The 56,712-nt window shown below is 69.4% G+C and carries 53 protein-coding genes (2 of these 53 only partly in view); 29 read left to right on the forward strand and 24 right to left on the reverse strand.

The features are described 5' to 3' along the window. The 4 genes in view from IM660_RS12560 to IM660_RS12575 are tightly spaced (at most 42 nt apart) and all read left to right on the forward strand, a layout consistent with a single transcriptional unit that may run on beyond the window. Positions 1 to 441 carry the 3' portion of an ABC transporter ATP-binding protein gene (locus IM660_RS12560; RefSeq protein ID WP_193495947.1) on the forward strand. It extends 378 nt beyond the left edge of the window, so 441 of the gene's 819 nt are visible here — the last part of the coding sequence; the start codon falls outside the window, past its left edge; the stop codon is at positions 439 to 441. Next, complete coding sequence (locus IM660_RS12565; RefSeq protein ID WP_193495948.1) at positions 438 to 1,049, forward strand: histidine phosphatase family protein; 612 nt, start codon at positions 438 to 440, stop codon at positions 1,047 to 1,049. Before IM660_RS12560 ends, IM660_RS12565 begins: the two co-directional genes overlap by 4 nt. A 32-nt stretch (positions 1,050 to 1,081) precedes the next feature. Next, the gene (locus tag IM660_RS12570) at positions 1,082 to 1,861 is read left to right on the forward strand and encodes an exonuclease/endonuclease/phosphatase family protein (RefSeq protein ID WP_193495950.1); all 780 of its coding nucleotides are present in this window, start codon (positions 1,082 to 1,084) and stop codon (positions 1,859 to 1,861) included. A 42-nt stretch (positions 1,862 to 1,903) separates the two neighbouring features. After that, complete coding sequence (locus IM660_RS12575) at positions 1,904 to 3,421, forward strand: ABC transporter substrate-binding protein (protein ID WP_193495952.1); 1,518 nt, start codon at positions 1,904 to 1,906, stop codon at positions 3,419 to 3,421. Positions 3,422 to 3,450: 29 nt separating this feature from the next. On the opposite strand, the gene gltX is transcribed toward IM660_RS12575, so the two are convergent. The 7 genes from gltX to IM660_RS12610 form a co-directional block, all read right to left on the reverse strand. Continuing rightward, positions 3,451 to 4,950: a glutamate--tRNA ligase gene (gene gltX, locus IM660_RS12580; protein WP_193495954.1), complete on the reverse strand. Its 1,500-nt coding sequence runs from the start codon at positions 4,948 to 4,950 to the stop codon at positions 3,451 to 3,453. 13 nt (positions 4,951 to 4,963) lie between these two features. Further along, positions 4,964 to 5,170 (reverse strand): PLDc N-terminal domain-containing protein, encoded by a 207-nt coding sequence (locus IM660_RS12585; protein WP_193495956.1) that lies wholly within the window; start codon positions 5,168 to 5,170, stop codon positions 4,964 to 4,966. Positions 5,171 to 5,245: 75 nt separating this feature from the next. Beyond that, positions 5,246 to 6,265: a Gfo/Idh/MocA family protein gene (locus IM660_RS12590; RefSeq protein WP_210768973.1), complete on the reverse strand. Its 1,020-nt coding sequence runs from the start codon at positions 6,263 to 6,265 to the stop codon at positions 5,246 to 5,248. Next, a complete protein-coding gene (locus IM660_RS12595; RefSeq protein ID WP_193495957.1) occupies positions 6,262 to 7,041 on the reverse strand; it encodes a ThuA domain-containing protein in 780 nt (259 codons plus the stop codon). Before IM660_RS12595 ends, IM660_RS12590 begins: the two co-directional genes overlap by 4 nt. A 26-nt stretch (positions 7,042 to 7,067) precedes the next feature. Then, complete coding sequence (locus IM660_RS12600) at positions 7,068 to 7,928, reverse strand: carbohydrate ABC transporter permease (protein WP_193495958.1); 861 nt, start codon at positions 7,926 to 7,928, stop codon at positions 7,068 to 7,070. A 10-nt stretch (positions 7,929 to 7,938) separates the two neighbouring features. Beyond that, the gene (locus tag IM660_RS12605; protein WP_193495959.1) at positions 7,939 to 8,886 is read right to left on the reverse strand and encodes a carbohydrate ABC transporter permease; all 948 of its coding nucleotides are present in this window, start codon (positions 8,884 to 8,886) and stop codon (positions 7,939 to 7,941) included. Positions 8,887 to 8,896: 10 nt separating this feature from the next. Next, positions 8,897 to 10,117 carry a sugar ABC transporter substrate-binding protein gene (locus IM660_RS12610; protein ID WP_246464936.1) on the reverse strand — a complete coding sequence of 407 codons (1,221 nt, stop codon included), beginning with the start codon at positions 10,115 to 10,117 and terminating at the stop codon, positions 8,897 to 8,899. Positions 10,118 to 10,299: 182 nt separating this feature from the next. Between IM660_RS12610 and IM660_RS12615 the strand changes: the two genes are divergently transcribed. Beyond that, complete coding sequence (locus IM660_RS12615; protein ID WP_246465311.1) at positions 10,300 to 11,307, forward strand: LacI family DNA-binding transcriptional regulator; 1,008 nt, start codon at positions 10,300 to 10,302, stop codon at positions 11,305 to 11,307. Between the two features lie 9 nt (positions 11,308 to 11,316). On the opposite strand, the gene IM660_RS12620 is transcribed toward IM660_RS12615, so the two are convergent. Next, on the reverse strand, positions 11,317 to 12,081 hold the full coding sequence (locus IM660_RS12620; RefSeq protein ID WP_193495961.1) for a fumarylacetoacetate hydrolase family protein: 765 nt from the start codon (positions 12,079 to 12,081) through the stop codon (positions 11,317 to 11,319). 78 nt (positions 12,082 to 12,159) lie between these two features. Here IM660_RS12620 and IM660_RS12625 point away from each other — a divergent pair, with 78 nt between their 5' ends. The 3 genes from IM660_RS12625 to arfA all read left to right on the forward strand — a co-directional run bounded on the left by IM660_RS12625 (position 12,160) and on the right by arfA (position 16,232). Further along, on the forward strand, positions 12,160 to 13,215 hold the full coding sequence (locus tag IM660_RS12625; protein WP_193499394.1) for a LacI family DNA-binding transcriptional regulator: 1,056 nt from the start codon (positions 12,160 to 12,162) through the stop codon (positions 13,213 to 13,215). Positions 13,216 to 13,358: 143 nt separating this feature from the next. Further along, positions 13,359 to 14,681, forward strand: a complete 1,323-nt coding sequence (locus IM660_RS12630; RefSeq protein ID WP_246464937.1) for a glycoside hydrolase family 27 protein — start codon at positions 13,359 to 13,361, stop codon at positions 14,679 to 14,681. A gap of 39 nt (positions 14,682 to 14,720) precedes the next feature. Then, on the forward strand, positions 14,721 to 16,232 hold the full coding sequence (arfA, locus tag IM660_RS12635; RefSeq protein WP_193495962.1) for an arabinosylfuranosidase ArfA: 1,512 nt from the start codon (positions 14,721 to 14,723) through the stop codon (positions 16,230 to 16,232). 80 nt (positions 16,233 to 16,312) lie between these two features. Here arfA and IM660_RS12640 read toward each other — a convergent pair whose 3' ends face one another. Then, positions 16,313 to 17,119 carry a methyltransferase domain-containing protein gene (locus tag IM660_RS12640; RefSeq protein ID WP_193495963.1) on the reverse strand — a complete coding sequence of 269 codons (807 nt, stop codon included), beginning with the start codon at positions 17,117 to 17,119 and terminating at the stop codon, positions 16,313 to 16,315. A 107-nt stretch (positions 17,120 to 17,226) separates the two neighbouring features. On the opposite strand from IM660_RS12640, the gene IM660_RS12645 reads away from it, so the two are divergent. The 9 genes from IM660_RS12645 (at position 17,227) to IM660_RS12685 (ending at position 28,079) form a co-directional block, all read left to right on the forward strand. After that, the gene (locus IM660_RS12645) at positions 17,227 to 18,399 is read left to right on the forward strand and encodes a heparan-alpha-glucosaminide N-acetyltransferase domain-containing protein (RefSeq protein ID WP_193495964.1); all 1,173 of its coding nucleotides are present in this window, start codon (positions 17,227 to 17,229) and stop codon (positions 18,397 to 18,399) included. Beyond that, positions 18,396 to 19,271 carry a 3-methyladenine DNA glycosylase gene (locus IM660_RS12650; RefSeq protein WP_193495965.1) on the forward strand — a complete coding sequence of 292 codons (876 nt, stop codon included), beginning with the start codon at positions 18,396 to 18,398 and terminating at the stop codon, positions 19,269 to 19,271. The genes IM660_RS12645 and IM660_RS12650 overlap by 4 nt, the downstream gene beginning before the upstream one ends. Before the next feature lie 117 nt (positions 19,272 to 19,388). Further along, entirely contained in the window at positions 19,389 to 22,415 is a 3,027-nt protein-coding gene (locus tag IM660_RS12655) for a hypothetical protein (protein ID WP_193495967.1), read from the forward strand. Next, positions 22,412 to 25,099: an ABC transporter permease gene (locus IM660_RS12660; protein ID WP_193495969.1), complete on the forward strand. Its 2,688-nt coding sequence runs from the start codon at positions 22,412 to 22,414 to the stop codon at positions 25,097 to 25,099. Before IM660_RS12655 ends, IM660_RS12660 begins: the two co-directional genes overlap by 4 nt. After that, positions 25,096 to 26,007 carry an ABC transporter ATP-binding protein gene (locus tag IM660_RS12665; protein ID WP_193495971.1) on the forward strand — a complete coding sequence of 304 codons (912 nt, stop codon included), beginning with the start codon at positions 25,096 to 25,098 and terminating at the stop codon, positions 26,005 to 26,007. The genes IM660_RS12660 and IM660_RS12665 overlap by 4 nt, the downstream gene beginning before the upstream one ends. Next, on the forward strand, positions 26,004 to 26,693 hold the full coding sequence (locus tag IM660_RS12670) for an ABC transporter ATP-binding protein (protein ID WP_193495973.1): 690 nt from the start codon (positions 26,004 to 26,006) through the stop codon (positions 26,691 to 26,693). The genes IM660_RS12665 and IM660_RS12670 overlap by 4 nt, the downstream gene beginning before the upstream one ends. A gap of 9 nt (positions 26,694 to 26,702) precedes the next feature. Further along, complete coding sequence (locus IM660_RS12675; RefSeq protein ID WP_193495975.1) at positions 26,703 to 27,128, forward strand: NUDIX hydrolase; 426 nt, start codon at positions 26,703 to 26,705, stop codon at positions 27,126 to 27,128. 106 nt (positions 27,129 to 27,234) lie between these two features. Further along, positions 27,235 to 27,741, forward strand: coding sequence for an SRPBCC domain-containing protein (locus IM660_RS12680; RefSeq protein ID WP_193495976.1), 507 nt, complete (start codon positions 27,235 to 27,237; stop codon positions 27,739 to 27,741). Beyond that, a complete protein-coding gene (locus IM660_RS12685) occupies positions 27,738 to 28,079 on the forward strand; it encodes an ArsR/SmtB family transcription factor (RefSeq protein ID WP_246464939.1) in 342 nt (113 codons plus the stop codon). Before IM660_RS12680 ends, IM660_RS12685 begins: the two co-directional genes overlap by 4 nt. Here IM660_RS12685 and IM660_RS12690 read toward each other — a convergent pair. Next, positions 28,076 to 28,498: a hypothetical protein gene (locus tag IM660_RS12690; protein ID WP_193495978.1), complete on the reverse strand. Its 423-nt coding sequence runs from the start codon at positions 28,496 to 28,498 to the stop codon at positions 28,076 to 28,078. The genes IM660_RS12685 and IM660_RS12690 overlap by 4 nt on opposite strands. A 56-nt stretch (positions 28,499 to 28,554) precedes the next feature. Then, the gene (locus IM660_RS12695; RefSeq protein ID WP_193495980.1) at positions 28,555 to 30,684 is read right to left on the reverse strand and encodes a hypothetical protein; all 2,130 of its coding nucleotides are present in this window, start codon (positions 30,682 to 30,684) and stop codon (positions 28,555 to 28,557) included. 114 nt (positions 30,685 to 30,798) lie between these two features. Here IM660_RS12695 and IM660_RS12700 point away from each other — a divergent pair, with 114 nt between their 5' ends. Next, positions 30,799 to 31,785 (forward strand): helix-turn-helix transcriptional regulator, encoded by a 987-nt coding sequence (locus IM660_RS12700; protein WP_193495982.1) that lies wholly within the window; start codon positions 30,799 to 30,801, stop codon positions 31,783 to 31,785. Positions 31,786 to 31,795: 10 nt separating this feature from the next. Here the strand turns inward: IM660_RS12700 and IM660_RS12705 are convergent, their stop codons facing one another. From IM660_RS12705 to IM660_RS12745, 9 genes are all read right to left on the reverse strand, one after another. After that, positions 31,796 to 33,106 carry a glutamate-1-semialdehyde 2,1-aminomutase gene (locus IM660_RS12705; protein WP_193495983.1) on the reverse strand — a complete coding sequence of 437 codons (1,311 nt, stop codon included), beginning with the start codon at positions 33,104 to 33,106 and terminating at the stop codon, positions 31,796 to 31,798. Between the two features lie 18 nt (positions 33,107 to 33,124). Then, positions 33,125 to 34,099, reverse strand: coding sequence for a porphobilinogen synthase (gene hemB / locus IM660_RS12710; protein ID WP_193495985.1), 975 nt, complete (start codon positions 34,097 to 34,099; stop codon positions 33,125 to 33,127). Then, a complete protein-coding gene (locus tag IM660_RS12715) occupies positions 34,096 to 34,824 on the reverse strand; it encodes a uroporphyrinogen-III synthase (RefSeq protein WP_193495987.1) in 729 nt (242 codons plus the stop codon). The genes hemB and IM660_RS12715 overlap by 4 nt, the downstream gene beginning before the upstream one ends. Then, entirely contained in the window at positions 34,817 to 35,737 is a 921-nt protein-coding gene (gene hemC / locus IM660_RS12720; RefSeq protein ID WP_193495989.1) for a hydroxymethylbilane synthase, read from the reverse strand. Before hemC ends, IM660_RS12715 begins: the two co-directional genes overlap by 8 nt. Then, on the reverse strand, positions 35,734 to 36,921 hold the full coding sequence (locus tag IM660_RS12725) for a ferrochelatase (RefSeq protein ID WP_425503886.1): 1,188 nt from the start codon (positions 36,919 to 36,921) through the stop codon (positions 35,734 to 35,736). The genes hemC and IM660_RS12725 overlap by 4 nt, the downstream gene beginning before the upstream one ends. A gap of 17 nt (positions 36,922 to 36,938) precedes the next feature. Continuing rightward, positions 36,939 to 37,655 carry a hydrogen peroxide-dependent heme synthase gene (hemQ, locus tag IM660_RS12730; protein WP_193495992.1) on the reverse strand — a complete coding sequence of 239 codons (717 nt, stop codon included), beginning with the start codon at positions 37,653 to 37,655 and terminating at the stop codon, positions 36,939 to 36,941. Positions 37,656 to 37,722: 67 nt separating this feature from the next. Further along, positions 37,723 to 39,132: a protoporphyrinogen/coproporphyrinogen oxidase gene (locus IM660_RS12735; RefSeq protein ID WP_193495994.1), complete on the reverse strand. Its 1,410-nt coding sequence runs from the start codon at positions 39,130 to 39,132 to the stop codon at positions 37,723 to 37,725. Continuing rightward, positions 39,129 to 40,178 (reverse strand): uroporphyrinogen decarboxylase, encoded by a 1,050-nt coding sequence (gene hemE / locus IM660_RS12740; protein WP_193495996.1) that lies wholly within the window; start codon positions 40,176 to 40,178, stop codon positions 39,129 to 39,131. The genes IM660_RS12735 and hemE overlap by 4 nt, the downstream gene beginning before the upstream one ends. A 117-nt stretch (positions 40,179 to 40,295) precedes the next feature. Further along, on the reverse strand, positions 40,296 to 41,924 hold the full coding sequence (locus IM660_RS12745) for an HNH endonuclease (protein WP_193495998.1): 1,629 nt from the start codon (positions 41,922 to 41,924) through the stop codon (positions 40,296 to 40,298). Positions 41,925 to 42,030: 106 nt separating this feature from the next. On the opposite strand from IM660_RS12745, the gene IM660_RS12750 reads away from it, so the two are divergent. Continuing rightward, positions 42,031 to 42,747: an alpha/beta fold hydrolase gene (locus tag IM660_RS12750; RefSeq protein WP_193495999.1), complete on the forward strand. Its 717-nt coding sequence runs from the start codon at positions 42,031 to 42,033 to the stop codon at positions 42,745 to 42,747. 1 nt (position 42,748) lies between these two features. Here IM660_RS12750 and IM660_RS12755 read toward each other — a convergent pair whose 3' ends face one another. Further along, complete coding sequence (locus IM660_RS12755; protein WP_193496001.1) at positions 42,749 to 43,843, reverse strand: CPBP family intramembrane glutamic endopeptidase; 1,095 nt, start codon at positions 43,841 to 43,843, stop codon at positions 42,749 to 42,751. A 164-nt stretch (positions 43,844 to 44,007) separates the two neighbouring features. Here IM660_RS12755 and IM660_RS12760 point away from each other — a divergent pair, with 164 nt between their 5' ends. The 3 genes from IM660_RS12760 to IM660_RS12770 all read left to right on the forward strand — a co-directional run bounded on the left by IM660_RS12760 (position 44,008) and on the right by IM660_RS12770 (position 46,645). Beyond that, complete coding sequence (locus IM660_RS12760) at positions 44,008 to 44,433, forward strand: PPOX class F420-dependent oxidoreductase (RefSeq protein WP_193496003.1); 426 nt, start codon at positions 44,008 to 44,010, stop codon at positions 44,431 to 44,433. A 133-nt stretch (positions 44,434 to 44,566) separates the two neighbouring features. Beyond that, on the forward strand, positions 44,567 to 45,823 hold the full coding sequence (locus IM660_RS12765) for a glutamyl-tRNA reductase (protein WP_246464940.1): 1,257 nt from the start codon (positions 44,567 to 44,569) through the stop codon (positions 45,821 to 45,823). Between the two features lie 12 nt (positions 45,824 to 45,835). Further along, a complete protein-coding gene (locus IM660_RS12770) occupies positions 45,836 to 46,645 on the forward strand; it encodes a serine hydrolase domain-containing protein (protein WP_193496007.1) in 810 nt (269 codons plus the stop codon). A gap of 5 nt (positions 46,646 to 46,650) precedes the next feature. Here IM660_RS12770 and IM660_RS12775 read toward each other — a convergent pair whose 3' ends face one another. After that, on the reverse strand, positions 46,651 to 47,460 hold the full coding sequence (locus IM660_RS12775) for a glutamine amidotransferase (RefSeq protein ID WP_193496008.1): 810 nt from the start codon (positions 47,458 to 47,460) through the stop codon (positions 46,651 to 46,653). 220 nt (positions 47,461 to 47,680) lie between these two features. Between IM660_RS12775 and IM660_RS12780 the strand changes: the two genes are divergently transcribed. The 3 genes from IM660_RS12780 to ybaK are packed head-to-tail and all read left to right on the forward strand — an operon-like array spanning position 47,681 to position 51,851. Then, on the forward strand, positions 47,681 to 50,233 hold the full coding sequence (locus IM660_RS12780) for a DEAD/DEAH box helicase (RefSeq protein ID WP_193499397.1): 2,553 nt from the start codon (positions 47,681 to 47,683) through the stop codon (positions 50,231 to 50,233). Next, positions 50,230 to 51,318, forward strand: a complete 1,089-nt coding sequence (locus tag IM660_RS12785; RefSeq protein WP_193496010.1) for a DUF2510 domain-containing protein — start codon at positions 50,230 to 50,232, stop codon at positions 51,316 to 51,318. The genes IM660_RS12780 and IM660_RS12785 overlap by 4 nt, the downstream gene beginning before the upstream one ends. Continuing rightward, entirely contained in the window at positions 51,318 to 51,851 is a 534-nt protein-coding gene (gene ybaK / locus IM660_RS12790; RefSeq protein ID WP_193496012.1) for a Cys-tRNA(Pro) deacylase, read from the forward strand. The genes IM660_RS12785 and ybaK overlap by 1 nt, the downstream gene beginning before the upstream one ends. 19 nt (positions 51,852 to 51,870) lie before the next feature. Here ybaK and IM660_RS12795 read toward each other — a convergent pair whose 3' ends face one another. Next, positions 51,871 to 53,172 carry a hypothetical protein gene (locus IM660_RS12795; protein ID WP_193496014.1) on the reverse strand — a complete coding sequence of 434 codons (1,302 nt, stop codon included), beginning with the start codon at positions 53,170 to 53,172 and terminating at the stop codon, positions 51,871 to 51,873. A 201-nt stretch (positions 53,173 to 53,373) separates the two neighbouring features. Here IM660_RS12795 and IM660_RS12800 point away from each other — a divergent pair, with 201 nt between their 5' ends. After that, positions 53,374 to 54,468 (forward strand): Fic family protein, encoded by a 1,095-nt coding sequence (locus IM660_RS12800; protein ID WP_193496016.1) that lies wholly within the window; start codon positions 53,374 to 53,376, stop codon positions 54,466 to 54,468. Positions 54,469 to 54,480: 12 nt separating this feature from the next. Here IM660_RS12800 and IM660_RS12805 read toward each other — a convergent pair whose 3' ends face one another. Next, complete coding sequence (locus IM660_RS12805) at positions 54,481 to 54,870, reverse strand: YccF domain-containing protein (RefSeq protein ID WP_210768976.1); 390 nt, start codon at positions 54,868 to 54,870, stop codon at positions 54,481 to 54,483. Between the two features lie 11 nt (positions 54,871 to 54,881). Here IM660_RS12805 and IM660_RS12810 point away from each other — a divergent pair, with 11 nt between their 5' ends. The 3 genes from IM660_RS12810 to IM660_RS12820 all read left to right on the forward strand — a co-directional run. Beyond that, positions 54,882 to 55,502 carry a pentapeptide repeat-containing protein gene (locus IM660_RS12810; protein ID WP_210768977.1) on the forward strand — a complete coding sequence of 207 codons (621 nt, stop codon included), beginning with the start codon at positions 54,882 to 54,884 and terminating at the stop codon, positions 55,500 to 55,502. Beyond that, positions 55,499 to 56,191 carry a YggS family pyridoxal phosphate-dependent enzyme gene (locus tag IM660_RS12815; protein ID WP_193496022.1) on the forward strand — a complete coding sequence of 231 codons (693 nt, stop codon included), beginning with the start codon at positions 55,499 to 55,501 and terminating at the stop codon, positions 56,189 to 56,191. The genes IM660_RS12810 and IM660_RS12815 overlap by 4 nt, the downstream gene beginning before the upstream one ends. An 85-nt stretch (positions 56,192 to 56,276) precedes the next feature. After that, a protein-coding gene (locus tag IM660_RS12820) for a hypothetical protein (RefSeq protein WP_193496023.1) crosses the window boundary here: on the forward strand, positions 56,277 to 56,712 show its 5' portion. 224 nt of this gene lie beyond the right edge of the window; only the first 436 of its 660 coding nucleotides appear in the window; it begins with the start codon at positions 56,277 to 56,279; its stop codon lies beyond the right edge, outside the window.

Genomic DNA, 56,712 nt, shown 5'->3' on the forward strand with positions numbered 1-56,712 from the left:
CTCGCCGAGGACGAGTGGGACGCCGAGGTGGTGCGGCTCCTCGATGTCGTGGGCCTCGACGCACAGTACGCCGACCGCTACCCGCACCAGTTCTCCGGTGGCCAGCGCCAGCGCATCGGCATCGCCCGGGCGCTCGCCGTCAAGCCCCAGCTCATCGTCTGCGACGAGGCGGTCTCGGCGCTCGACGTCTCCGTCCAGGCCCAGGTGCTCAACCTCCTCGACGATCTGCAGCGGGAGTTCGGCCTCACTTACCTGTTCATCGCCCACGATCTCTCCGTCGTCCGGCACATCAGCGACGACGTCATCGTCATGAATCAGGGATCGGTCGTGGAGCACGCGCCCACCGAGGACCTGTTCGCCGACCCGCAGCACGACTACACCAAGGCCCTGCTCGCCGCAGTACCCGTAGTACGCCCCTGGCTGGAGGGCAGTACGCCATGACGACGATCCACCTGGTCCGACACGGCGAGGCCGTGTGGAACGCCGAGGGCAAGTACCAGGGGCAAGCCGATTCCGGGCTCACCGAACTGGGCCACGAGCAAGCACACAGTGCCGCCGCATGGCTGCGTGACTCGTTCCCCCGCATCGACGGGGTCGCGTGTAGCGACCTGCCCCGGGTGCGGGACACGGCCGCCCCGTTCCTGACAGCGATTGGCCACTCCCCCCAGGTCGACTCGCGGCTGCGGGAGATCGACGTCGGATCCTGGGCGGGCCGGACCTTCGAGGAGGTCGCGACTGCAGAGCCCGCGTCCGTCGCGGCCGCGGCGCGCGGCGAGGACGTGCGCCGTGGTGGAGGAGAGACCTTCGCCGAACTGCGCCGGCGGGTGGTCGCCGCATTGGACGAGCTTGTCGCCTCGCACCAGCCGGGAGCCACCCTCGTGGTGTTCACCCACGGCGGTCCGATCCGTGTCGCCACCGCCGCTGCCCTGGGGGTGCCCATACCGGGTCACCACCCGATCGGTTCCCCGGACAACTGCTCGGTCACCACCCTCGCCTGGAACCCCAGGCGACTCCTCGCCTTCAACCAGCAGACCATCGGCACCCGCTAGGCGCCGAGCGCCACCACAGACCAGGAGACCCGATGCCCCTGACCTCCACCACCTTCGTCGCCCAGACCCACAACCTCTGGGGTGATCATGCCGCCGAGCAGCGTCGAGCGCCGCTGGACGCGCTGTATCGCCACCGGCAACCCGATCTGTTGGCGACCCAGGAACAGCGGTCGTGGTCGCGGGACCTGATCGACGCGGCCATGCCCGAGCATTCCCGCGTCATCGACGAGTTTCCGGGATGGGCGACGCAGAGCTGTCTCTGGTGGCGTCGTGAGCTGTTCGAGTATGTCGAGCACGGCGCGGACGACGTCGGAATCCTCGCGCCGGACGCCCGGCTGTTCTGGGTGCGCCTGGCCACCGCCGACGGACCGGTGCTGTTCAGCGTGGCCCACCTGACGTGGCCGGGCCACCCTCAGGAACAGGAGACAGGCACCAACCAGCGAACTCCGCAAGCGGCCGCCATCGCGGGCCGGCTCGCCGAGCTCGCCGATGGGGCCGCGTGTCTGTTCGCCGTCGACATCAACGACATCGGCCCACCGAACTGGGAGCTCGGCAACAGCGGCTTCCTCGACTCGTTCACCGCGTTGGGCCGGCACGCACCGGTCACGCATCCCGTTGTTCCCAGCGGCTTCGAGGAGTCGGTCGGCACACGTCTGTCCCCTCTCGCCTCGCCGAGGAAGGCGATCGACTGGATCTTTCTGCGCGGCCCTGTCCGTGCACGTGCCGCCGAGGTGGTCGAGTTCTTCCACCGAGGCGTCGCTCCCAGCGACCACTACCCGGTGGCCGCCACGCTCACCCTCACCCGGGACTGAACGCACAGCGCTGGTCCCGAGTCTGATCGAAGGAGATGCAAGATGGGAATCACCAGACGTCACGGCGGTGTCGCCGCAGCCGTGCTGGCCACGGCACTCACCGTTGTCGGCTGCACGACGACCACCGAGGGAGGTGACAGTGAGACGGCTCCGCAGGAACTCACCTACGTCCCCGCGTTCTTCCCCGTGTCCCTGGATCCGCACAACTTCCCGGCTGAGGAAGGCACACAGGTCGCCGCTCAGCAGACACTCGAAACACTCGTCACCTACAACGATGGCGAAGCACAACCACTACTCGCCGAGTCGTGGGAGTACTCCGACGATGAGCTCACGCTCACCTTCCAGCTACGTGACGACGTGTCGTTCAGCGACGGCACGCCCTTCACCGCCGAGGATGCGAAGGCATCCCTGGACCGGCTGATCGAGCTCGACAAGGCACTCGCGCCGCTGTTCGCCGCGGTCACCGAGACACGCGCGGACGAGGACCACACGTTCTCCATCGTCACGAGCGAACCGCTCGGAACTCTTCTCGCCTCGATGTCGCTCGTCTTCATCGGCCAGGCCGACGCCATGGACGAAGAGGCCTACTGGCGGGCCCCTGTCGGCACCGGACCGTTCATCGTCGACGACTACGTCGCCGACGACCACGTGACCTATTCACGCAACGACGACTACTGGGGCGAGGCCGCCCAGCTCGACACGCTCGAGATGGTGAGCATGCCGGAGGTCGCCGCCAGGATCACCGCACTGGGAACCGGCGAGGTCGATGTGATCTCGTCGATCCCGCCCGACCAGGTCGCCGGCGTCCAGGATCAGGACGGAGTCGAGTTCATCCAGGACGCCGGCTATCTCTACTACTTCATCTGGTTCAACCACAACGAGGAGCCGTTCGACGATCAGCGCGTCCGCCAGGCGATGTGGCACGCGGTCGACGTCGAGGGCATCGTCTCCGACCTCTACGGCGACGGCGCCACGGCGGCGACCGCCCCGATCCCACAAGCCGCGTTCGGTTCGGCCGACAACGGACTGTACGAGTACGACCCCGACCGCGCCCGTCAATTGCTCGCGGACGCCGGATTCCCGGACGGCTTCGAGACCTCGATGCAGTGGCCGCGGGAAGGTGGACCGAACATCCGCTCGCTCGGCCAAGCCTTCATCTCGGCGTGGGCCGAGGTGGGGATCGACGTGGAACCTCTCGAGAAGGAACGCGCCAGCTGGCTGGAGGACTTCGGATCCATGAACTGGGACCTCAACCTGCAGACCAACACCACCGCCACCGGTGACGCGGACTTCACGCTGAATCGTCTGTATACGTGCGAGGCCGACCGCCTGGGCTACTGCAATCCGGAGCTCGACGACCTCCTCGCCCAAGCGCGCTCGTCGTTGGACCCGGACGAGCGGAGCACGCTCTACGACCAGGCGAACGAGATCATGTGGGAGGAAGCCCCCGGCATCTTCCCGGCGGACATCCAGAACAACCTGGCGTACGGCTCGCAGGTCCAAGGCCTGGAGCTCCCCCCGAACAACCGGCCGTACTTCTCCACCGTCTCGATCGAGTGAAATGTCGCCAGTCTGTAGCGGGCCGCCCGCTACAGACTGGCGCGCAGCGCCCGCAACCGGGCGAGTGCGGACTCCTTGCCGAGGATCTCGATGGACTCGAACAGCGGAGGTGAGACCCGCCGTCCGGTGATCGCCACCCGCAGCGGCGCGAAGGCGAAGCGCGGCTTGATACCCATCTCCTCCACCAGCACGGCCTTCAGGGCCGCCTGCTGCGGCTCCGGCGTCAGGTCCTCCAGCCCTTCCAGTACCCGGATCGACCGGTCGAGCACCTCGGCCGCCTCCGGCCGCAGCGCGGCGCGGGCCTCCTCGTCCACGACCACGGCGTCGTCGGCGACGAACAGGAAGCCCAGCATCCCGGGTGCCTCACCGAGCAGGGTCATGCGCTCCTGCACCAGCGGTGCGGCAACGGTCAGCAGCTGCTGGTGCTCCGCCGTCAACTCCTCGAACGTGGCCGCGGGAACCACGCCGGCCTCGTGCAGGTACGGCACCAGCCGGGCGCGGAAATCCTCGGCGGGGAGCAGCCGCAGGTGGGCGGCGTTGATCGCCTCGGCCTTCTTCTGGTCGAAGCGCGCCGGGTTCGGGTTCACGTCGGAGACATCGAAGGCGGCCAGCATCTCGGCCTGGGTGAAGATGTCGTTGTCCGGGGAGATGCTCCAGCCCAGCAGCGCCAGGTAGTTGAGCAGACCCTCGGGGATGAAGCCGCGCTCGCGGTGCAGGAAGAGGTTCGACTCGGGGGCACGCTTGGAGAGCTTCTTGTTCCCCTCCCCGGTGACCATCGGCAGGTGCCCGTAGCTAGGCACCCGCTCAGCGATCCCGAGCTCGGTCAGCGCCCGGTGCAGGGCGATCTGCCGCGGGGTGGAGGAGAGCAGGTCCTCCCCGCGCAGCACGTGCGTGATCCGCATCAGCGCGTCGTCGAGGGGGTTGGTGAGGGTGTACAGCGGCTGCCCGTTGCCACGCACGATCACGAAGTCGGGCACCGAGCCGGCGGCGAAGGTGACCTCGCCCCGCACCAGATCGGTGAAGGTGATGTCCTCGGCCGGCATCCGCAGACGCAACACCGGCGTGCGGCCCTCAGCAAGGAATGCCGCCTTTTGCTCCTTGGTCAGGTCGCGGTCATAGCCGTCGTACCCGAGCTTGGGGTCGCGGCCGGCGGCGCGGTGGCGGGCCTCGATCTCTTCCGGGGTGGAGAACGACTCATACGCATGCCCGGAGGCGAGCAACTTGTCGGCGACATCGGCGTAGATCGCCGCGCGCTCGGACTGCCGGTACGGTCCATCCGGCCCACCGACCTCGACGCCCTCGTCCCAGTCCAGACCGAGCCAGTGCAGCGCGTCCAGGAGCTGGTCATAGCTCTCCTGGCTGTCCCGCGCGGCGTCGGTGTCCTCGATCCGGAACACGAACGTGCCGCCGTGGTGGCGAGCCTGTGCCCAGTTGAACAGGGCGGTGCGGATCAGCCCGACGTGCGGGGTCCCGGTGGGCGAGGGGCAGAAGCGGACGCGCACGTCGGCGCCGGAAACGGGAGTCGTCATGATGGCTCCCAGCCTACTGGTGCGCGGCCTCAGTCTTCCGCCCGGCCACAAACCACAAGATCGGTCCCACCACCGGCGCCAGCACGATCAGCGCGAACCATGCCACCTGCAGCAGTCCCCGCAGCCCCGGGTGGCGGACGGCACTCACCAGAGCCACCACCATCAGTACCAGCGGCAGAACTATCACCAGCGTGAAGGTCACGTCGAAACCGACAGCCATCCGTCCCCCATCCTCGTCCCTCTCACCCACCGTAACCAGACCCCACCAGCCCCGGCAACGCTCAGGTCCGTCGAATCAGTGCGCTCCCATCGCGCCCCGCGCCCGCTCCATCACCTCCGCGATCGTCACGACCCGCCCCTGCGCGGACGACCTCACCGCCGCCTCGACCATGGCGATGCTGAGGACATTCCGGTGCCCCGCCGTCGCCGGCTCGATCCCCATGCGCACACAGGTGACGAACTCGGCCAGCGACCCGGCGATCTCCTCGGGCACCTCCCGCTCGGGAACAGGCAGCGACGCACCATCCGGGGCATACGCCGTCGGGGCGTGGTCACCATCCCAGTGCACTCCCCCGCCGGCTGCCCCGAGGTTCCACACCCCGTTCCAGGACGTCTCCGGGTGAGGCCCGCACCAGGTGCCGGTGTAGGAGAAGGAGGCTCCGCCGTCGAAGGTGAACATGGCTGTGGCCACGGCGTTGCCGGCAAACCAGGACCAGCTCGGGTTGGACGATTCGCAGTAGACGCTCACGGGGTCGGCGCCCATCAGGTCACGCGCGAGATCGAACTGGTGGATCGCCATGTCCACGATCAGCGGCTCGGCCATCTCCTCGCGGAACCCACCGAACCGGGGCGCCCGGGCGAACTCACACCGCGCCGTCTCCACCTGCCCAAGGCTGCCGAGAACCTCCCGCAACGAGGCCAGGTGGCGGTAGTAGCGCCGCGACTGGGAGATCATCAGCAGCTGCCCGGCACGCGCGGCCGCGTCGATCATCGGCAGGCACCCGGCCACCGACTCCGCCATCGGCTTCTCGCACAGCACCGGCAACCCGAGCCCGAGGGCCTCGAGGTTCACCGGCAGGTGCGCGGCCGGCACCGTCACATTCACGACGGCGTCCGGCGCCTGGGCAGCAGCCAGCTCCGTCAGCGAGGTACTCACCGGGGCGTCAAGGTCCGTGGCACGTAATGCAGCGGCAGCGGCTTCGGTGTCCAGGTCCACGAGTCCGACCAGCTGGACATCTGGGTTCGCGGCGATCGTGTGCAGCCACGCGCGGCCCATGCTGCCAGCGCCGACCTGAATGAGGCGCAGGGCCTTCACTCGGACTCCTTGATGGCACCCGTGTACCCATGGCCGGTGAAGAACTCGCCGGACTCGTAGCGCAGCAAGGTAGGTGTGGTGCGCTCCGGCCGCACCGTGCGGGCCCAGGCGACGCCGTTCGCGATCACCTTGCGGACGTGCTCGTGGTGGTAGACGGGGAAGTCCTGGTCGCCCGGGGAGAAGAAGAAGATCTTGCCGTGGCCGCGCTTGAAGGTGCAGCCGGAACGGAACACCTCTCCCCCGGTGAAAGAGGAGATGAAGATCAACTCGTCGGGCGCCGGGATGTCGAAGAACTCCCCGTACATCTCCTGCTGATCGATGATGATCGGGTTCGGCACGCCCTGGGCGATCGGGTGCGTCGGGTCGACGGTCCAGACGAGCTCGCGGTCCTCCTCGCTGCGCCAGCGCAGCGTGCAGCTGGTGCCCATCAGCTTGCCGAAGATCTTCGACCAATGGCCCGAGTGGAGCACCAGCAGCCCCATCCCATCGAGCACATGCCGGTGCACCCGCTCCACGACGTCGTCGCGCACCTCCCCGTGGGCGGCGTGCCCCCACCAGACCAGGACGTCGGTGGCGGCCAGGACCTCCTCGGTGAGACCGTGCTCGGGGTCGTCGAGAGTCACCGTGGAGACCTGCGCCGCAGGCAGGTTCTCCCGGATCCCTGCAGCGATGGCCCCGTGCATACCGTCCGGGTAGATCTCCGCCACGTGCGGCTCGATCTGCTCATGCCGGTTCTCGCCCCAGACGAGGACGTTGAGGGACTGCGCGTCGGTCATGGTTGTGTTTCCTTCGGTAGTAGTTCTCATTTGACCGCACCGCCGGTGGCTCCGGCGGCGATGTACTTCTGGGCAGCCACGAGCAGCACGATGGCCGGAGTGGCCGAGAGCACCGCCGTGGCCATCACGGCACCCCAGTTCTGCACCTGCGTGCCCAGGTACTGATAGATGCCGAGCGTCACGGGCCGGATCTCGTCGGTGGTGGTGAGGGTGAGCGCGAACAGGAAGTCACTCCAGGCGAACAGGAACGTGAACAGCCCGGCGGTGATGATCGCGTTACGGCTCACGGGAACCACGATCCACAGGAACGATCGCACCAGCCCTGCACCGTCCACCCGGGCAGCCTCGATGATCGCCGACGGTACTCCCAGCATGAACGAACGCATGATCAGGATCGCGAACGGGATCGCACTGGTGGAGTTGGCGAGAATCAGCCCGGGGATCGAGTTCAGCAGCCCGAGTCCTTCGTAGGCACTGTAGAGCGCGTTGGCGATCACGATGCCCGGGATCATCTGCGAGATCAGGATCGCCAGCAACGCCAGGCCCACCCACCGGAAGCGGAACTGCGCCAGGGCGAAGGACGCCGGCGCGGCCAGTGCCAGGCTGAAGACCACGGTTCCGAGCGCGATGATGAGGCTCGTGACCAGGTTGGCGCCCTGCTCGCTGATGGCGCGGGCGTAGTTGTCGAGGCTGGGTTGCAGCGGGATCAGGTCTGCGTTGAGGGTGTTGCCCGAGGGCTGCAGCGAGGCGTTGATCATCCAGTAGACCGGGAAGAGCATCACCGCGAGGATCAGCACACCGGCCGCCGTCAGCAACACCTTGCGCAGGTCGATGTCGTCGCCGGTACGACGGTTCTGTTCCGCCGGAGCGGAGGTCGTGGTTGTCATACCTGCCTCCTCATTCGTCCGCCGCGTGGCGCCCGCGGCGCAGGTACACCACCGCGAACACCATCGAGATCACGATCAAGATGTTGCTGAGCGCGGCACCGTGACCGAACTCGAAGTCCACGAACGAGCGTTGGTAGGACTGCGTGGCCAGTGTCTGGGTGGCGTTCGCCGGTCCCCCGCCGGTCAGGCCGAGGATGATGTCGAGGACCTTCAGCGTGTAGACGACGCCGAGGATCAGCACCACCGAGACCACTGGCCGCAGACTGGGCCACGTGATGTACCGGAAGGCCTTCCAGTGCGTGGCGCCGTCGAGGGACCCGGCCTCGTAGAGCTCGTCCGGGATGGCCTGCACGCCGCTGTAGAGCAGGGTGGTGTTGAACGGGATCCCGATCCAGATGTTGACGCCGATCACGGCGATCAGCGCGATCGAGGGCGAGACGAGCCAGCCGATCGGTTCCACACCGAACACCCCGAGGAATCGGTTGAGGATCCCGGAGTCCTGTTCGAGAATCGCACGCCACGTCGCCGAGGAGACGATCAGCGGCAACAACCACGGCAGGAGCAACAACCCGCGCAACGTCGCCGAGAGCGGGAAGTGCTGCTTGAAGAACAGGGCCAGCGCCAGGCCGATGACGAACTGGAACAGGATCGAGCCGGCGGTGAACAGGCCGGTGTTGAGCATGGCCTGCCCGAAGATCGGATCGGTGACCACATCCACGTAGTTGGCCAGTCCCACCCAGGGCGCTTCCCCGGTGAAGAAGGTCTGCAGGCTGTAGTCCTGCAGGCTCATGGTCAGGTTCTTCACCACCGGGTAGCCGAACAGCAGCGCCATGGCGATACCTGCGGGAAGCACGAAGAGGATCTTCCCGATCTCGTCCCCGCGGAGCTTGCGGCGCCGGCGGGGCGGGGCAGGCGATACCTGCCCAGCCCGCGCCGGGGCGTGCGTGAGGGAGCTCATGGCGTCAGCCTCAGCGTGCGGAGGCCTGCGCGAAGGCCTCGTCGGCGCTCGCCTGCCCAGTCAGCGCCAGCTGGATCGCCTCGTAGATCACGGTCGCAGCGTCGGGCCACTCCGGTCCGAGCTGGCCGGTCCGCGAACGGGCGTTGGCCACCTGCTCGGCGAACGCCGCCATCTCCGGACGTTCGGCGAGGAAGTCCTCGGCGAGGTCGGTCCGGGTGGGGATCGTGTACCGCGACACCGCCCAGTCGAGTTGCTGTTCCGGCGTGTTCAGGCACTCGACGAAGTCCACAGCCACCGCCTGGCTGGCTTCATCCCCGGTCACCGGCACGGTCCACGCCTCGCCGCCGAGCGGTGCGACCGGGGTCTGGCTCGGGTCGTTGACGGGGAACTGCACCACGTCCCAGTTCACGTCTGGCATCTCGTTCATCGACGGGATGTTCCACGGGCCGTTCACCATCATCGCGGCGCGACCGGCCATGAACTGATCCTTGGCATCTCCCTGCGACCAGTTGATCACGCTCTCCGATGCTGAACCCGACTCCACCAGGTCCACCCACAACTGCAGCGCCTCGGCCACCTCGGGGCTGGTCAGCTCGGTCTCGTCGCCACCGTTGGTCCACATCGGCGGGAGGAACTGCCAGGAGCCCTCATAGGTGTTGATTGCGCTGAACGAGATCCCGTACTGGTCGCCCTCGGTGAGGGCGGCAGCGGCCTCGCGCAGCTCGTCCCAGGTGGTCGGCGGTTCGACGCCCTCGTCAGCCAGGATGTCGGTGTTGTAGAACAGGGCCAGGGTGTTGGCCACTGGCTGCAACCCGTAGACGTGCCCGTCAAAGGTGGAGGCATCGATCACGCCTTGGGCGAATCCTTCGGTGGAGACGCCGTTCTCGTCGAGCGGGACGAGCGCCCCGGTCTCCGCGATCTGCTGCACGTCCGGGTTGTCGAGCATGAGCACATCGGGCAGTGTCTGCGAGGACGCCTGCTGCAGGACCGTCTGAATGAGGTCGCCACCGGGCACGGTTTCCCGCTCGAGGGTGACCCCCAGCTCTTCGGCGCACCTATCGAGGCCGGCCTGGATGAGCGAGTTGTCCGGATCGTTGTTGTAGTAGTCCAGGACCGAAAGGCTGCTCACCTCGCCCGTGTCCGCATCGGTACCGTCGCCGCCACCCGAACAGGCGGCCAGTACCAGAGCGGCACTCATTCCCCCGGCCGCCATCACCATGTGTCGCTTCACGATCAGCTCCCTTGCTGTTGTCGTTGGTCATCTTCGATCGCGCTTCGGATCGACGACCTTCATGTCGACGACTCGGCGGTTAAGCGCTTAAATGACGTGATGACGATTGTGGAGCGTACGCTCGGGCGCTGTCAAGCAGTTCCCGCGAACCGTCGAACGGAAGCGAGGCCATCGTGGTCACGATGAAGGATGTCGCCGACCACGCAGGCGTCTCGATCGCCACGGTCTCCTTCGTGGTGAACGACACCAAACCCGTCACACCGGCCACCCGGGAACGCATCGAGACCTCGATGGCCGAGCTGGGATACCGCCGCAATGCGGTGGCCCGGGCGCTGGCGAGCCGTCGCACCCGGATTCTGGCGCTCGCCTACCCGGTGCTCGAACGGCCACTGAGCACGGCGTCGGTCGAGTTCTTCACCAGCGCTGCGGCCGCGGCGAGTGCCCGGGGCTACCACTTGGTGATCTGGCCGGTCAGCAATGACGGCCGCGAGCTCGCCGAGCTTGTCGGACAACGGCTCGTGGACGGGGTGCTCCTGATGGAGGTCCAGCTCGACGATCCACGTGTGGAAGTCCTGGAGCGATCGGCCACTCCATTCGCCCTCATCGGACGCACCCGAGACGTCACCGGCATCTGCCACGTCGACATCGATTTCGAGGCGACGCTCCACCATGCGATCGACCACTTGACCGACCTCGGCCACCGTCATCTCGCCCTCGTGCTCGGAGGCAAGGGCGAGCGCGGTTACCGGACCTATGGACCCTTCGTGCGCACAGCGGCTGCATTCGAGCAAGCCCAGATCGAGCGCGACATCCACGGCCGCACGGTCGAAGTCACCTGGTCCGACGATCCCGAATCGCTGGCTCGTCAGGTGTTCGGCGAAGAAGGCACCGACGGCCCCACCGCGGCGCTCGTGCTGAACGACCACACTGCCCTGCGGTTGGTCACCGGCGCCCGCCGGACAGGTCGGCGCGTGCCCGGCGACGTCTCGATCCTCGGCCTGTCCGCAGCACCCGAGACCGGGAGCCTGAGCGACCCCCCACTCACCCTGATGCGCGCGCCCGGTCCCGAACTCGGCCACCTGGGCGCCGAGGCCCTCATCCGCATGCTCGAGGCTGAGGACCCCCTGCCACCCCGGCTGGTGCCGTGCACGTTCGAAGCAGGCGGCACCACGGCACCGCCGCCCCGCTGAGCTCCACTCTCAGCGCCGCAGCACCGGATTCCCGAGCGTCCCGATCCCGTCGATCTCCACCTCGACCCGCTGGCCGGCCTCGATCGGGCCCACCCCGGCGGGAGTGCCAGTGAGCAGCACATCACCGGGCAGCAGCGTGAAGATGCTTGAGGCGTACGCGATCAGGTCCGCCGCCGAGCGGATCATCTGGGAGGTGCGTCCGTCCTGACGCATCTCACCGTCGACGCTGGCGCTGATCCGCAGGTCGGCCGGGTCGAGGTCGGTCACCAGGTAGGGACCCAGCGGGCAGGAGGTGTCGAACATCTTCCCGCGCGTCCACGTCTTGTCCTCGGACTGCACGTCCCGGGCGGTGACGTCGTTGGCGGCGGTGTAGCCGAGGATGACCTGCCCTGCCTGCTCGGCCGAGATGTCCTTGCAGATGCGCGAGATCACCACGGCGAGCTCGGCCTCGTGGTGCACCTCCTGCGACCACGGGGGCAGCACGATCGGGTCATCCGGACCGACCACCGTGGTGTTCGGCTTGATGAACAGCAGCGGCCGCTCCGGCACGTCGTTGCCCAGCTCGGCGGCGTGCTCGGCGTAGTTGCGCCCCACGCACACCACCTTCGAACGTGGGATCACCGGTGCGAGCAATCGGACCGAGTCCACCGGCACGCGCTGCCCCGTCGGGGTGGGCGGGGTATAGAGCGGGTCACCGGTGAGCACCACCAGGTCTTCGCCGTCGAGCACGCCGTACCGGGGGTCCTCACCTGTGGTGAATCGCGCAATCTTCATACCTCAGAGCCTACGGCCAGTAGGGTGCGGAGACTGAAGGAGGTGCGGGTGGCCACGAACAACGAGCGTCCGGCGACGATGGCCGATGTGGCCCGCCGGGCCGGTGTCTCGGTGAAGACCGTCTCGAACGTCGTCAACGGCTACCCCCACATCCGCCCGGCAACGAAGGAGAAGGTCGAGACCGCCCTCACCGAGCTGGGCTACCGGATGAACGTCTCCGCGCGTCACTTGCGCATCCGCCGCACGGGCCTGATCACCCTGGCTGTTCCCGAACTGTCGTTGCCGTACTTCGCCGAGCTGGCTGACGCCGTCATCCGGGAGGCTGACACCCATGGCCTGACCGTCCTGATCGAGCAGACCGGCGGCCGTCGCGACCGCGAACTGGCCGTGCTGTCCGGGTCCAGGCGCCAGCTCACCGACGGGGTGATCCTCTCCCCGCTCGGCCTCGGCCAGGCCGACCGTGCAGCGTTCGAGGTCGACTTCCCGCTGGTCCTGCTGGGCGAGCGGGTCTTCGGAGCGGCTGCGGATCACGTCACCATGAACAACGTCGCCGCCGCCCGCGCCGCCACCTCCTACCTCCTGGAGCTGGGGCGTCGCCGCATCGCGGTGCTAGGACCGGATCCTGCCGATGCCGCCACCGGCTCGGCTGGCCTGCGGCTCGACGGCTACCGCGAGGCGCTCGATTCAGCCGGCGTCCCGTTCGATCCGGCACTCGTGGTGCCCGCCACGCCGTGGCACCGCTCGGCGGGCTCGGACTCCCTCGGCGCCTTCCTGGACGGCGGCACGCCGGTGGACGCCGTGTTCGCGATGAACGACGCCCTCGCCCTCGGTGCGCTCTATGCACTGCACGCACGCGGTGTGGATGTGCCGGCCGATGTGGCCCTGGTCGGTTTCGACGACGTCGACGACGTCCGGTACGCGACCCCCACCCTCAGTTCCGTAGCACCCGGCCGGGATGAGATCGCCCGCACGGCCGTCGCCCTGCTGCGCTCACGTCTGGCCGGCGACGGCGGCCCGTACGTCCGTGTGATCAGCGAGGCCCGGGTGGTGGCTCGCCAGTCCACCGGGTCGGCCGTCGAGCAGGTGATCTCGGTACAGCCGGGCTCACAGGTACCGGCTGACGCGCCGGTCTGAGCGCCATCGCCGGTCGAGCGCGGGGGCCGGGATACACGCGGACCTCGGCGGCCGTGGTCTCATCGCACCAGTGCTTGACCCCCGCCCGCTCACCGTGCACACTGTTTTCTACATCGATGTAAAGCACTCGCGAAAGGTCCTGCGTGCACCGCACCGCCTCCCTCACCCCGCCGATGGGGTGGAACTCCTGGGACTGCTACGGCACCACTGTCACCGAAGACGAGGTCCTCACCAACGCCGCCGTGATGGCCGAGCGCATGCTCCCCTCCGGCTGGGACACCCTGGTCGTCGACATCCAGTGGTACGAACCCACCGCCCGCGCCGGCGGATACAACGACGACGCCCCGCTACTGCTCGACTCCGACGGCGTGCAGATGCCCGTCGAGGCCCGGTTCCCCTCGTCTTCGGGGGGCCGAGGATTCGGCCCCCTGGCAGCACAGGTCCACGAACTGGGTCTGCGGTTCGGTGTTCACCTGATGCGCGGTGTCCCCCGCCGCGCGGTCACCGACCCACGGCCCGTCCCCGGAACCGACGCCACGACGGCGGACATCGCCCTACCCGCCGACCACCCAGCCGCCCGCTGCCCCTGGAACGGGGACAACCTCGGGCTCGACTTCTCCCACCCGGCGGCCCAGACCTGGTTGGACACCCAGATCGACCGGGTCGTCGGCTGGGGCGTCGACTTCCTCAAAGTCGACGACATGCTCTTCCCCTACCACCACGACGCGATCGAGGCCCTGTGCACGGCCGTCTCCCGTGCCGAGGAGCGCCACAGCCGCGACGTCACCCTCTCCCTCTCCCCCGGCACCGACCTCTCCGTCGCTCACGTGACCCACCTGCGCGAGAACGCCGACATGTGGCGCATCTCCGACGATCTGTGGGACCGGTGGGAGGACGTCGCCGACCAGTTCACCCGCTTGGCGCGCTGGGCACCGCACCAGCGTGCCCACGGCTGGGCCGACGCCGACATGCTCCCGCTGGGACGAATCGGCCTCCGTGCCGAACGGGGCGAGCCGCGCGATAGCCGGCTCAGCACCGCCGAGCGCCGCACCATGCTCTCGCTGTGGAACCTCGGCCGTTCACCCCTGTTCATGGGCGGCGACCTGCCCACCACCGACGCGGCCACCCTCGCCGACCTGACCCACGCCGACGTGCTCGCGATCGGCAGGCACTCGGCCGACAACGGCGAACTTCTCCGCGAACGCGACCTGATCGTATGGGGCGCGCGTGGCACGGGCCCGCAGGGTGGCACCCGCTGGGCGGGCGTGTTCAACACCGCCGACGGCGCACGCACCGTCCGCGTGCCGCTCACCTCCACGGGGCTCACCTCACCGAAACTTCCGACCCCGACCACTGTCACCGAACTGTGGACCGGCCGCCGCATCGAGATCGACCAGGCCGATCCCTATGCCGTGCTCGACCTGCAGCTGGACGCCCATGGCGTCGCCTTGCTGTGCGCGACCTGACCTGACCGACCCCACCCCTGCACCCTGGAGAAAGAAGTCATGACCAACGCACGCATCACTCTCGACCCGGCCTTCGCCGTCGGGCCGGTGCGCCGACGCACCTTCGGCTCCTTCGTGGAGCACCTCGGCCGCGCCGTCTACACCGGTATCCACGAACCGGACCACCCGACCGCGGACGAGAACGGCTTCCGGCAGGACGTCATCGACCTCACCCGCGAGCTCGGCGTCTCCACCGTCCGCTACCCGGGCGGCAACTTCGTCTCTGGCTACCGCTGGGAGGACGGCATCGGCCCCGTGGACCAGCGCCCCACCCGCCTCGACCTTGCGTGGCACTCCTCCGACCCCAACCACGTGGGCGTGGACGAGTTCCTGAAGTGGTCGAAGGCCTCGGGCACCGAGCCGATGATGGCCGTCAACCTCGGTACCCGCGGCGTGCAGGAGGCACTCGACATCCTCGAGTACTGCAACGTCCCCGGTGGCACCCACTACTCGGACCTACGGCGCAAGAACGGCGCCGAGGAGCCGTACCGCATCAAGATGTGGTGCCTGGGCAACGAGATGGACGGACCGTGGCAGATCGGGCACAAGACCGCCGAAGAGTACGCGCGCCTGGCCACCGAGACCGCCCGTGCGATGCGGATGATCGACCCGGCCATCGAGCTGGTGGCCTGCGGGTCCTCCGGCTCCGGGATGCCGACCTTCGGTGAGTGGGAACGGATCGTGCTCACCGAGGCGTACGAGGACGTCGACTACATCTCGGCGCACGCCTACTACTACGAGGAGGACGGCGACCTCGCCTCCTTCCTCGCATCCGCCGTCGATATGGACCACTTCATCGACTCGGTGGCTGCCACCGCGGACGCGGTACGCGCCGCACGCAAGCTCACGAAGACGATCCACATCTCCTTCGACGAGTGGAACGTCTGGTACCAGAAGCGTGCCGAGTCCCGCCCGCCGACCGGGGACGACTGGCCGGTGGCCCCCGTCCTGCTGGAGGACCATTACAACGTCGCCGACGCCGTGGTGGTGGGGAACCTGCTCATCTCGCTGCTGCGCCACACCGACCGGGTGCACGCGGCCTCGCAGGCGCAGCTGGTCAACGTGATCGCCCCGATGATGACCGAGCCGGGCGGCCGGGCGTGGAAGCAGACCATCTTCCACCCCTTCGCCCTGACCTCCCAGCACGCCGCCGGCCAGGTGCTTCAGCTGGCGATCGACTCCCCGGGGCACGAGACCGCGAAGTTCGGTGAGGTCGCGGCGCTGGACGCGGTCGCCACCCACGACGCCGAGACCGGCGAGGTCGTCGTGTTCGCCGTGAACCGCTCCACCACCGACGAGCTCACGCTTGCCGTGGACACCTCCGCCTTCGGTGACCTGCGCGTGGTCGAGGCCGTCACGTTGTCCAACCCGGACCACACGTGGCAGGCCTCCGCCGACGACGACTCCTCCGTGGCGCCGCGGCCGAACGAGTCCGCCGCGGTCACCGGCGGTCAGCTCACCGCCGCCCTGGCGCCGGTCTCCTGGTCGATGCTGCGCCTCGCGAAGGCCTGACCCGTACACAAGTGACGGTCCACACCGCCTCCGTGCCACATATGGCACGGAGGCGGTCAGGGACGTCGACTCGATACTGGCTACACCCGGATGAGCAACTCACCGTGCGTGACGGAGAACCAGCCGTCCTCGTGCTCACCCCAGGCCCGCCACGCCTCGGCCATCTCATCCAGCTCGTCGGCGGTCGCGAAGCCTTCCTCGAGGGCGTGGGTGGCGAAGGCGGAGCGCGTGATGCGCTCGGCCCACGAGTGGGACCACCAGAGCCGGTCGTCCTCGCCCGCATAGCACCAGATCCCGGCGCTCGGACTGACGTCCTCGAAGCCTGCCTGGTGCGCCCAGGCAAGTAGACGTCGTCCGGCATCCGCCTCGGCGCCGTGCGCCCGGGTGACCTTGTGATAGACCTCCCGCCAGCGGTCCAGGCCCGGGAACTCCGGGTACCAGCACATGGCGGCATAGTCGGCGTCCCGCACGGCGATGACGCCCCCGTGCCGGGTGACGCGCGCCATCTCCTTCAGCGCCGCCACCGGGTCCGAGAGGTGCTGCAGCACTTGATGCGCATGGACCACGTCGAAGGTGCCCTTGCTGTGGGGCAGTTCGTACACGTCACCCTGCTCGAACTCGATGTTCTCCACCCCGCGCACCTCGGCGAGTTCGGAGGCCTTGAGCAACACATCCTGCGACCGGTCGAGCCCGAGCACCCGACCCGGGTTGACCCGCTCGGCAAGCCCGACGGTGATCGTGCCGGGACCGCACCCGACGTCGAGCACGTCCTGCCCGCGCTCGAGCAGGGGCAGCAGATAGGCAGCCGAGTTCTCGGCTGTCCGCCAGCCGTGGGAGGCGAGCACACTTTCGTGATGCCCGTGCGTGTAAGTGTCGACGCTGCCCATGTCGAGAGTGTAGACCGGTACGTTCGCGCTCACCTGGCGAGGAGGACGGTGAGAACTCCCCTCCCGGCCCGGGCCGAACCGTCAGCAGCACTCGGTAGCCTGGGCCGGTGAGCGATCAACGCACCCGCATCGTCGGGGTCGACACCGCCCGGGGCCTGGCCGTGCTCGGCATGTTCGTCGCCCACCTCGGTCTGGAGCGGGAGGTCGGGCTGATCACCCCGACCGGCTGGTTCTTCGTGGCCGACGGGCGCCCCTCAGCCCTGTTCGCGATGCTCGCCGGGGTCGGGCTGGCATTCATGACCCGCCGCGCCGCCGCCTCCGGCGACCCAGTGGAGTGGAGTCGGCAACGCACCCGTATCCTCAAACGATCCGGCATCCTCTACGCCTTCGGGTGGGTGCTGACGTTCCTGCTCACTCCGGTGGCGGTGATCCTGCCGTCCTATGCGGTGATGTTCGTGCTCGCGCTGCCGTTCCTGCGCCTGCGCACGCCAGCCCTCCTCGGCTGGGCGGCTGCGGTGCTGACGATCGCGCCGCTGCCGGTGCTGGCCGTGCGGCAGGCGATCGGCGAAGGGTCCGGCTTGCGGGCGGTGCCGATCGCCGGGGAGCTGCTCACCGGCTACTACCCGGCGATCGTGTGGCTCGCGTACTTGCTCATCGGGATCGCCGTCGGGCGAGCCAACCTGCGCTCGGTCACGGTGCAGATCAGCCTCGTGCTGCTCGGCACGGCCGCCGCCCTCGCCGGCTACGGTGCCGGCGCCTTCCTCACCTCCCTCACCAACGATCCGGACTCGCTAGCCGCGATGCTGGTGAGCATCGACCCGCACGCCGACTCCGGGGTGGAGATGCTCGGCAACGTCGGGGTCGCCGTCGCGGTGACGGGTCTGATGCTGCTGATCACACGCCCGGGGGCGCTGCGCATCTTGCTCACCCCGGTCAGCGCCACCGGAGCGATGTCGCTGACCGTATACAGCCTCCACATCATCTACATCCGCATCCTCGGCAACGACGCCGTCTGGTACCCGGAGTCGAACTGGCCGCTGATCTGGCTGATCGTCGGGACGTTCGTGTTCGCGACCGCATGGCAGCTCACCCTCGGTAAGGGGCCGTTCGAGCGGGCGATGAGCGCCTTGATCCGCACCGAGCGTGCGCCGAGGCAGCCTCCCCCGCCTCACCCGTACCCACCAGTCCAGCAGCACCCGCCAGTCCAGCACCACACTGCGCCCCAGTACCTCCCGCCCACGCCACCCCAGTACCGCCCGCCTCCGCCACCCCACCCATGACGACCGTCCTCACCCCCACCCAGTGGCACCCGCTCGCCGAGGCGCACGCCGAACGGGCCGATGCCCTCACCCGCGACTACCGCGAGCGCCGCCAGGCCCAGCAACGCCATCCGGTCGAGGACTTCCTGTTCACCTACTACCCCACCAAACCGGCCCAACTGCGGATCTGGCACCCGGGCGCCGGCCGCGCCCTGGCCGAGGCTCCCGAGCACGCTCGACGGCGCTGGTACTCCTCCCGTGACGGTGCGGTGACCCTGAACGAGCGAGCGTTCCTCGCCGAGCGAGGTGACGCTGTCCGGTTCGTGCACGACCTGGTCAGCCGCACCCGCGCCCGGCCGGCCCGGCTGAGCTGTTTCGGCCTGCACGAGTGGGCGATGGTGTACCGCACCGAGGAGGTGCGGCATGCGCAGGTGCCGCTGCGGCTGGGCGCTGCGGGCACCGATGAGGTGGTGCGATCGCACTCGCTGCGGTGCACCCATTTCGACGCCTTCCGGTTCTTCACCGTCCCGGCGATCCCACGCAACGAACGTAGACTCACCCGCACCGACCAGGCGGCGCTGGAGCAGCCGGGATGCCTGCACGCGAACATGGACGTCTACAAGTGGGCGATGAAGCTCGGGCCCGCCGTTCCAGGTGAGCTGCTGCTGGACGCCTTCGCGCTGGCCCGGGACATCCGCGCTCTGGATATGCGCGCCTCGCCCTATGATCTGCGGGACTGGGGCTATGAACCGGTCCCGATCGAGACGGCGGACGGGAAGGCGACCTACGTCGCGGCCCAGCGGGAGTTCGCGGAGCGGGCGAACCGCCTGCGGGACAGAGTGCTGGAGGTCACGTCGTCGCTCCTGCGCACAGCGGCGACGACTCCTGGGTAGAGTGACGGCACCCCAGTGAGGGGCCCGAGGGGAAGGGGAACCGGGGCGGTGCGGAGCGGATCGTGGCGGTGGCCTCGTACGCGCGCCCAGCTGCCATTGATCGCGCTCCTGGCCGCGATGTCCATGCTCGTCACCCTCACCGTGGCGGGGACGCTGACCTACCTGACGATCGCCTCCACCGCCGCGGTCAGGCAGGTGATGGAGCAGGCATCACCCGAGGCCGCCGGTGTGACGCTGCAAACCCGCCTCGCCGACGACGCCACGGGACAGGACGAGCTGCTGCACGAGACGGTGACCGGTCTGCTGCCGGCGGCCGTGGTGTACCGCTCGGTGTCGACGCCGGAGCTGGACGTTCAGGATGCCGGCTCGGGGACGGCCGTAGTGCTGGCTACGGATCAGCACGCCCGTGAAGGTGGTGAGCTGACGGCCGGCGCGTGGCCCGCCACACCCGGCGAGGGGGTACTTCACGCCGATGCTGCGCGAGCCGCCGGGTTGGAGGTCGGCGATACGTTCGCCGTCGGTGCGCAGGCGCTCCCGATTCGCATCACGGGGCTGTGGCAACCGGACGATCCAGCCGCGGCACGCTGGGCAGGTGACGTACTCACGGCCGAGGGTCTCGACCCGGTTCGCCCGCACACCGTCGGGCCGGTGTTCCTGCCAAGTCTGGATCTCGTCGACGTCACTCCCCTGGTGCGCTGGGTGATCACGCCGGCGCCCGACCTCGAGCCGGCCGATCTCGACGGGTGGCAGTCCGGTCTCGCCGAGCTGCGCGAGGTCGTCGACGAGACCGAGGTGCCCGTCCGCGGGCTCATCGTCGAGGGCTCGCTGGCCCAGACTGTGACCGACACCGCGAACGGTCTGATCGCGGTGCGCACGGCCGCCGCCGTCCCGTTGGTGATCGTGGGGGCGGTCTCCCTGGTGGCGCTCTGGCAGCTCGCCGGGCTGCTGGGACTGCTGCGTGCGCCGGAAAGTCGGCTGCTGCTGACCCGGGGCGCCTCCCGGCGCCAGTTGCGGACCGCCGCTCTCATCGAGTCCGCCGGGGTCACCGGTCTCGGCGCGGCCATCGGCACCGGGGTGACGCTCGCGCTCGCAGGAGATCGTGGCGATGACGCAACCGCAGTGGTGCTGCTGGTGGCAGCGGGGGTCTGCCTCGTGGTGACCGCGGTGCTCGTCACTGTGCAGCTGAGCGCCCTGACCATCCATGACGATGCGGCTGTCGTGAGTGGACGGCGCCGCCCGGTGCTGGCCGGCAGCGCTGTCATTTTGCTCATTGGAGCCGCGACGTTCAGCATGTGGCGGTTCGCGCGGAACGGGTCGGCGCTGGTTCCGGGGACGTCCCGGGTCGATCCCCTGGCCGTGAGCGCCCCTGCCTTGATGTTGCTGGCGGCCGCCTTGCTGGCACTCGCGCTGGCCGCCCCGCTCACCCGGGGGTGGGCGCGCTGGGCGAGCCGGCGCCCGGGATACTCCCCGGTCAGTGAAGCGCGCCAGGTGGCCCGTCACCTCCCGGTGCTCGCCGCGCCGGTGGTGCTGGTGATCCTGGCGAGCGCGGTCGCCACGATGGCGGCGGCGTACTCGGGCACCTCCGAGACGTTGCGCACAGTCTCGGCCGGGGTCGCCAGTGGTGCGGACGTCCGGGTCCGCCTCGCCGACAGTTCCGGAGACGAGACCGTCGGGGTGAGCCGGTACGCCGACCTCGACGGGGTCACCCAGGCCAGCGGGGTTCTCACCACCGCAGTGCGGCAGGAGGATTCGCCGGGCACGCTCACAGCCCTACCGGTCGCGCAGAGCAGTGTCATCGCGGCACCTGAAGCGCTCGTGAACCCGGTGGAGATCGCTGAGTCCCTCGCACCCCATCCGGATACTCTCGCCGGGCCGGAGGTCGCAGGCATCGTCGAGGGCAACCTGACCGTCTCGACGACCACGACCGGACCGGACATGTCGATGTTCGCCTACCCGTCGGCCCGTCAGGTCTGGCTCGAGCTCGTCCTCTGGAACGGTACGGAGGCGGTGACGGTGCGTTCCGAACGTGTCAGTGACACCCCTGATGACGGTGCCACGTCCACGGGTTCGGTCGGTATCGAGGTGCCCGACGGCGCGTGGCAGGTGGTGGCGCTTGACGTCCAGTTGGCGGCGCAGTTCGCGCAGACGCGGTACGAAGTCGAGGTGGCCGAGCTGCGCTCCGGTGATGTCGATCTCGGCGCGGCGCTCTCCTCGTGGGACCCGGCGACGCTCCCACTGGCCGGCGAGGGATCGATGCTCGCCGCGGACGCGCGGCCGTTGACGCTCACCGCCGAGGTCGGGCTCCTCTACAGCGGCGATTTCGTCCGCCCCGGCACGGTGACCGTCCGCGCGATGCCGCCACCGCCATCGGGCACCGGTGACGGCCTGCCTGTGCTGGTGACCCCCGGCTGGTCGCAGGCCATCCTCCCCTCCGGCGCGGACGTGACGATCGCGGGCACGCAGCTGCGGTTGCGCGCTGCCGGCGAGATCGCCGTGCTCCCGGGCTCCGTCAGCCATCCACGCGGCGTCCTTGCGGATCTGGCCGGTTTGCAGGAGGCACTGCTGCGCGGTGGCGGGTCGGCGCAACCGGTGAGCGAGGTCTGGCTGGCAGCGGGCGCCCCGGCGGAGGTCAAGGCTCCGGCGGCTGCACTGGCCGGCCCCCGCGCCGAGGTGACGACGGCGGATACGGCACGGGGGACGGACCCTGTCGCGGCCCCCGCACGCATCGTGTTCTGGCTGGCCGCTGCGGGGGCCTTGCTGCTGATGGTTCCCGCGGTGGCAGCGGTCGCCACAGCGCAGGCCACCGCCCGCCGCGGGGAGGTTGTGGTGCTGCGCGCCGTCGGGGTGGGTTCGGCACAGCAGGCCGCCTCCCGCCGCAGGGAGCTGCTGGCGGCTCAGCTGAGCGCTATCGCCGCCGGTGCGGTGGCCGGGCTGGGGACGGCAGCGCTGATGATGCCTGACTTGGTGCGCGCGACCACCCCGCAAGTCACCGCGGCCCTTCCGTTGCCGGTACGGCTGGACATGGCCGGTGGGGCGATCCTGCTGGCCGTCATCACGTCGGTGGTGGTCGCCGTCTCGTTCTGGTACGGACACCGGGTGCGCGCTCAGGTGCTCGACACCACGTGGCGGGAGGAGGTGCGATGAGGTCCCGTCTCCTTACACGGACGATCCGCAGTTCACTGGGCGCGACTCTGGCGCTGGCGCTGCTCGTCAGCCTGGTGACTGCATTGCTGACTGCCTGGCCACGCCTGGAACGGCAGACCTTCACCGCGGAGGTGAACCACTCCATCACCCAGACCCCGCCGACGGTACGGGCGCTGACCGCACAGGTTCCGAACTACCCGTTGACGGCGCAGGCCGGCCTGGCCGAGCTGCAACCGGCCGTGGAACGCACGCTGACCGAAGCCGGACCCGAACTGCGTTCGGCCGCCGGTGGTCCCCGCGTCTCCCTCACCACCGGCCCGGTGCCGATGACGATCCCTGGTGGCGGCACGGACGCCTTCTACGCGATGTCGGTGCGACTGCGCGTCGACCACGGCATCGACCCTTTCATCACCCTGGTGGAGGGAACCTCACCGGCACCGTCGGCCTGGGCGAGTATGGGCACACCGGAGGCGCCGGTGGAGGTGATGGTCGCCGTCGGGACGGCGGAGCGGATGGAGCTCGCCGTCGGCGACACCTTCACCGTTCCGGTGGGCTCAGACGGGTACGTCACCTCCCCCGAGGCGCGGACCGAGTTCGTGATCACGGGTCTCTTCGACGCTGTCGACCCTGATGCGGAGCAGTGGCAGCACCAGCTGAGCACGCTCAGCCCGCGCATCGACGCCGACCCCAACCAGGGCGAGGCCGCGACAGCCATCGTGTACCTGAATCCGGACTTCACGGGGCACATCCCGATGTTCGCGGACGCGGAGCTGTGGGTGCCCATCCATCCGGTGGCCGAGCGCGCGGCGGGGCTCCTGTCCGATCTGCGCGCGTTCACCGCCATCGACCGGCCGCTCGAGGTACGCGGACCCTATGACCAGCCGCGGGTCCGGTTCACCACCGAGCTCGACGAGGTGCTCGAAAGTGCGACCGGGCGGTGGCAGAGCACGTCGACGGTGCTGGCGATGGTCGCGGCGGGGCCGGTGGGCGTGGCGTTCGCGGTCCTGGCGCTGGGCGTACGGCTCCTGGTCGCCCGCCGCTCGACCGCTCTCGCTCTGGCTGCCGCCCGCGGTGGCGCCCCGCACCAGCTGCGGGCCGTGATGGCTGCCGAGGGGTTCGCGTTCAGTGTGCCGGCAGCGGCGATCGGGGCGGGTGCAGCCATCGCCGCCGTACCCGCACCACCGCTGACGACGGTGGAGCTGGCGAGCGACCTGCTGTTGCCGGCCGCCGTCGCACTGGCCCCACCGGTGCTGCTGGCGCTCCTGCCGCTGCCCCGGCTGCGTCCGCACCGGGCCGATCAGCGCCGTGGACGACGGTGGCGGTGGGTGGTCGAGGCGGTGGTGGTGGCCCTGACCGCCGCGGCGCTGTGGCTGGTCCTGGACCGCGGCACCGCGAGCACGGACAGTGGCAGCGGGACCGACCCGTTGGCCGTGACGGCACCGCTGCTGCTGGCGGTCACCGTCAGCATGGTGACCCTGCGGATCTTCCCGCTGGCGGCCAGGGCCGTGCACCGCACCGCCCGGCGAGGGCGTGGCCTGACGGCGTTCCTGGGGTCGGCACGCCTGGTGCGCTCGGGAGGGGCCGGCCTGGTGCCGCTGGTCGCGCTGGCGATCGGGGTGGCCATCGCAGTGCTGGCGACCACCATGCTCACCACCCTACGCGGCGGCGTGGACGACGGTGCCCGCGCAGCCGCGGGTGCCGATCTGCGCCTGACCGGCCCGCCGTTCACCGATGCCGATCTCGCCGCGGTCGCGGACCTGGCAGGGGTTGAGGCCCTGAGCGCCGTGACGACGATCTCCAGCGTTCCCCTGGTCGAGGATGACTCCAGCCGGCGGGTCACGGTCTACGCGGTCGACTCTGCCACGCTGGCACAGGTCCAGGACCAGGTGCCCGGCGCCGTCGAGCTCCCGGAGGGCTTCGACCGGGCCACCGCCGCGGGGGTGCCGGCGCTCGTGTGGTCCGGTCACGACGTGGACACCGGCGGCGAGGTGCGGCTGGCGATGAGCTCCTCGGTGGTGCTGGACGTGCGCGGTGAACCGGCCGCGGCATCCGGGATCGCGAACGCGCACCCGTGGGTGATGGTCGACCTGCACCTGCTGCGGGAGGCCACGGGCGAGAACCTCGTGCCACGGGACGTGCTGATCCAGCTGGCACCGGGCGCGGGACCGGGCGCGACCGACGCGGTGGAGCAATGGCTGGACGGCCGCGGCACGATCGCCTCACCCACTGAGGCGACTGCGGAGTTCCTCGCCTCACCCAGCGCGCGGTCCTTGCAGGCCGGCTTTCTCATCGCGCTGCTGGTCAGCCTGGTGCTGGCGTGCCTGGCCATCGTGCTGGGCCTTCTGCTCGCAGCGCCGGAGCGCCGCCACTTGCTCGGCGTGCTGCGCACCCTCGGAGTCAGCCGTCGCACGGAGGGCCGCCTGGTGGCATGGGAGAGCGTGCCACTGGTCGGCGCCGCGGTGCTGGCCGGAGCCGGCCTCGGGCTGGTGCTCCCGCACCTGGTGGCCGCCGCCGTGGACCTGCGCCCGTTCACCGGGTCAGCGACCCAGCCGGTGTTGCGCACCGACGTGCTGATGGTGCTCGGTGTCCTCGCCATCCTGACGATCGTGTTGACCCTCTGTGTGCTTCTAGCCGGCGCGATGGCGCGCCGGTTGTCGGTATCCGTGCTACGGATCGGAGAATGATGACTGCCCCACGCGCTGACGGCGCCACCATCGAATGCGAGGATCTCGTGCGGATCTATTCCGCCGAGGGTGTCGAGGTGCAGGCCCTGCAGGGTCTGACGCTGCACGTCGCCGCCGGCGACCTGGTCGCGCTCGTGGGCGCCTCCGGATCGGGCAAGTCCACGCTGCTGACGATCCTGTCTGGCCTGGACACCCCGACGGCGGGACGCGCCCGGGTCGGTGGGACCGACCTGCTGACGATGGGCCGGGCCGAGCGGGTCCGCTACCAACGGCACACCGTGGGCTTCGTCTGGCAGCAGACCTCCCGCAACCTGCTGCCCTATCTGAACGGGCTCGAGAATGTGTGTATGCCGATGGCGCTGGCCGGCGCCGTGGACGAGGCCCATGCCGGCCGGCTGCTGGAGCTGCTGGGGGTCGCCCACTGCGCTGGGAAGCGGCCTGAGCAGATGTCCGGTGGCGAACAGCAACGGGTCGCGATCGCGGTTGCATCGGCGAACTCCCCGGCCGTGCTGCTCGCGGACGAGCCGACCGGGGAGCTGGACGAGCACACCAGCGCCGAGGTGCTCGAGGCCTTCCGCCACGTCAACGCCGAGCTCGGGGTGACGGTGCTGATCGTCACCCACGATCCGACGGTCTCCGAGCACGTGCGGCGCACGGTGCAGATCCGTGATGGCCGGACCTCGACCGAGGTGCTGCGCCGCCGGGAGACGGACCACACCGGCACCGAACGGCATGTGGCGGAAGAGTTCGCTGTGCTCGACCGGGTCGGCCGGATGCAGCTGCCGCAGGACTTCGTGGCCGCGCTGGACCTCAAGGACCGGGTGCGGCTCGCCCTGGAGACCGATCACGTCGGTGTCTGGCGCGACGGAGTGCGACCCATTCCACACGAGGAGACGGAGGAGCGATGACGACTCTGGCCGCGCGCGCACTGACCCGCACCTACAGCTCGGCGTCGGGCGATGTTCATGCCCTCGTCGATGCCGATCTCGCGGTGCACGACGGAGAGCTTCTGGTGGTGACCGGACCTTCCGGGTCGGGCAAGACCACCCTGCTGAACCTGCTCGGCGGACTGGACCGGCCGACGTCGGGCGCGGTGTTCCTGGACGAGACCGAGCTCAGCGCTCTCGCGGAGAAGGAGGCCCTGCGACTGCGGCAGGAAACCCTGGCGTTCGTGTTCCAGTCCTTCGGGCTGGTCCCGGTGCTCTCGGCGGCTGAGAATGTGGAGGTTCCGTTGCGGGTGCAGCGCATCGCAGCCGCCGAGCGCGACGAGCGAGTGGCCGCCGCACTCGAGGCGGTCGGGCTGACGCCGCACGCCAACCAGCGCCCGCACGAACTCTCCGGAGGGCAACAGCAGCGAGTGGGGATCGCCCGCGCCCTGGTCACCGACCCTCAGGTGCTCATCGCCGATGAGCCGACCGGGCAGCTCGACTCCGCGACGGCCGGGACGATCATGGACCTGCTGGCCGAGCTGACCGGCCAGCGCGGGATCGCCGCCATCGTCTCCACGCACGACCCGCTGCTGATAGACCGTGCAGACCGGGTGGTGCAGCTGCACGACGGTCACCTCACCGCCGCGTCAACGGTGCGAGGGTAACGTCGGGGCGTGACTGTACGCCCCGACACCACCGTCCTGACGATCGCCGCTGTGTGCTTCGTCCGCCCCCACCCCGATGCAGACGGCCGCGAGCTGCTGACCGTCCGCAAGCAGGGAACCCGCCGGTTCATGCTCCCGGGTGGCAAGGTCGACCCTGGCGAGACTGCTGCCCAGGCGGCCGTCCGGGAGGTGGCCGAGGAGCTGGGCCTGACGCTGCCCGAGTCGGCGCTGACGTTGCTCGGCACCTACGACGAGGCCGCAGCGAACGAGGCCGACACCCGGGTGGCAGCCTCGGTGTACACCGCGGCACTGCCCGGGGAGCCGGCGGCGGCTGCGGAGATCGCCGAGCTGCGGTGGACGTCGCTGGCTGATCCGCCCGCCGATCTGGCGCCGCTGCTGGCGCGGCACGTCCTTCCCGCTCTCATCCGGGGCTGAGCGCTCGCGCGGAACACCTGCTGCAACTTGTGGGTTGCATGCCGGACGTCACACCGCTACGGTGGGTGCAACCCTATAGTTGCAATCATAGTTCACAGGAGCTCTCATGCCCGACCAGTCACGGACGACCGAACCGGCCGATGCCGCTGTCGCCGACCTCGACGCCGGCACCATCACCCGGACCATCACCATCGCCGCCCCACGCGATCGCGTCTGGGAGGCTCTGGCCACGCCCGAGCACATCGAGACCTGGTGGGGACACCCCTCGACGTTCCCGGACGGGTGGCGCGCCGGGTCCGTCGGCTCGTTCTCCTGGCAGGGCACGCCCTACCCCGTACGCCTGGACGTCCTCGACCCGCCGGCCGAGTTGGTCCTCACCTGGGGAGACCTGAACGGTGAGCTCGATGAGACATCCACGACCGTGCACTTCACGTTGGAGGCCCACGACGGCGGAACGCGCCTGACCGTGCTCGAGTCCGGTTTCCTCAACAAGCCCGCCGCAGCCCGCCGAGCCGCGATGGAGGAGAACACGAGCGGCTGGAACGCCGTGCTGGACTGGCTGGCAGAGTTCGTCACCACGGGGCAGGCACCCCAGCACGAGGGTCAGCCGTGACGGTGAACAACGTCCCCACGGAAATCACGACGTTGTGCGCCGCACTCGCCGAGGGGACTCGCTGGGAGATCCTCACCGCATTGGGGTCGGAGGACCTCTCGGCCAGTGATCTCGCCCGCGCGCTGCCGGTGAGCCGGCAGGCGATCGCCAAGCACCTGCAGGTGCTGGAGTCGGTCGGCCTCGTCGAGAGAACCAGCCCGGTCCCCGAATCGACGTCGGGATCCGTGCGCTATCACGCCGTGGGCGCCCCGCTCGCCCGCCTGGCCGCCCAACTCGAGACGATCGGCCGAGGGTGGGACCGTCGTCTGGCGACGATCAAACAGATCGCGGAGTCCTAAGAGGTCGCCCGGAATCGCATCACGGCGACCACGGCAGCGATCGCGGCAGCCGGGACGTAGAACATCCCGATCGAGAAGAGCGAGATCATCACAAGCCCCGCCAGCACAGCGGCGCAGCCGATCGACACCGCCCCGGCGTGTGGCCCCCGAACGACGGCGATCACTCCGGTGAGCAGCACCGGAACCGTCAGGTGGACCAGGGTGACCGGCCCGTTGACTTCCAGCAGCGTCGCCACCGTCTGCCTGGTGCCATCAGTGCCCGTGACCAGACCGCCGTGAACCGGGCGGACGAGCAGTGCGACGGAGGAGATCAGGGCCAGCAGCACGGGCACCGCCCGGAAGGCGTGCAGCCATCGCACCTGGCCCGAACGCCTCGCATGGCCGGCCGGAAACTGTGGATCGTGCGCTACGGCGCCCATGGTCCCATCATCACCCTGACACCGGCCGCGCGCGAGTGCGCAGCCAACCAGTGCCTCTACCTCGCACGCACTGATGGTGTCGACTTCGACCTGGCGGACGAGCTCTGACCTCGATACCGGAACCACGCCCAGACCGCCACCGAGGCCAACCCGAAGGCACCGAACGCCGCGCACCACACCAGCGCTGCACCGGTCGCCTCCTGCCACGAGCCCGGTAGCGGTGCCACCGCGAGGAGGAACACGACGATGACCGCTGCGTACAGGCCCACCCATACCCGGCGGGACCATCGCACGATCCGTTGCCCGTCGAGGAAGGTCATCGGTAGGAGCGCCACCACGCAATAGCCGATCACCCCGGTGAGCAGGGTGGTCAGGTACTCACGCAGCAACTCCGTCCCGAACCCTGTGGATGCTGAGGCGATCATGCCGTACCCGAGCCAGGCCAGTGCGCCGACGGCGATGAAGGTGCCACAGACGGCAGCGGACAGCTTGCCGCGCTGCTGCCTGGTCAGCGAACCGGCGAATGTCGTCATGATCAGCACGCCGAAGATGATCGCCGGCTGGAGGCCGAACAGTCGTGAGACCAGTGCGCTTGCGGCAGTCAGCAGAATGAAGCCGGGCATCAGAGTGAGCCGCGGGTGCGCCTCGTACCGCGTGCCGAGCCACCAGCCGAGCGCGACGCCGAGGCCGTTCGTCGTGGCAAAGGCGAGGAACATGGCCAGCCAGAGCCGGGCCATGACCCCCGCACCACCGGAGTCTCCCTTCGCGAGTACGGCCACCAGTGCGCCCGCAGCGAGTACCGCGCCCGCAACCGCCCACCCCGGGAGGGTGACCCTGTCGAGCCACCGAGCTCCTCTCCGGCGCCACCCGGCGAGGAAGGCGAACGCCTGGGTGTAGTTGCTGCGGAGCGTCGCGTGCAGGAGCTCCGAGGGCAGGGCCCCCAGCAGGAGGAACCCGGCGGCGGTCAGGGCCGCCCCACCGAGGACGACTGGCTCAGTCACAACCTCCGACGCGGTGGTCAACGCGTGACCGTAGGTGGACGGCGGAGGCGGGCCGGCACCAGGAGGTCCGGTAGCGGTCGTCTGCCCCGCAGCCATCCCCGCCGCACCGCCACTATCGGGCGGCGGCGGAGCTGACTCATCGTCACCGGGATCCTGCGACGGCTGTGGGTCCGGGACGGCGTCGGGAGTCGGCGTGGGGGTGGGCGCGGGCGGTGACTCCGGCACGGCCACAGGCGGTGCCACGGGGCCCGCAGGCGATGGTGGAGGCGAGGGCGCCGGTGAGGTACTGGGCTGTGGGGAGGGCGAGGGCTGTGGGCCGGGACTGGGATCAGGTGAGGGACTGGGATCGGGCGAAGGGTCCGCCGTCGGCTCTGGATCAGGAGTGGGCTCAGGCTCGGGCTCCGGTTCCGACTGTTCGACGAAGATCCACCTGAATCCCGAGGCGATCGGGTACTCGGTCCCTGCCGGGTCTCCGTCGATCGGGACGTGCCGGACGCTGTAGACGTGTGCGCCGGCATCGAGACTGCTGGTGTCGACGTCGCACGACCACTGTGGCTGCGACCAGGCGAGGTCGGTGCAGACCGGCTCGGCACCGTCCGGAACCGTTGCGGACACCAACTGGTCGTCGTAGACCTCGACCCCCATCCCCTCGAATCGTGTGCCGCCGAGCGCGACCCGCTCACCGTCGGAGTCGACGTTGCGGGAGTCGACCTCGGGTGAGCCCAGCGTGCGCAGGATGCCGAGCGACGCCATCGCCTCAGTGTCACTCGCGCCCGGGACGACCATCTCGGCCATCAACCCGTACAACGTCGGCATCGGTCCCTGATCCCGGGCGTCGTACCGGCACGTCCATCGGTCCTGGTCCGGCTCGTACGTCCAGGACTCGCAGATCGTCACCGTGCTCCCGTCGAGCGCGATGCCCGAGACGCGGACGAAGAACTCCTGCACCGCGCTGGCATCACCGGTGAATGAGTACGTGGGGCGTGAGCCCGGGTCCGAGGGCAGCACGAAGTAGTCGCCCCACGGCCCTTGGACCGCATAGTCAGGGACATCCGCTGTCAGCGACGGCTCGTCCGGTGTCTGGGCCTGCGCGGGGACGGTCGACGAGACAGCCACCGTGGTTCCCAGCACCAGGCAGGCGATGGCGAGCAGTGCCACACGGCACACCTGCGCCCATCGTTCCATCAGCGCCTCCCCCGAGGTCCGGACCAGTCCACACGACGGTACCGGCCACCTCATGGACGCAATCGGCCGATGGCCTACAGTGGCCACACATGGGCCGGCGACCAGCGTTCAACGATGGGGGGCCACATGGCGCTCTCTGAAGAACTGACCCGCCTGTTGGCAGCGGCGTTATCGATCCGAGCCCCTGACGCCGCGCACCTGGCTGAGGTGACCGGGCAGAAGCTGGAGGACGTCTCGGCGTGTCTGGATGCCCTCCGCCGGCGGGGTTTCCTCGATCTCGCCGACGGGTCGGTCACCTATCGTCGGCCCGAAGTGCCGGTCAGCCAGGAGGTCGGCCAGGATCTGCAGTCGATGATCAGAACGCTCCAGCAGACCACTGCGGGACTGAATACGACCCTCGGCACGCTCCCGCAGCTCATGCAGGCGTGGGAGGTCGGCGGTGCCGATGAGCGCACGATCGCCGCTGACGTCGCCCGCGGCCCGGATGCGGCGGCAGAGGCGTGGCTCCTCCACTTCACACGAGACACGCCCACCTGGTGTGATCTGTGTCTGCCGGACGTCGCCCGTGTCCTGGCACAGCGCCCCACCGAGCGTCCCGTGGCGGACTGGACCAGCATCGCCATGGCCGACCTGCGCATCCGGCTGGTGGTGAGCCGGGCAGACACCAACGACAAGCGGATACGCCCCGCGCTCGAGCGGATGCTCGAACAGGGCGCCGAGGTCCGCTCCCACCCGGATCCGCCCAGCATGTTCTGGGTGTCCGACCACGCCGTGGCGGGCTTGCCGGCGACGTGGGGTGAGCCCTGGCCGTCACGGGTGGTGACGGTGCGCTCGGCTCCTGTCGCCGAGAGTGTGGCGGCGCTGTTCGCGACAACCTGGCACGCCGCCACTCCCCTCTCACGAGAGCAACGATCCTGGGATCCGATGCTCGCACTGATGAACCAGGGAATGACGATGGAGGCAGCGGCCGCGCGGTTGGGGATGGCGCAGCGGACCGCTCGCCGCCGCGTGGCCGATGCCATGGCGTACTTCGGCGTCTCCAGCCACTTCGCCCTCGGCGCCGCCTGGGGTCGGGCGCGGGCGGAGGACGACCGGGAGTAGCGCGCGATTCTCAGGCCGGCGGCTGTGCCTCCGCCGCTGCTGTGGCCGCGGCCGGGAGCGCGTCGAGAATGCGCTGCACCGCCACGTCGTCGTGCGCTGCCGAGACGAACCACGCCTCGAAGGCCGAGGGCGGAAGGCTCACCCCGGCCTCGAGCATCGCGCGGAAGAACGGCGGATAGCGCCAGGACTGGGACGCCTGCACCTCGGCGTAGTTCCTGGGGCCCGCGCCCGCCCACCCGCAGTCGGCGGCAGATCCGAAGGCGAACGAGAACAGCGTCCCGGCTCGTTGCACGGCCACGGGCACACCTACGGCCGCGAGCGCCTGCTCCACCGCTGCCGACACCACATCGGCCACGTGCTGCACCCGGGCGTAGACGGCCTCATCGGCGAGCCGCAGTGTGGCGAGCCCGGCGGCCACGGCCACCGGGTTGCCGGAGAGAGTCCCCGCCTGATACACGGGCCCGGTGGGGGCCAGCGCCCGCATCACCTCGGCCCGTCCGGCCAGGGCAGCGACCGGCATCCCGCCGCCGATGACCTTGCCGAAGGCGAGCAGGTCCGGCGTCCAGTCGCCCTCGACGCCCCACCAGCCGGCAGATCCGGCCCGGAACCCGGTGAGCACCTCATCGGCGATGAACAGCGCACCGTTCGCGCGTGCATACTCCGCCACCGCGGCGTTGAACCCCGGCTCGGGTGCCACCACTCCCATGTTCGCGGCGGCGGCCTCGGTGATCACGGCCGCGATCTGCCCCGGGTGGGCAGCGAATGCGGCACGCACAGCGTCGAGGTCGTTGTAGGGCAGCACGATGGTCTGCGCGGCGAACGCGGCCGGCACGCCGGCCGAGCCTGGTAGGGAGAGGGTCGCGACGCCGGAGCCTGCGTCGGCGAGCAGGCCGTCGGAGTGCCCGTGGTAGTGCCCGGCGAACTTGATGACCAGGTCCCGGCCGGTCACCCCACGAGCCAGGCGCAGCGCCGTCATGGTCGCCTCGGTACCTGTGGAGACCAGCCGGACCAGTTCCGCGACCGGCACCCGGTCCCGGATGGTCTCGGCCAGCTCGACCTCGGCGAGGGTCGGTGCCCCGAACGACAACCCGCGTGCGGCAGCCTCCTGCACGGCGGCCACCACCTGCGGGTGGGCGTGCCCGAGGATCGCCGGCCCCCAGGAGCCCACCAGGTCGACGTACTCGCTCTCGCCGGAGTAGACGTAAGGCCCGGCGGCGCGGTCGAGGAAGACCGGGTCACCGCCGACGCTCGCGAACGCCCGCACCGGTGAGTTCACGCCACCGGGGATCACACCGGCGGCACGGTCAAACACGGACGTCATCACAGGTCCTCCTGGTCTTCACAGTTCCTCGTTGCGCAGTCGCTGAGCGAGTTCCATCGCCCAGTAGGTCAGCACCGCCTCAGCGCCCGCGCGCCGGATCGCCAGCACGCTCTCGGCGATCACGGCATCCCGGTCGAGCCAGCCCTGCGCGGCAGCGGCCTCCACCATCGCGTACTCCCCGGAGACCTGATAAGCCCACACCGGCACCTCACTGACGGCGGCGACGTCGGCGAGCACGTCCAGATAGGAGGAGGCGGGCTTGACCATCACCACGTCCGCACCTTCGGCGATGTCGAGTTCGGCCTCGCGCAGGCCTTCGCGGCGATTCCCGGCGTCGAGTTGATACGTGCGCCGGTCGCCGGTGAGCTGGGAGTCGACTGCGTCACGGAACGGTCCGTAGTAGGCAGAGGCGTACTTGGCGGCGTAGCCAAGCAGCGCCACGTCGGTGAACCCCTCGCCGTCGAGAGCGTCCCGCACGTGGGCGACCTGGCCGTCCATCATGCCGCTCAGGCCCAGCAGCGCCGATCCTGCCCGTGCCTGGGCGAGTGCCATCTCGGCGTACCGGGCGAGCGTGGCGTCGTTGTCGACCCTGCCGCGGTCATCCAGCACACCGCAGTGCCCGTGGTTGGTGAACTCGTCCAGGCACAGGTCGGTCTGCACCACCAGCGCGTCACCGACTTCGGCCACGGCCACCTCGGTAGCGGCGTTGAGGATGCCGGCGGGGTCGGTCGCGCCACTGCCCACCGCGTCCCGCTGGGCGGGCACCCCGAAGAGCATCACTCCACCGACTCCGGCGCCGGCGGCCTCCACGAGGGCGCCGCGGAAGGAGTCCATCGAGTGCTGGGCTACCCCGGGCATCGAGTCGATCGGGCGTGGATCACCTCCCTCGCGCACGAACATCGGCAGTACCAGCTCGCTGGGGTGCAGCCGGGTCTGGCGTACCAGCCGGCGCATCGCCGGGCTCTGGCGCAGCCGGCGGGGGCGGGTTCTCATGACTTCTCCTCCTGTGCTGCGGCCAGGGCGTCGAGCATCGCGGCCAGCGTACGTTCGCCGGCCTCGGCCGTCACCGTCAGCCCGACCTCACGGGCCTCACCGGTGGTCACCGGCCCGATGCTCACAACCACCGTACTCGCCGGGGGGTTGAGCGCCGCGAGCGCCCGCGCCACGGACCCGCTCGTGACCAGCACGGCATCGGCGCGCCCCGACTGCACGGCCGACACATCGCCTTCGCTCACCGGGGCCGCTGTGGTCCGATAGCCGACGACGTCCCTCACCTCGCACCCTCGCCCCGCCAGACCGTCGGCGAGGGTGGCACGGGCCAGGTCCGAGCGCAGGAGCAGCACCCGCTCTCCGGGTCGATCAGGCCAGACCTGCAGCAGTCCGGTGGCCGAGTACGTGTGCTCGGGCACGAGGTCGACGGCGATCCCCGCCTCCCGCAGCGTGCTCGCCGTGGCGGGGCCCACGGCCGCGACCTTGGCCCGGATGCGCCAGTCCCGCACGAGGTCCACGGTGGCGGCGGACGTCACCACGAGCCAGTCCATCTCACCGGCGGCCAATGCCGAACGGGCAGCCTCGACCTCGGGGCTGTCCACCGGCGTGGTGTGCAGCAGCGGCACCACCCAGGGTGTCCCACCGCGTGCTTGCACAGCGGACGACGCGCGATCGCCCCAGGCACCGCCACGTGGCAGCAGCACCGTTCCTGACACAGGCTCAGTCATGAATCCAGTCGGCCGCACCGTCGGCGAGCAGCCGTCGCGCGACGTCGGCACCGGCCGTGACCGCCTCGGCGGGTTCCACCTCGGCTGAGGCCTCGAGTACCTCTCCCCCGCCCGGGCGGTAGGCGAGGGCCCGGACGGTCAGGCGCGGGCCCGGGGTACCTACGCCGTCGGAGATCGAGGCATGTGCGGCCACGGGCGCCGCACAGCCGGCCTCCAAGGTGGCCAAGACGGAACGTTCCGCCTGCGCGCAGGCCCAGGTGCCGCCGTCGTGGATCTGCGCCAGCGCGTCCCGCAACGGCGCATCTTGCGACGATCGGATCTCGACGGCCAGCACGCCCTGGCCGGGTGCGGTCGGCCAGTCGAGGGTCTCGGTGATCACCTCGTCCAGCCCGAGGCGGCGCAGCCCGGCGGCGGCCAGCACGACCGCGTCCAACTCCCCCGAGCTGACGAAGGCGAGTCGTGTACCCACGTTCCCGCGGATGTCGACGACCTCCAGGTCGGGGCGCACAGTACGCAGCTGCGCGGCCCGGCGTGGTGAGCCGGTGCCCACCCGGGCCCCGGCCGGCAGCTCGGCCAGCGCGAGGCCGTCGCGGCCGCAGAGAGCGTCACGGTGATCCTCGCGCACTGGGCTGGCCACCACCTCCAGGCCCGGGTGCGGCGCCGTGGGGAGGTCCTTGTAGGAGTGCACCACCAGGTCGCACTCCTCGGCGAGCAGCGCCGTGCGCAGCCGGGCGGCGAACACACCGGTGCCGCCGAGGCTGGCGAGGGAGGCACGGGTGACATCGCCGTCGCTGGTCATCGGCACCAGCTCACAGTTCACCCCGACGCCGGCCAACGCATCCGCCACGGTGCCGGCCTGGGTGCGAGCCAGGTCGGAGGCGCGGGTGCCGAGCCTGAGCGTCCCGTGTGTCATGGCTGCAGCCCTGCCACCGCGGGCCGGAACCCGCGGCGCACGTTCTCGCAGCATCCGGGCCGGCACACGTCGTACCAGGGGCCCAGTGCGGTCTTCGCCGGCCGCTGCTCGACCGGGGTGCCCTGCAACCGTTCGACCACCAGGTCCACCAGGCCGGCCACGAACGCCGGATGCACGCCTGGAGTGGCCACACGCACCGCGGCCAGGCCGTGCTCACCGGCGGTCTCCATCGCCTCGTTGTCGAGGTCCCAGAGGACTTCCATGTGGTCGGAGAGGAAGCCCAGCGGCACGATCACCACACCGTCCCTCCCGTCGCCCGGGAGCGCGGCAATGGCGTCGTTGACGTCGGGCTCGAGCCACGGCTGGCTCGGTGGCCCGGAGCGGGACTGGTAGACCAGCTGCCACGGCACGTCCTGGGCGCCAACCGCCTCCATGACCACCTCGGCGACGGCCTGGTGCTGGGCCGCGTACGCCCCACCCTCACCGAGACCGAGGTGAGCGGGCCCGGAACGCTGAGCATCCGCCGTCGGGATGGAGTGCGTGGCGAAAAGCACCTCGACGTTCCCGGCGCCCTGCTCGCGCAACTGAGCGAGACCGCTGGCGACCGCGTCGCAGAACGGGGTGACGAAACCGGGGTGGTCGAAGAACTGGCGCACCTTGTCGACCTCGAGCTCGCCGCCCAGGCCGGTGGCCTCGAGGGCGTCGGCGATGTCCTCGCGGTACTGGCGGCAGCTGGAGTAGGAGGAGTAGGCGCTGGTGGCGATCGCGAGCAGGCGGCGGTGGCCGGCGGCGTGCGCCTCGCGGAGTGCGTCGGGCAGGTAGGGGTCCCAGTTGCGGTTGCCCCAGTAGACCGGCAGGTCAATGCCGCGGGCAGTCAGTTCAGCAGCGAGGGCCGCCCGGAGCTGGCGATTGTGCTCGTTGATGGGACTCACGCCGCCGAAGTGGCGGTAGTGGTGGGCCACCTCTTCGAGGCGTTCGTCCGGGATGCCGCGACCGGCGGTCACATTGCGCAGGAACGGGATGACGTCGTCCTGCCCCTCGGGTCCCCCGAATCCCGCGAGGAGGATGGCGTCGTAGCCGACCGGCTCGCTCACGTACTCGGGGCCTTGCTGGGCTGCCGGTGAGGCGGCCGCGACCAGCGCGCCCGGCGCGAGGTAGGCACCGGTGGCCGGTGGTGGTTTGATCCCCGTGCCTGGGATGCTCACGAGAGCACCTCCACCAGCTCGGCCGCGCTCACCCGGCGTCCGGTGTAGAACGGCACTTCCTCGCGCACGTGCATCCTGGCCTCGGTGTAGCGCAGGTCGCGCATGAGGTCCACCAGCTCGGTCAGCTCATCGGCCTCGAGCGCCAGGACCCACTCGTAGTCACCGAGCGAGAAGGCAGCGACGGTGTTGGCGAGCACGCCACGGAAGGCGGCGCCGCGACGGCCGTGATCGGCAAGCATGGCGCGCCGCTCGTCCTCGGGCAGCAGGTACCACTCGTAGGAGCGCACGAACGGGTAGATCGTGAGCCACTCCTTCGGCTCCTTGCCGCGCAGGAACGCCGGCACGTGCCGGGCGTTGAACTCCGCCTCGCGGTGGATGCCCATGAGGTTGAAGGTGGGTAGCAGGGCGCCGAGCACGCGGGTGCGGCGCAGCGTGCGCCAGGCCGCCTGCAGGTCCTCGGCACGGTCGCCGTGCAGCCAGACCATTGCGTCGGAGTCGGCCTTGAAACCGGAGACGTCGTACAGCCCGCGCACGGTCACCCCGTCGGTGGCGGTCAGGGCGTTCTCGAGCTCGGTGACGGCCTCGTTCCCTGCGCCCTCCCCGGCCTGCCGGTGCGGGGCCTGCCGGTGCGGGTCCTGCCGGTGCGGGTCCTGCCGGAGCACGGTCCAGAGTGTGTAGCCGTGCGGTTGCGCCTCAGTCTGTGCCTCATCCACCCGATCAGCGTAAACCGGCACGGTGGTGACGATTTGCGACTAGGTGTCAGTTAGCGGCGAGGGAACCTCAGGGGGCCGCGGCAGTACCGGCCGCCTGCGCATGCGGTACCACCGACGCCAGGCCGGATCCGCAGATCCATGCGCCTGTCAGGTGCAGATTCCCGACGGCGTCGCTCGCCTCCCGCAGTGGCCCGACCCGTTGTGATGTCTCCCACCCCAGCACGGGAGCGGGCGGGGTCAGGCGGGTGTGGGCGACTGCCTCGAGCGCGTGGCCGGGCCAGGCCTCCGCGGTCCCGGTCAGCCGCGCAGCGTCGCGCAGGGCAAGGCGGTGCTGGGCGAGGGGGTGCTGGGAATCCGGCTCCGCGGCAGGCACGATCGGAGCCCCGTCGGGGTCGGTCCCGTATGAGAGACGCACGACGGCACGGTCGGGCCCGGCCTCGCGCTGCACCCACTCCCACTTGGCGCTGGCATAGGTGAGTGCCTTGGCGCCCTGCCCGGGGTCGGCGACGAGCGTGCCGGCTCGCTCGTGCGGTGGGAGGTCACCGGCGCGCAGCACGAGGGTGAGCAGATCGATCTGCTGCGGCGGGGGCCAATCGGCACCCAGCCGGGTGAGGTCATCAGGTAGCGCAGGCCACGTGTGGGGGGCGGTCGCCAGCACGAGGGAGGTCGCCTGGAGGTGGCGAGCTGCGCCGTCGGGAGCGGTGACGGTCATCGACCATCCGCCCGGCGTGCGATGTGCTGCCAGGGCGCGGGACGCCGTCATGAGGGTCACGCCATGGGCGGTGAGGTCGTCGGCGAGCGCTCCGGTGAGGCGATGCACACCCCCGTCGATGCCGGCGACGGCGCTTCCGGCCGGGGAGGCGGCACGGATGTCGGCGAGGGCACCGGCCAGCGATCCGTGCGTGGCGAGACGGTCACCGATGCCGGGCAGCAGTACCTCCGCGCGCAACTCCTCCGGCTCCACGGAGTGCACGCCACGCACGATGGGCCGCACGAGCCGGTCCAGCACGGCTGTCCCCATGCGCGATCGAACCAGGGCGGCGAGAGAGGCGCGGGCGGTGTCGCGGCCATGGGTGACGGGGAGGGTGAGGTCCTCGCGGGCGCGCGCCAGGCCGTCGGCACCCAGCACCTCGGCGAGTCCTGCGGCGTCGAGGTCGGTGGGGATACCGAGGATTCCGGCGCGCGGCAAGGGGTGGAGGGTGCCGTCGAAGAGTACGCGGGCGGGCACGGGTGTGGGCGTGACCTCGTCGAGTCCGAGCTCGCGGGCGAGGGAGGCGACGTGTCCGCCGCGGGTGGCGAAGCTCTCGGCACCGGAGTCGAGGGTGAGGCCCGCGAGGCGGTGGTGACCGACGAGACCGCCGAAGTGGTCGGCCGCTTCCAGCAGCGTGACCGTGGCGCCGGCAGCGGCGGCGGCGCGGGCGGCGACGAGGCCGGCCACTCCCCCGCCGATCACGGCGACATCGACGGCGCTGGTCATTGCTGATGGACCCAGGCGACGAGGCGGGTGAGCACGTCCGGGTCGGTCGTGGGCGGGACGCCGTGACCGAGGTTGAGCACGTGGGCGGGGGCGGCGCGACCGGCGGCGAGCACGTCGGCGGTGTGTGCGGTGAGCGCCTCCCACGGTGCGGCGAGGAGCGCGGGGTCGATGTTGCCCTGCAGCGGTACCCCGGGGATCGCGGCGGCTGCCTGGTCGAGCGGGGTGCGCCAGTCCACGCCGACGACGTCGACGCCAACCTCGTGCATGGCGCCGAGCAGGTGGCCGGTTCCGACGCCGAAGTGGACGGTGGGCACGTCCAGGCCCCGGACCTGGCGCAGCGCGCGGGCAGAGTACGGGGCGACGTGGGCCTGGTAGTCGGCCAGGGAGAGGCCACCGGCCCAGGAGTCGAAGAGCTGCGCGGCCGAGGCACCGGCCATCACCTGTGCGTGCAGGAACTCCCCGGTCAGGTCGGCGAGCCAGGTCATCAGGTCCGCCCAGACCTCGGGCTGGGCGTGCATGAGGGTGCGGGCAGCGAGCTGGTCCTTGGACGGGCCGCCCTCGACGAGGTAGGCCGCGAGGGTGAAGGGGGCCCCGGCGAACCCGATCAGCGGGGTGGACCCGAGCTCGGCGGTCAGTCGCTGCACGGCGGTGGTGATCGGGGTGAGGTCGTCGAGCGTGCGTTCCCGCAGGGCGGCGACATCGGCGGCGGTGCGGATCGGGTGCTCGATCACCGGGCCTTTGCCGGGCACGATGTCGACATCGACGCCGGCAACCTTCAGCGGCACCACGATGTCGCTGAAGAAAATGGCTGCGTCCACGCCGTGGCGGCGGACGGGCTGCAGGGTGATCTCGGTGACGAGGTCGGGATCGAGGCAGGCATCCAGCATCCGGGTGCCGGTACGCAGGTCGCGGTATTCGGGCAGGGAGCGCCCGGCCTGACGTTGGAACCAGACCGGGGTGGTCGCCGGGCGCTGGCCTCGGTAGGCACGGATGAGAGGCGCGTCGGCCGTACGGCCGTGGAGCGGGTGCTGCTCAGGAAGGGTCACGCGCTCGATTCTGACATCGTCGGGCGGACCGTCTGCACAGCGTGCGCTCCGGGTGACGACCACGGCATGCCGATATCCCCGTCGATGGTGGGGTCGGCGGGGTTCGGGGCGGGGTGGTCAGAAGGGTGGCGGGTCGGTGCTACTGGAACTGGGGTGTAGCTCTGCCGCTGGTCGCACCTGGTGGCGGCGGGTAGGCATAGCCCGGGCATTGGCTCTCATCGACGCGATAGCGATACGGCGGGTCTTGATCACCGGCTGACCCGGGGTACTGATGACACCGGGGAGTACGAACGTGCCCGCCGGGCTCACCAGATACGCCACCCGATCGGGCCCGGTCCAGTAATACGTGCCCGGGCTCAACAACTCATACGTCCAGTCGGTGTGAGTCTTCACCCGGTGATGACGCCGACACAACACCGCCAGATTCCGTGAACTGGTGGGACCACCCTGCTCGTGCGGGGTGATGTGATCCACATCCCCCGTGCGAGCACTGCGCGGGCAGAACGGGAACCTACACCGCTGGTCGCGCAGGATCACCTGTTCACGCAACCTGGGACTGGCCTCATACGTGGTGGCCGAGTACTGGTCGTTCAGATCGATCACCGGCCGCACCAGCACCCGCCCCGCGCTCCCACACCAGGAACGGACCTGCTCAACCGTGACCGGGGACCGAGTGTTCTCACACCGGCCCACCACACCCCGACCGTGCTGGTCGAGGGCATCGGCCCGCAGGTGCAGGTACAGCATCACCGTGCGCCCCGTGGCTTCCGGACCAGTGGTGCCGGTGGCGGTCGGGTCCCCGGTCGTCTCGGCCGGGCCAGTGGGGGCACCAGCCCTGGCGGGCTCGGTGACGCACGCCCTGGTCGAGTCACCCGGAACGGCTGAGCCACCCGGAGCATCCGCGGTCGCGGCCGGCGGCAAGGTGGCCTTCCCACGGGCGAGGTCACCCAATGCGATCGAACGGCGTACATCCTCACTCGCATCCGGCATGAGGGTCTTCAACGCGGCGGCGCGGGCTGCCACGGCCGCCTCCAGGTCCAACGCGTCTGCCAGGTCCAGTCCGCCCTCGAAGTTCACAACCGCGGTCGAACCGGGCACGTGCGGGTCACCAGCATCCCCGAGGTGGATCTCGACCCGGCGCGCTTCCAACGCGGCCTGCGCTTCAGCACGCGCCTGCTCAGGATCGTAATGGTCCATCGCGGCCGCCACCGCCCGCTCGATCTGCGCCCTACTACAGGACCCGATCGACCAGGCAACCTGCCGATCCACCCACCCCGCACCCTCGAACGGAAGCTTCCTCGTCAACCGGGCCACCGCCCGCGCCCGGTGGAAACTGACCTGCCCCGCCCGCACCCGACCCCACAGGGCCGGCAGCCGGTACGCGACCTCGACCACAGCCCCGACATAGGACAGCGCGGCCTCGTTCGACTGCCCCAACGTGGCCGCCAACCGGGCAAACCCCAAATCCGAGACCCACGGGGCACCCTGCCCCGCAAGACGCATCGGTTCTTCCATGCCAGGCACCGTCGACCCCGGCAGATCGATGTCCACCTCAGGGTCGTACACGCCCACAGCACCCGCACCGTCCTCGCCGGGCTCGACCGCTCGCTCCGCGACCCAGGAGACCACCAACTCGGCACACTCGATCTCCACCGCGCGGGCCGCAGCCCGGTTCTCCCGCACAGCCGCCAGCACATCACGCTCAGCCGAAGCCGAGAACGCGGAACCAGTAGCTGTCGAGGTCATGACTTCACCCTCCCACCCACCACCGACATCGCCCCGTGAGCCCAGGTCAGAGGACAGATCACTGCGACTGCTGGTCGATCGAAACGACCTCGCAGTAGCCTGCCTCATGGTCAAATCGCCGACACCCGCAGACACGGACCGTCCTCACGCGCTCCTCATCCCTGGCGCCGGCTCCGACCCCGGCTACTGGGACGCACTCCGTGCACGGCTGACTGCTTCAGGTCGCTCGAGCACTGCGGTCGATCTCCCCTGCGCGGACGAGTCCGCGTCTCTGGAGGACTACGCGAGAACCGTGGTGGACGCCGCCGAGCGGGACGGGGCCGCCGGTGAGCCCGTCCACGTCGTCGCACACTCCTTCGGCGCCTTCACCGCCGGGCTCGTGCCCGACCTGCTCCCCGTGGCGCGCCTGACTCTGCTGAGTCCGATGATCCCGGCACCGGGCGAGTCCGGCGCACAGTGGTGGGCCGCGACGGACCAGGCCGGCGCTCACCAGCGGGCCGCCGAACGCGACGGGCTCCAGCTGCCGCTCGACATGGACGAGCTCTTCTACACCGGCTTCAGTGCCGAACAGCGCGAGAACGCCGACCGGTGGGAGCGCGATCAGTCCGACCGCGCATTCTCCCAACCGTGGCCCAGGGCCGGCTGGCCCGAGGTCCCGACGACGGTACTCGCCTTTGCCTCCGACCGTCTCTTCCCACCGGAGTTCACCGAGCGCCTGGCAACGGAGCGTATCGGCCCGCACATCTTCGGCGAGGTGCCTGGAGGTCACATGGGGATGGTCAGCCACCCGGACGAGCTCGCCGATGCGATCACCCGCGCGTAGGTCACGCCTCGTGGCCCGGCTTCCACGACACGCCGGGTTCGGCCTGCTTCCGGAACTGCCCGAGGGCGACGATCAGCAGCACCACGGCCGCCATGAGAATCCATCCCGGCATCCCAAGGAACGTGCCCAGCGACGCCTGCTGCACATCCTGGGCGGCATCCACGTGCAGTAGCAACAACGTCGTGCCGGTAGCGGCGTTCACAGCACCGTGTCCCACGACGGCCGGCCAGACCGACGCAGTCCGCAGGCGCAGCCATCCCAGGAGGACCCCCAGGGGCACACAGAACCCGATCATGAGCGCCAGACCGCGGGCATCGGAGTAGCCGAAGTTGTACCCGAGCAGGATGATCGGTGCGTGCCACAGCGCCCAGATCACACCGGAGATCAGCAGTGCCGGCCACCGGCCGAGCGGCAGCAGGTTCGGCACCAGCCACCCCCGCCAGCCCAGCTCCTCCCCGAACGCCGCCGCCGAGCTCACCAACGCGTTGATGGGCACGGCTGCGATACTCACCAGGAGCAGCATTTGCGGCGTCATGCCCGCGGTGCCGCCTGGCCCGGCCTGTGCCTCGATCTGCTGCAGCTGAGCCTGTGCTGCGGAGAGGTGTTCCAGGTCGAGCTGGATCATGCCGAGCGCCGCCCCGAGGAACACGGCAGCGAACGGCAGCACGGCGAAGGCGAATAGGGTCGCCGCGCTCATCCCGATCGTGCGACCGAAGGGGCGCAACGGCCCCAGGCCGAGGCGCCGCGGGATGCTCGCCGGACGATCCACGCCGAAGATCACCACTGCGGCAGCGATGGTGGGGGTGTACATCATCAGCAGGGCGAAGATCTGGAACAGCGGATGCCCCAGGCCTTCGCCGGAAAGCCACAGCGGCAAGCACGCCACCCAGGCCAGGCCCATCGCCACGACGACGAAGATCACCACCGCTCGCCATCGCACCCGTTCCGGCAGGATCGGCGCATAGCGCGCGTTCCGTTCCGCTTGCTCTCTCACCCAGTCCCTCGTCGGCGCCGGTTCCGTTGATACTGTCGGCGCCACCGGGGCCGTGGAGATCCCGCCCGCGGCTCGCTGGCCCTCCTCGTGCTGCTCGGGCATGACCTTTCCTCTCTCGCTCGCTCACCATCGACGGTAGAAGGCACGGATCGCCCTGGGCCTCCCCCACGCGATCGATTCGCCGATCTCCCCCTCGGGGAGGAGCTCGGTGGTACGGGAATGCTGTACCCGATCCGATCGTTGGGCACGGCATGGGGTACGCACCGATGACCGAGAACGAGATCCAGGCGTTCATCCGCGCCACCCCCGCCCGGACCGTGGCGGCAGCGACCACCCGCAAGGACGGTCGCCCACACGTGGTGCCCGTCTGGGTGGCCTTCGACGACGAGAGCGGGCAGATCGTATTCAACACGGGCGACGAGACCGTGAAGGCTCGATCACTACGGCGCACCGGGCAAGTGGCCCTGAGCTTCCATGACGACATTCCGCCGTTCAACTTCGTGACGATCGAAGGCACCGTGGAGCTGATCGACGACCTCGACCAAGTGCGCACCTGGGCCACCCGGATCGCCGCACGTTACATGGGCGCCGAGCGCGCCGAGGAGTTCGGGGCACGCAACGGGGTGCCCGGTGAGCTGCTGGTCCGCGTCACCCCGACGAAAGTGATCGCGGCACGCGACCTCGCCGACTGAGTGGGATCGCCCACACCCGCCGGTGGGTTGATCGGCAGCAGCACGCCGCGGAGCCGGTCCGCACGCTGGGATGTGACAGACCGTCCCGATCTGCGCCCGCCGCCGCTTCTACCATGGACGTGTGCTGGTATGCGTGAGTGCAAGTCATCGAACAGCTGACTTCACCCTCCTGGAACGACTCGCCGCCTCCGGTGGCGGCTCAGCCCTGCACCTGGACGATCCCGAGGTGCGAGGTGCGGTGGTCGTGGCCACCTGCAATCGGTATGAGTCCTACCTGGACGTCGACACCGGCACCGGCACGGACACGGATGCAGCGGCCGAGTCCGTCATCGCACGCGCCCTCGACCGGATCGCCACGCGCGCCGGCATCGATCCGACCGAACTGCGCACCCGCACCCGCACGATGAGGGCCAGTCGCGTCGCGGCACACCTGTTCGCCGTGGCGAGCGGGCTGGACTCGGTGGTGCTTGGGGAGGACGAGATCGCCGGGCAGGTACGCCGGTCTCTGGCGGAGGCCCGCCAGGGCGGTACCACCACCCCGAGCCTGGAGCGGCTGTTCCAGATGGCCTCGACCACCTCGCGTGGAGTGAAGAACACCACCAAGATCAACGCGGCCGGCCGTTCGATGGTCCGCCTCGCGCTCGACCTGGCCGAGACGCGCCTCCCGGCCTGGCAGGAAGCGAAAGTGCTGATCATCGGCACCGGCGCCTATGCCCGGACCACGCTCGCCGCCCTCCGTGACCGCGGTGTCGGTGTGGTGGATGTGGCCTCCCCCTCAGGCCGTGAGCAGCGGTTCGCACTGCGTGAAGGCGTCCGGGCTGTACCGACGTCCGAGCGGACCGAGGCGCTGCGGCGGGCCGACCTGGTGATCACCTCCACGAATGTCCTCACACTCACCGCCCCCGATCTGACCGAAGCCCAGCGGCTGCCAGGTCATCCGATGCTGGTGGTGGACCTGGGGCTGCCGGCGAACGTCAGCAAGGATGTCGCCCACCTGCATGGCGTGGACCTGCTGGACCTGGAAACCATCAGCCTGCACGCGCCTGTCCAGGAGCTCAACGCGAGTGCCGAGGCGCTGGACCTCGTTGACCAGGCGGCGCAGGAGTTCGAGCAGCGTTCCGCCGAGGACGCCGCCGCACCGGCGATCGTGGCCTACCGCACGCATGTGGAGCAGGTGCTGGAGGCAGAGCTCGCACGCGCCCGCGCACGCGGCGACGCCGACGATGAGACCGAGCGGGCGCTCCGGCACTTCGCGAGCGTGCTGATCCACACCCCCACCACCCGGGCGCGGGAGCATGCAGCCGAGGGCCGCCTGGACGACGTGGTCGCGGCGATGCGCACCCTGTACGGGATCGAGACCTTCGGCACCCAGGGCACGGCCGACATCTGAGACGCTAGCGGGGTGAGCACCTACCCCACGCTGGATGCGTTCGACTTCCCGGTCAGCCTCGCCGTCTCCTCCGACACCGAGGTCCTCAGTCTCGACGGTGATGTCGAAGCGGTCCGTCCGTGGAAGTCCGTCACCAAGCCTCTGGCTGCCCTGGCCACGCTGATCGCGATCGACCGCGGCTACCTCCAGCTCGACGACCCAGCCGGTCCGGAAGGCGCCACGGTGCGTCACCTGCTCGCCCACGCCTCCGGGCTGCCGTTCGAGGACGGCGGCCCGGTTCAGCGCCCCGGTCAGCGCCGGGTGTACTCAAACATCGGCTTCGAAACGCTCGCCGGGCACGTCTCCGATGCCGTGGACACCGACTTCCCGGTGTGGGTGCGCGAGGTGATCCTCAAACCGCTGGAGATGACGTCAGTGGAGTTCCACGGCAGTGCCGCGTACGCGGCCGGCGGCTCCACCCTGGACGTGCTGGCGCTCGGCCTGGAGTTGCTGACGCCCACCCTGCTCGACGCGGACCTGGCCGAACAGGCCCGGACCGTGCAGTTCCCCGGGCTCGCTGGGGTGCTACCGGGGTTCGGCAACCAGAGCCGCAACGACTGGGGCCTGGGCTATGAGATCCGCGGTGAGAAGTCGCCACACTGGACCGCACCCACGGCCAATCCGGCGACCTTCGGGCACTTCGGTCAGTCGGGCAGCTACGTGTGGGTGGATCCGGACGCGCGCCTGACCGCGGCGTTCCTGGGCGCCGAGCCCTTCAGCGTCGAGGTGCACGGGGCGTTGTGGCCGCGGCTGCACGAGGAGATCCTCGCCGCGCACGGGTGAGTGCGTCAGCCGGCGGGATGAAACTGACGGGAATACTGCCAACCGTTGTCGATACGAGCCTGGTTGGCAGCGTGACCGTCGATTTCATCCGCGCACAACCCGGCGAAGGTCGCCAGCAGCCGATGCGCGGCCGAAACGTCAGCCCTCCCGGTCCGTTCGATCACCTCGGCCACGGCGTCGGGGGCGAAGTAGCCGGCGCCCGCGTAGATCTCGATGCGCAGCTTCACCGCCGCAGCGTCCATCTCCGGGTGGAACTGAGTGACGTACTGGCAGGGTCCGAACCGGTACATCTGCACCGGGCAGGCAGGTGAACTAGCCAGCACGACGGCGCCCGGCGGCAAAGTGGTGCACGCTTCCTTGTGGCCCACGTACGCGTGGAAGGTGTCCGGAAGTCCCGCCAGCAGGGGATCGTTACGCCCCGTCTCGGTGAGGGTGATCTCGACCGCGTCGGTGTTCTCCGCGTAGGTCGAGTCGACCTCGCCCCCGGCCCAGCGACCGACGACTCCGACGCCGTAGCACAGGCCCAGGAACGGGATCCGATGGCGGGAGATCTCATCGAGAACGTCGAGCAGGGTGGCCTCGACAGCGCGCTGCACCGGTGACTTGTCCGTCTCCGGAGTGCTCGACGTGAACGGGCTACCACCGAGGATCACGCCGGAGAAGCGGCGCACGTCCCCCACCGCCTCACCCCGGTCGAGCCGGATCCGCACAAGCTCCTGCTCGCTGAGTCCGGTGTGCTGCAGCACGCTCGCGTACTCGGCATCCGCTGCCACCTCTTCGGCGCGGGATGCCAGGAAGCAAAGCGGACGGGTCATCCGTCCAGTATCGCCTAGGGCCAGGCCGCGAGCGGGCGCTTCGATGCGATGTTCAGCACCCGGACACGAGCTCGGCAGCCGCCCGATCAGCGCGCCAGCTGCGTTCAGGGGTCTGAAGTTCAGGGTGAAACCCGAGATGGGGTCGATCTTTCGGCCCATGAGCGGGCCGAAGCGCAACGCGGCGCAGGCCAGCGACCACCGTGCTGAGACAATCAAGTCGATGACACTCTCCCTGCCCCCGGACCCCACCGACGACGATGCGCTCGTCGAGACCTTCACCGACTGGGCCCAGGAGAGAGGTCTGAGCCTGTACCCGCACCAGGAGGAGGCGCTCCTGGAGCTGGTGACCGGCTCGCACGTGATCTGCTCCACCCCGACCGGGTCGGGGAAGTCGCTCATCGCCATCGCCGCCCATTACGTCGCACTGGCCCGTGGTCTGCGCACGGTCTACACCGCACCCCTCAAGGCGCTGGTGAGTGAGAAGTTCTTCGACCTGGTGGAGATCTTCGGCGCCGATCAGGTCGGTATGGTCACTGGCGATTCCTCCATCAACGCCGATGCTCCGATCCTGTGCTGCACCGCCGAGATCCTCGCCAACCGCGCCTTGCGCGCCGGGAACGAGACGGACGCCGGCCAGGTGGTGATGGACGAGTTCCACTTCTACGCCGACCCCCAACGCGGGTGGGCCTGGCAGGTGCCGCTGCTGGAGCTCACCGGCACCCAGTTCCTGCTGATGAGCGCCACCCTCGGCGACGTGAGCTACTTCGCCGAAGACCTCACCCGCCGTACGAACCTCCCCGTGGCGGTGATCACGAACACCGAACGCCCGGTGCCGCTGACCTACACCTACTCCACCGAGCCGATCACCGAGATCATCACCGAACTGCTCGGCACGCACCGCACGCCCGCCTATCTCGTCCACTTCACTCAGGCTGCCGCCGTGGCACAGGCGCAGGCCCTGACGTCGGTGCAGGTGGCCACCAAGGAACAGAAGGCGCGCATCGCCGAGGCTCTCGGAGACGTGAGCTTCGCGAAGGGGTTCGGGTCGACGCTCTCCCGGCTGCTGCGCAGCGGTATCGGGGTCCACCACGCGGGAATGCTGCCCCGCTACCGCCGACTGGTCGAGCGCCTGGCTCAGGCTGGACTCCTGCGCGTGATCTGCGGCACCGACACCCTCGGCGTGGGCATCAATGTACCCATCCGCACCGTGGTGCTGACCGGTCTGACGAAGTTCGACGGTGTGAAGTCCCGCCACCTGAGCGCCCGGGAGCTGCATCAGATCGCCGGGCGGGCAGGACGTGCCGGGTACGACACGGTCGGCGAGGTGATCGTGCAGGCCCCCGAGCATGTGATCGAGAACGCCAAGGCGCTCAAGAAGGCCGGCGACGACGAACGCAAGAAGCGCAAGATCGTCCGCAAGAAGGCCCCCACCGGGGTGGTCAACTGGACCGATAAGACCTTCGAACGCCTCCGCGACTCCGAACCGGAGCCGTTGACATCCCAGTTCTCTGTCTCGCACGCGATGGTGCTCGGGGTGCTCGCCCGGCCGGGCGACCCACTGCCGGCGATGCGCCGGCTGCTCACTGACAATCACGACTCCCCCACCGACCGCAACCCGCACGTGCGGCGCGCGATCTCGATCTACCGCACCCTGCGTCAGGCGGGTCTGGTAGAGCGTCTGCCCGAGCCCGACAGCGAAGGGCGGACGGTCCGGTTGGTCGGTGAGGTACCGGACGATTTCGCGCTGAACGCCCCGCTCTCCCCGTTCGCGTTGGCGGCGCTGGAGCTCCTCGATCCCGAGCATCCGGACTTCGCTCTCGACGCCGTCTCGGTGATCGAGTCGACCCTGGAGGATCCGCGGCCGTTGCTCATCGCGCAGGAGAAGGCAGCCCGTGGTGAAGCGGTCGCCGCGATGAAGGCGGAGGGGATGGACTACACCGAGCGGATGGATGCGCTCGAGGAGATCACCTATCCGCGCCCGCTCGCCGAGCTACTCACCGCCGCGCTGGCAGAGTTCCGCACCACCAACCCGTGGGTGGACGACTACCAGCTGAAGCCGAAGTCAGTGGTGCGGGAGATGGTCGAGCATGCGATGACCTTCTCGGAGCTGGTCTCGCGCTACCAGCTGGCCCGCAGCGAGGGCGTGGTGCTGCGCTACCTCACCGACGCCTACAAGGCGTTGCGGCAGGTCGTGCCCACGGCAATGCGCACCGAGGAGCTCGCCGAGCTGATCGAGTGGCTGGGCACGGCCGTGCGGCAGATCGACTCCTCCCTGCTGGCCGAATGGGAGGCGTTGCAGGCGGGGCATGCGCTCGAGGAGAACCAGGGGGCCCCCGACGGCGGAGCTTCCGAGGACGAAGCACGTTTCGGTCCCGGACCGGACGCCCCGATCACCGCGAACCCGCGCACGTTCCGTGCGCTGGTGCGCAACGCCGTCTTCCACCGGGTGGAGCTGGCCGCACGGCACGCACATGACTCCCTGGGCGCTCTCGACGCCGGGATCGGCTGGGACGCCGATACCTGGGCAGAGGCGATGGACGGGTACTGGGACGAGTACGACCACCTCGGTATCGGTCCGGAAGCACGTTCCGGCGGTATGGTCACGATCACGACGGGGCGGGATCACTGGCAGGTCGAGCAGGTGCTCGATGATCCGGAGGGTGACCGTGACTGGCGGCTGCGGGTGACCGTGGACCTGGCCGCAAGCGCCGAGACGGGACGGGTCGTCCTCTCCGGGATCGATGTCGGCCCGGCCCGTACGATGGCCGGGTGAACGAGCAGGCACCAGGCTGGTACCCCGATCCGGCTGGCGAGAACCAGCAGCGGTACTGGGACGGGGATTCGTGGACCGAGTACTACCGGCCGCTGCTGCCCTCGCAGACAGAACCGAGCGGTCCTCAGTCCGCCTACGAGGACTATCCGTACCTGGAGTCGGTGACGCACCGCCGTCCGGATGTGATGGTGACGCCAGGAACGCCGGGTGGCTGGCAGTCCTCGTCGGCGTGGGGAACGCCGGACGAGGGCCGTGAGTCCGGAGGGACGAAGGTCTTCGGCAGCGGGGTGCGCAGCACGCCTGGTGGCGTGGCGGCGGTGGCATCTCTGGTGGTGCTCGCGCTGTTGCTCGTCACGGGGATCACCTGGTGGGCACTCTCGGGGAGCCGGGAGCCCGACACTCCGGGTCCCACATCGGGTCCAACCGGCGGCTCGGGATCGGTGACCACAGGCACGGTCGCGCTCGGTGAGGAGACGCCGGCGCAGGTCGGGGCCGGGGGTGTGTGGGAGGGCGCACTCTCCGTGGACGAGCCGGTGGTGCTGATCGTCGACGTGCGCTCGGATACCGGTGCTGAGGATCTCGAGATGACAGTCGAGGATGCGGCCGGGAACCAGGTCACGGCTGGAGACGACCGTGGCCGCGAGCTGGCCGAAGAGCTGGATGGTTCGTCACTGGACCCTCTGGTCGCCGTCTCGCTAGAGGCCGGTGAGTACACAGTGGTGGTCAGCGAACTCGATGGGTTCGCGAGCGAGTTCAGCGTGCGTACGACCGAAGTCGCCGACCAGGTGGCCATGCGTGAGCCCACCCGGGCCGCAGTGCCAAGCGGTGGCTACTGGGCCGGCTCGATCGAGCTGCCGGACGCCGGCGAGTACGTGGTGGACGTGGAGGACTCCTCCTCCGGAGACCCGGTGCTGCTGACGCTCGACGCGGACGGGCGCGTGCGCGGCAACGATGACCGCGACCCGGACAACGAGGACCGCAACCCGCTGCTGGAGTCCGATTTCCCGGCCGGAACCCTGGTAGTGATCGTCACCGAGTGGTCCGGTGACGCGACCGACGTGACCGTGACTGTCAGCGAATCCTGATGGGCAAGAAGAAGAACGCATCTGAGGGTGGCCCGGCCACTCCGGCAACCGTGGCCCTGGACCGAGCGGGTCTGACTTACCAGGCGCACCCCTACACCCACGATCCAGCGAGCGACCTCAGTTACGGCCTGGAAGCGGCCGCGGCGCTCGGCGTGCCGCCGGAGGTCGTGTTCAAGACGCTGGTCGCCAAGGTTGACGGGCTGCGCGCGGCACAGGGGTTGGCGGTGGCCGTGCTCCCGGTCACCGCCACCCTGGACCTGAAGGCACTCGCACAGGCGCTGGGCTGCAAGAAGGCCGCGATGGCCGAGCCCGCGGCGGCGGAACGCTCCAGCGGATACGTCACCGGCGGGATCTCCCCCATCGGCCAGCGGACAGCCCTGCCCACGGTCATCGACTCCTCGGCCGAGCAACTCGAACGGGTCTACGTCTCGGGCGGGCGACGGGGCTTCGACATCTCGCTCGCGCCGACGGATCTGATCGTGGTCGCGGACGCGCAGGTAGCACCCATCGCCCGGCCTGGATGCTGCCGGTGAGTGTCGAGAGTGCCGCCATCTAGCCGCCGGCACTCTCGACACCGCGGCCCCAGAGGAGAAGTGCCGCAGCCAACACAAGGAATAGGGCGACAGTGACGATCGACAAGAGGATCGTCAGCATCAGGCGACCGAGACTGATCCGGTCCCCGGAATCAAAGCCGTAGTACCTGAGCCATCCCCACACCCCACCGCAGATCGCTCCGAGCGCTCCGAGACGCATCAAGGTGTCGGCAGTCGCAAGTGCCCGAAAGGCTGGCTCACCAACGTCCGCCGAAGTCAGGCCGAACACGCTCATGCCATCAACGATCAGCAACTCTGCCACCCACGCAGCAATCGCTGCGAGGGCTGCGAGTGCGGGCAGCGACAGTAGCTTCGTCCACCGTGAGTTCAGACGGAATAGGTGAACCCATCCCATGACCGTCGCGATGGCCGCGGCCAGCCAGGGCAGGATGCGGACCAGGATCGACCAGCGGTTCGTATCGAGCGCACCGGGGTCGCTGCGCGACGCTTCGGTGAACAGCACGTCGAGGCACAGTCCGAGGACGGCGGCCACCGCTATCCAGCACAGTGCATATCCCGCACGCAACAACCGGCTCCGTCTGTCCCACGTCGTCCAGAGCACCATCGCCACCACCCCAGCGGCCGCGATGGAAACACCAGGTACCTTCATCCACCATGCGAGGTCGAGCCACGGCAGAACAAAGCCCGCAACGATCAGCAGAGTGGCTGTCACGAAAGACAGCACGAATCCGATCGACCTCCAGGGGTGCTCCCACGGATCACGAACAACCTTCCGCGGTTCGGTCTGGGGTGTTGTTGTCACCATGACCGCAGGGTCGAAGGGCCCACCAGGCAGCTCACTCGCTGCCAGGCTCCTGTGCGCACGGCGGTCGATCACATCGCGCCGATTGCCCGCATCGTCGCTGTCGTTCCGTTTGACCCACACATGCCATTGAGCCGGGTCCCAGGCAACATCGCCGGACTCACGCCAGCGCCTTGGAATGAGATTGACCCACGTTCGTCTGGTGTGGGCTACCGCGACCCGTCGGCGCCGATCCTGACCGGGTTCGACCAGGCGGATCTCGTCGACAATGACTGGCGCACGTTGCGCCGAGAACTCGTCGAGTTCTGATCGTGCCACGCTCATGGCAGCCGACCTTGCACAGTACAATGGAAGCGCCACGGTGCGCTCTCTATTATGAGAGACGAAGGTCCAACCGCGCTCGGCCAGAGCCACATCGGTGTGCTCAATCATGGTGCTCTCGGGAACACGGATCTTCGCGTAGACCACTCGGTTGGATCGTCTGTCTTGCACGGTCAACTGGTCTCTCCTCAAGCGTCGAAGCGGGGATAGCGCGGCTCACCTCGCCGAGCGCGACGATGCTAACGGCCGGCACCCACACTGACCTCGACCTCATGCCGGCCTTCAGCACCACGACGCAGAGTGGCCAACGAGAGCGTCGACATGTAAAGTTTCAGCCGTGATCTTTACATGTCAGTGCGTCATGCAAAGTTCTGTGTCATGACGAATTGGCAGGCAGACCGCCCGTACAACGAGTTGCCTCCACCGCCGGGCGCCGACGCCCTCGAGACCCGACGCGTACTCAAGGCGACGATCGGCGCACGAACTGCCCTCGCTCAGCTCGACCAAGCCGGGCGCTCGATGCCGAACCCCGCCGTTCTGATCAACACGATTCCGTTGCTGGAGGCGCAAGCCAGTTCGGAGATCGAGAACATCGTCACCACGACGGATGAGCTCTTTCGACAGGTCAACGCGACAGATGTCACGGGCGACGCAGCCACACGCGAAACGCTCCGTTACCGCACCGCGCTACGAGTCGGCTCGGAGCACGTTCAGGAACGGGGCCTGACAGTCGGCGCGGCCGAACAGATCTGCACCGTGATTCAGGGCCACGACGTAGGAATCCGGTCGATGCCCGGGACTCGCACCGCCAACCCAGCCACTCGCGAGATCATCTATTCACCACCGGAAGGACGCGAAACTCTCAGGAACAAGCTGGCAGAGTGGGAGACATTCATACACGCCGATGACGGCATGGATCCGCTGGTGCGCATGGCGGCCGCGCACTACCAGTTCGAGGCGATCCACCCGTTCACCGACGGCAACGGTCGCACGGGGCGCATCCTCAATGTCCTGATGCTCGTGGAGTCGGGATTGCTGCATCAACCGCTGCTCTACCTCTCCCGGTACCTCATCGGCACCAAGCAGGACTACTATCGACTCCTGCTCGACGTGACCACGGAGGGTCGATGGGAAGAGTGGATCACCTACATTCTCACCGGCATCGAGCGAACGTCACTCGCCACCACACGTCAGATCGCCGCGATACAGGAGCTCCAGGCGAGTTTCGCGGCCCAGGCGCGCAACGCATCGAGAGGCGGTACCGACGCCGAACTACTGGCCGTCCTGTTCGAGCAGCCCTACAGTCGGATCGCTGTCGTCATGGACCGATGCGGAGTCTCTCGGCCCACAGCAACGCGTTGGTTGACCGACCTGGCGGAGGCAGGACTGATTCACGACGTCCGCGTCGGTCGCGAGCGCCTCTTCGTCAACACGCAGTTCTTGCGGCTGCTGACGCATGGCCCCTGGGAGTGACCGGCTTGCCGCTCAGCTCGCGAACGGCCGGTGCGTCTCGACGATCTCTCGCCCGAACGGGGTGAGCGAGATCGGGATCAGTTTCAGGTTCGCCCAGCCCATCGGGATCCCGATGATCGAGACGAACAGCGGGATCGCGGTGACGATGTGCTCGATCACGAGCCACCAGCCGGCCACGATGAACCAGATGATGTTCCCGATCGTCGATCCGGCGCCGGCATCGGGCCGGCGCACCACCTCCCGCCCGAACGGCCACAGCACGTAGTTCGCCATCCGGAACGAGGCGATGCCGAACGGGATGGTGATGATCAGGATGCAGCAGATCACCCCGGCCAGGGCGTAGCCGACCGCCAGCCAGAAACCGGCGAAGACCAGCCAGATGATGTTCAGTAGCGTGCGCACGCTTCCACTGTATGCGCGTCTACGCTGGAGCGGTGGAACCGGATGAGCTCTGTGGCGCGACATTGACCAGGCAGAACCTCGACGGCGAGGTGTGGATCGGCGCGCAGATCGACGAGCTGGAGCTCGACGACTCCTCGCTTCAGCGGCTGCGGGCCGCCGAGGGCACCTGGGAGCGCTGCACCTTCACCGACTGCGATCTCACCGGTGCCGACCTGGCCGGGCTCACCACCCGGGACGTCGGGCTCGTCCGCACCACCCTCGACGGCGCCCGGCTGACCGGCTCGTCGTGGTTACGTTCGCGCTGGCGCGACGTGGAGGCGACCGACGTGGTGGCCGACCTGCTCTCCGCTCACAGCGCCACGTGGACGGCGGTCACGCTCACCGGTGCGAACCTGCGCCAGGCCGACTTCTCCGGCGCAGCCCTGCAGCGCGTGCGCTTCGTCGATTGCGACCTCACCGAAGCACGTTTCGCGGGAATGCGCGCCCAGCAGGTGACGATGTCCGGCTGCCGGCTGGAGGGCATCGCGGGAGTGGATGCTCTGCGCGGGGTCACCATGACCACCGAGGATGCCGTCGGCGCGCTCGGATCCTTCGCCGCCCACCTGGGCATCACCCTGAAGGAGGGCCGATGACGGCGGTCGCTGCCTCGATCGAACAAGTCCGCTCCCGTATCGCCACCGCCGCCCAGGCCGCGGGCCGGAACCCGGCCGAGGTGCGCCTACTGCTGGCGGTGAAGCGGGTGGAATCCACGCGAATCCGGGAGGCCCTCGCAGCCGGTGCCACGCTGATCGGGCAGAACCGTGCCCAGGAGCTCGTGTCCACCGAACCTGACCTCGACGACGTCCCACACGAGACACACTTCATCGGGCACCTGCAGTCGAACAAGGTCAATCAGGTGATGCGCTGGGCCGATTGCGTGCAGAGCATCGACTCAGCCAAGATCGCACAGCGCCTCGACCGTGCGGCCGCCACCCGCGGCCGCGACCTGGACGTGTTCGTCCAGGTCAACACCTCCGGCGAGGAGACCAAAGCAGGAGTGCCGCCAGAGAGCGCGGGCGAGCTGGCCGCCGTCGTGGGCTCGCTGGAGCACCTGCGCCTGCGCGGCCTGATGACCATCGGGGCGAACTCCCCCGACCCTGGTGAGGTGCGCGCCAGCTACACCGCCCTCGCGCAGGCGAGAGACGCCGTCGTGGGCTCGGGTGAACCGGGCACGAGCGAAGCGCACGAGCTCTCCATGGGGATGTCCGGGGACCTGGAACTGGCGATCGCGGCCGGGGCGACCATGGTGCGCGTGGGGACCGGGGTGTTCGGAGCGCGCTGACACTCCTTGCCAGGTGTACGGCGTACACCTTAGGCTGCCTGACGAAAGGTGTACGTCGTACACCTCGGATGGGAGGGACCATGCCATGTACATCATCACCACCACGCTGAGCCGGGCCGCCGGCATCTGCGCGATCATCACCGGCCTCATCTTCGGCGGCATCCAGTTCATCCACCCGGTCGACGAGGCTGCGAGCGTGCCCACCACGATGTGGGCCGTGACCGGATATCTCACCTTCACCATGGCCGTCTGCGGGATGGTCGCTGTGACCGGCCTGTACCTGCGGCAGGTGCAGGCGTCGGGCATCCTCGGCCTTGTGGGTGCCCTCATGCTCGGCATCTTCTACCTACTAACCAGCGCCTTCACCTTCGCCGAGACACTGATCCTGCCGGCGGTGGCCGATGAGGCGCCGCGATTCGTGGAGAACTTCCTCGGGATCTTCAACGGCGCGGGCACCGACGGCACGCTCGGCGCCCTGGAGGTGATCAGCCCGGTCGCCGGCGGCCTGTACCTGCTCGGCG

The sequence above is a fragment of the Ruania alkalisoli genome (assembly GCF_014960965.1).
GTDB classification, from domain to species: domain Bacteria; phylum Actinomycetota; class Actinomycetes; order Actinomycetales; family Beutenbergiaceae; genus Ruania; species Ruania alkalisoli.

What these genes read in the sequence shown, in the direction of transcription:
- IM660_RS12565 (WP_193495948.1), top strand. Translation starts at nt 438, where the DNA reads ATGACGACGATCCACCTGGTCCGACACGGCGAGGCCGTGTGGAACGCC.
- IM660_RS12570 (WP_193495950.1), top strand. Translation starts at nt 1,082, where the DNA reads ATGCCCCTGACCTCCACCACCTTCGTCGCCCAGACCCACAACCTCTGG.
- IM660_RS12575 (WP_193495952.1), top strand. Translation starts at nt 1,904, where the DNA reads ATGGGAATCACCAGACGTCACGGCGGTGTCGCCGCAGCCGTGCTGGCC.
- gltX (WP_193495954.1), bottom strand. Translation starts at nt 4,950, where the DNA reads ATGACGACTCCCGTTTCCGGCGCCGACGTGCGCGTCCGCTTCTGCCCC.
- IM660_RS12585 (WP_193495956.1), bottom strand. Translation starts at nt 5,170, where the DNA reads ATGGCTGTCGGTTTCGACGTGACCTTCACGCTGGTGATAGTTCTGCCG.
- IM660_RS12595 (WP_193495957.1), bottom strand. Translation starts at nt 7,041, where the DNA reads ATGACCGACGCGCAGTCCCTCAACGTCCTCGTCTGGGGCGAGAACCGG.
- IM660_RS12600 (WP_193495958.1), bottom strand. Translation starts at nt 7,928, where the DNA reads ATGACAACCACGACCTCCGCTCCGGCGGAACAGAACCGTCGTACCGGC.
- IM660_RS12605 (WP_193495959.1), bottom strand. Translation starts at nt 8,886, where the DNA reads ATGAGCTCCCTCACGCACGCCCCGGCGCGGGCTGGGCAGGTATCGCCT.
- IM660_RS12615 (WP_246465311.1), top strand. Translation starts at nt 10,300, where the DNA reads ATGAAGGATGTCGCCGACCACGCAGGCGTCTCGATCGCCACGGTCTCC.
- IM660_RS12620 (WP_193495961.1), bottom strand. Translation starts at nt 12,081, where the DNA reads ATGAAGATTGCGCGATTCACCACAGGTGAGGACCCCCGGTACGGCGTG.
- IM660_RS12625 (WP_193499394.1), top strand. Translation starts at nt 12,160, where the DNA reads ATGGCCGATGTGGCCCGCCGGGCCGGTGTCTCGGTGAAGACCGTCTCG.
- arfA (WP_193495962.1), top strand. Translation starts at nt 14,721, where the DNA reads ATGACCAACGCACGCATCACTCTCGACCCGGCCTTCGCCGTCGGGCCG.
- IM660_RS12640 (WP_193495963.1), bottom strand. Translation starts at nt 17,119, where the DNA reads ATGGGCAGCGTCGACACTTACACGCACGGGCATCACGAAAGTGTGCTC.
- IM660_RS12650 (WP_193495965.1), top strand. Translation starts at nt 18,396, where the DNA reads ATGACGACCGTCCTCACCCCCACCCAGTGGCACCCGCTCGCCGAGGCG.
- IM660_RS12655 (WP_193495967.1), top strand. Translation starts at nt 19,389, where the DNA reads ATGTCCATGCTCGTCACCCTCACCGTGGCGGGGACGCTGACCTACCTG.
- IM660_RS12660 (WP_193495969.1), top strand. Translation starts at nt 22,412, where the DNA reads ATGAGGTCCCGTCTCCTTACACGGACGATCCGCAGTTCACTGGGCGCG.
- IM660_RS12665 (WP_193495971.1), top strand. Translation starts at nt 25,096, where the DNA reads ATGATGACTGCCCCACGCGCTGACGGCGCCACCATCGAATGCGAGGAT.
- IM660_RS12670 (WP_193495973.1), top strand. Translation starts at nt 26,004, where the DNA reads ATGACGACTCTGGCCGCGCGCGCACTGACCCGCACCTACAGCTCGGCG.
- IM660_RS12680 (WP_193495976.1), top strand. Translation starts at nt 27,235, where the DNA reads ATGCCCGACCAGTCACGGACGACCGAACCGGCCGATGCCGCTGTCGCC.
- IM660_RS12690 (WP_193495978.1), bottom strand. Translation starts at nt 28,498, where the DNA reads ATGGGCGCCGTAGCGCACGATCCACAGTTTCCGGCCGGCCATGCGAGG.
- IM660_RS12695 (WP_193495980.1), bottom strand. Translation starts at nt 30,684, where the DNA reads ATGGAACGATGGGCGCAGGTGTGCCGTGTGGCACTGCTCGCCATCGCC.
- IM660_RS12700 (WP_193495982.1), top strand. Translation starts at nt 30,799, where the DNA reads ATGGGGGGCCACATGGCGCTCTCTGAAGAACTGACCCGCCTGTTGGCA.
- IM660_RS12705 (WP_193495983.1), bottom strand. Translation starts at nt 33,106, where the DNA reads ATGACGTCCGTGTTTGACCGTGCCGCCGGTGTGATCCCCGGTGGCGTG.
- hemB (WP_193495985.1), bottom strand. Translation starts at nt 34,099, where the DNA reads ATGAGAACCCGCCCCCGCCGGCTGCGCCAGAGCCCGGCGATGCGCCGG.
- IM660_RS12715 (WP_193495987.1), bottom strand. Translation starts at nt 34,824, where the DNA reads ATGACTGAGCCTGTGTCAGGAACGGTGCTGCTGCCACGTGGCGGTGCC.
- hemC (WP_193495989.1), bottom strand. Translation starts at nt 35,737, where the DNA reads ATGACACACGGGACGCTCAGGCTCGGCACCCGCGCCTCCGACCTGGCT.
- IM660_RS12735 (WP_193495994.1), bottom strand. Translation starts at nt 39,132, where the DNA reads ATGACCAGCGCCGTCGATGTCGCCGTGATCGGCGGGGGAGTGGCCGGC.
- IM660_RS12745 (WP_193495998.1), bottom strand. Translation starts at nt 41,924, where the DNA reads ATGACCTCGACAGCTACTGGTTCCGCGTTCTCGGCTTCGGCTGAGCGT.
- IM660_RS12750 (WP_193495999.1), top strand. Translation starts at nt 42,031, where the DNA reads ATGGTCAAATCGCCGACACCCGCAGACACGGACCGTCCTCACGCGCTC.
- IM660_RS12755 (WP_193496001.1), bottom strand. Translation starts at nt 43,843, where the DNA reads ATGCCCGAGCAGCACGAGGAGGGCCAGCGAGCCGCGGGCGGGATCTCC.
- IM660_RS12760 (WP_193496003.1), top strand. Translation starts at nt 44,008, where the DNA reads ATGACCGAGAACGAGATCCAGGCGTTCATCCGCGCCACCCCCGCCCGG.
- IM660_RS12775 (WP_193496008.1), bottom strand. Translation starts at nt 47,460, where the DNA reads ATGACCCGTCCGCTTTGCTTCCTGGCATCCCGCGCCGAAGAGGTGGCA.
- IM660_RS12780 (WP_193499397.1), top strand. Translation starts at nt 47,681, where the DNA reads ATGACACTCTCCCTGCCCCCGGACCCCACCGACGACGATGCGCTCGTC.
- ybaK (WP_193496012.1), top strand. Translation starts at nt 51,318, where the DNA reads ATGGGCAAGAAGAAGAACGCATCTGAGGGTGGCCCGGCCACTCCGGCA.
- IM660_RS12800 (WP_193496016.1), top strand. Translation starts at nt 53,374, where the DNA reads ATGACGAATTGGCAGGCAGACCGCCCGTACAACGAGTTGCCTCCACCG.
- IM660_RS12810 (WP_210768977.1), top strand. Translation starts at nt 54,882, where the DNA reads ATGCGCGTCTACGCTGGAGCGGTGGAACCGGATGAGCTCTGTGGCGCG.
- IM660_RS12815 (WP_193496022.1), top strand. Translation starts at nt 55,499, where the DNA reads ATGACGGCGGTCGCTGCCTCGATCGAACAAGTCCGCTCCCGTATCGCC.